Here is a 52,397-nt window from a genome sequence, read left to right as displayed (position 1 = left end):
TGAAACGCTTGCACGGAAATCGAAAACCAGCTAAATAACCCTTAGTCCTGCTTCACAGGGTGGGGGAATTTGCGCGACCATAAGTGGGGGAGTTTCAACTGACCGTCCGGGCGGCATTCAAGGGAATGGTCCCGGCTCAGGTAACGGTAGACCCCATCGGACAAGCCGGGCAGAGTCGGACACAGAAGATAGCCCTCGGTCGGATGCAGATTTCCGCTCGAACGGTTGCAGCGCAGTGCCCACCGCTGGGTGCCGTAGGATTTCCACGCCGACAGGCCGAGCGAAAGTTCGAACAGGATTGCCAGACTGGAAAGATCGAATCTGCGCGCGGGCGGTAAAGCGCCGCAGCGCAGTTCGTTGTAGCGTGTAGTCAGGCTGTCCGCGGCTAACGGCAGACCAATGCGCGGTGCGCCGTGAAACACCCGGAACGGATCCGGTTGGGTTGCCCAGTCGAGATTCCCGGGCCCAGGGGCGTAGCCGCTGACGCGATGCTTGCTGCGCTCGTGATATTCAAGCATCGCATGCTATACCCGGTCCATGTTCGCCTCAGACCAGGAATATCCGCACATGCGGCTGTACAAAACCTACTGGCTGGACATTGGGGCGCGGTCGTCATCAAGTCATGGAATCGAACGCGCTTCGGCAAACCGCTGTTGCGTTCGGCGCCTCCTGTGCGATGCCCTGGCAATCGGGTTGTCTTCACGAAAGCCGGGGGATGCTTACAGCGTTCAGGTCACCCTTCAGGTGTCTTCGAAGGTATTCGGGACCGCCGACTTCAAAAACTCGTGGCCATCCCAGGTTAGCCGCCAGTCGCTACCCATCGAGCGGACGAGATTTGCGTCGGCCAGCAGGTTCAATTGATACCCCACACCCCGGTTCGAAACATCGAACGCTTCCTTGAGCACACTTTCAATGTCAAATTCGCTGAGGTGCGGGGATTTGTTTTCCTCGAGAGTCTTCAATATTGCGAGTGCCAGATTCATATCGCGTTTCACGATCTCCTCCTGTCGCAGATAGGACATACATCGAAAGAGCGCCACCGGTACAACGTCCGCGCAATCATCCCGGGTGTGGCTTGCTACACGGCTCTTTGCGCTTTCGCACAGTTCCACGAAAAGGGTGGCACGACGCGAGCCGAGCAGGTCCACGATCGACGTTCATTAGATGGAGAGCCACCGGACGTTCCATCTAACTGAGAGGTTGTGGCCGACTAGGCATAATCCCGTGCGGTCCTCCGGCATCGTTTGCCTGATTGCTTTTTCCGTACTCGTCGCGAGTGGTTTCGCGCAGTGACTGCGACAGATCCCCGGCTGGCTTCTGCGCCGACCTTGAAATCGGCTTTGTGCCCGGTACGGGTAGGGGTACATCGATAGAACGTGTTTCATTGTCCTCCGAAAGGAGTGTCTGGGGCGCAGGCATCGAAGTACACGGCGAGCCCCGCCTTCTCGCCAGTGGGGGCGCTGATTGCAGAACTGACCGGCGGCGCCGCAAACGATGTGATTCCGGGTTCCCAACAGGCTTATGCCACGGTCCGAACGCGCAGGGTGAATTTCAAGACCAGTCGCGAGCGCTGCCTGGGATTCAACGCTTCGGTCCCCTCATACCCTCGGTTTCCATCGCAGCATTCCGCTCTTCGCAGGCTTCAATGGGTTCCATGGTCTCGTCGATGGAGGCTGTCGCGCGTTCTGTGGCCGCCTTCGTTTCGTCGACGGTGGAACCGGGTCCTCCGTCGTCGTCGCTCGGGGGCTCCAGCATGTCTCGAAGCATGGCTTCCAACTCCGGCGTGTCCCACGGCGCGCCGTGCTGCTCTTTCTTCTTTATGTAGTGCCTGACTTCTGCGTCCTGCTCCGGCGTCAGGGGAAGACTGCGAAATGTGCTTTGGGGGGTAGCGTCGGTCATGGTATTGCTCCGGAATTTATCCCATTTTGAGTGTAGCCCTGTTGTGGCCAACGGGCCTCTGCTATCGGTCTGCGCATGGACTGATCCGTCCATTCGCATCGGCTCGTCCAGCGAGCGGCCGTTGCTACCGGCACAGATACGAGCCCGGGCGCTTCGCGCAATTGCTGCTGATAGCGGCACCGTGCAAACAATCCCCCGGGCGGGACAACGTCACGCGATGACATGGTTCAGCGCAGGAGTTTTACGCAGAAGGGACATACCGCGAGCGTGGCTTTGCGTCTTTTTACGGCACCTGCAGGCGGTTTCGACCGCTCATGGTGATGCGCGCACCGATTCAAATTGCGACGGGTCATGAAGGGTGGCAGGAACTATGACAAAACTGTCCGGACAGTTTTCCATCGAGCGTGTGCACAAAAGCTGTACGCTGGTGATTCCCGACTGCGACCGGATCGGCCCCAGATGAGCGGATGGCATTCGGCTTTCACAACCTCAGCCGCAGCTATGACGCACTCGGGCACTGCGTAACGTTCTGGGGTTATGACAACGTCGTGAAGGGGGCCACGAATATCGCTGTCGGACAGAAGGGAGGGCGGAAGATGCGACTGATCGAAGCGGATGAACGTCAGGCTTTCCTGGCGACCTTGCAGCGCAAGGGCCTGGCAGAAGACGAATTCGAACTGCTGGAAACGGATACAACTGACCCCAAGGGCGACGAGAACGTCGGCCTGCAGGGTTATGTCACCGTAACCAGACTATCAACACAAATTGCGAGGGAATACCCCATCGGCTTCGAAACCGGTTGGGTGCAGCATTTCAGACAGGATCTCGAAGCTGGCGTCTTCGATAAGCCGGAATGAGATCCCGCTGTTGAGGCGAACTCTCCGAGCGGGGCAAGCAGGTATGGCGAAGTGGAAGCGGGATCAACGGGGGGGGGGAGTGATGTGGCCTTGTCGATCCGGAGCGATGCGGGCGGCCTCGATCAGTAACCCCAGGCATCCCGGAGCCCAATGCGCCTACGCGCCGGTCTTGACTGGTGTCAGCGTGGCCCTGCCACGTCGCGCCCTGCAATCGCACGGGTGACCATCCGCTTACGGGGCGTCGAGCTCGAGCGTCCGAAACTGTGGCCGATAGCTCCAATGGGCCGGCGATTCCGCAAAGTCGACATTGGTGAGCGATTGGCAACCCGTGTGCGGCTGCACGGAGCAGCCGAGGGACAGCCATCCAAGCCGATTTCCCGAATATCTGCTCAACGCCTGTGAGCGGACGACTGAGAGTTGGAACGTTGAATGTCGCTTCAGGGTCAGCGACGCTCGCGGGCCGACGCCTTGAGGAACGCAGAAAGGCTCGGCGCGCTGGTCAGATCGATGAGTAGACCGCTGCCGCAGACGCGGTGTGTTCGTTCCAGAATTGCCTGTTGTTCCTGCAAGAGCACCCTGGTTAGCGCACCGACGCCCAAAACCGGACCACGGCGGGGTGAATCACCTCGTGCCACCTCGGGCCGGTGAACAGGTCGTAGTGCTCGCAATCCGATATCGTCAGACGGCAGCGCTTCTGTACCGGGATCGTACTGCACAGCGTGTGAGCGACATGCGTCTGGCCCGCGCCTGTAATATCGTCGAGGTCGCCCTCGACCGTGCAAAGCGCCGTGGATGCGAGATCCTGCGGTTGCACACAGCGTCCGCCGACGCGCCATTCCCCACGCGCGAGGCGCTGTTCCTGAAAGATCACGCGGATCGTGTCGAGCAGATAGTCTTCGGCCATGTCGAGGATCGCGGCGTATTCGTTCAGCGAACGCAGGTTGTTCGCGACGGCTGTCGCGTCAGCTGAGAGACGGCTCGACCAGTAGCGCGATTCGAGTGCCAACTGGCGGTGTGGATGCGCGGCGACGATCGTCGCATGCTGGATGAAGCCCGGACAGACCCGGCGGCCGGAACCGGCGTAACGGGGCGGCACGGTGTCGATCACCGTTTCGCGAAACCAGTCGAGGCTGTGGCTTTGCGCCAGGCGGTCGACGGCCGTTGGACTGAGGCGCGTATCGATCGGCCCGCCCATAAGCGTCAGGCTGAGCGGCGGGACTTCGCCAGCCCGCGCCAGCAATGCCGCAGCCGCAAGGGTCGGCGCGGTGGCCTGACAGACGGCGATAACGTGCGTGTGGGCACCGCCCAGTTTTCGCAGAAAGCGTTCGACCGCGAGCACATAGTCGTCGAGTCCGAAGCGGCCTGCGGCAAGCGGCACGTCACGTGCGTTGGCCCAGTCGGTGACATACACATCGCCGTCCTGCAGCAGCGTTTCGACCGTTTCGCGCAGCATGACCGCGTGGTGTCCCGCGAGCGGCGCGCAAAGGAAGATGTCCGGTGTCGCAGTGCGGCTCTGACCGCGCCCGGATGCAACGGGCGCCGGCGCGCGCGTGAATTGCCGCAGCGCGCAAAACGGCGTGCTGTCGACCACCCGCTCGACCACGGATACCGACCGGTCGCCGACCGTCACCGCCGCGATGCCGAACGGCGGTGGCTCGGGGGGCGGTTGAACCCACCGGTACAGCCAGTCATAGCCGGCAGCGGCGACGGGCATGCAAGGCATCGCCGGCGACGTCCAGGCATCGCATCCGCGCATCGCCCAGTTGCTGAGCGACTGCATCAGGCCACGCTGCTCTTCAAGCCACGCATACCACATGCTGTCTCCTGACTGCGTCCCGTTCCGTCCCCCGTCGCGGCCGGAGGGTCATCGGATGAACGGGAACGAAACGCGCTTGACGGCGATCAGCACGCCGCGAAAATGTTGCCCTGACGCAAGCGACACGGCGTCGCGTTTCCGGCTCGAAAGGAGCGTCCATCTGATGGCGCGCTGGACGACACGGCCGCTGGACTGTGGTGCGGGTGGTTAACATGGCTTGGCCCGAAGGCCGGGAATTTCATGTGGATGAACCACGCCACCTTGTCATTGATGCCGCCGAACTCCGTGATGAGCAGGGATCTTCATCAAGGGGCCGCGATAGTCGCGGCTGCTGACCTCCAAGGCGCTGCAACGAACCGGAAATGCCATGACGAAAGTCCTTCTCGCCCCCGTAGCCGCCGCCGTTACCCTCGGCGCTACTGCACCGGCATATGCAGACGAGAACGATCATCATCATCGGGTCTGACACACCGTGAAGGTGCATCGCCATTGGCCAAACCGCTGCAACTGATGCGGTTTGGCCAATGCAGTCCTTGGGTTGAGCTTTCAATTCTGGCCGCGCGATCAAGGCTTATGGTGCAGCCAGTCCCGCACGGGATGCGTGTCCAGCCAGCGGAATTGCCGATTCCTGTGGTGTGCGGGTCTCTAGCGCTCTGCTACCAATATTGCAGCCATGATCAGCACAATCACCCCAAACAGCATTCCCGACATCAACCCGGCCATGGCAGCCTCCGTGCCGGGTCGCCGGCATGCTTGCATTTTAGGCGATACGCTCATGGACACCGGCGTTTTGCGTTGTCCCTTTCATTTCGGAACACGTGGCGTTACCCGTCGATTGGTACGTCGAACTGGGTCCGGCAACCTCGGCATTTGAATGGCTCGAAGTTACCCTGCGCGGGCAATGCAGCGAGTGGCTGCTCCTCGCCAGCGAGGTAGCAGACTGGGCAAGGAAAAGCTTCGTGCGATCGAAGTCGGTGCCACCGGTCGACAAACCGCTGAATGTCGATCGGCAGGGTGCCGTTCGCTTCCAGGTGGTCGAGAAGCACGTGGAACAGAGGGGGGCTTTGCATTTAGTCCTCCGCAGCGATTTCCAGTTATCGTAGCATCTGCCACCCATGCGCGGCTGGTGGTCCTGCGGTTCCGCGCGCAAGCCACGCCGGATGTTCAGTGCTAGCGTGGTGGTGGGGATTTTCCCAAGTCATCAGGAGAACGCGATGCCGTCAGACCCCGCCACAAAACCTGCCGAGCCACCTGCGACGCGAGACAGGCCGCTCCCTGGCGCGGCGCCGCAGACCGAGTCATCTGCACCGGACGCAGATAAAGACGAGCCGGTACCGCATGCGCGCCCGCCAGTCCGGTCAGACGACAACTGACTCTTCGTCGCGCCCGCAGCTTGACGTCGCCCGAATGCGCGTTGCGACGCCAAGCTGAAGGCGCATATTCGAATTCGCTCACAACCACGAATCGAGGAAGTCATGTCAGAACAGGTTCGAGTCGTTTGGGGCCGTTTTGACAAACTGGCCGCCAACGCACAGTTGTCACCGATCGCCGTATGGAAGAAGGAGTCACGTGATGATCGGCGCATGGGCGCCAGCATCCGGGGCGCACACTTTCGGGAGATTCGACATGCCTACGCTTGCCATCGGTCTTGATATTGCGAAAAACGTGTTCCAGGTTCACGGTGTTGATCGCAGCGGTGCGCCGGTCTTACAGCGGAAGCTGCGCTGGTATGCGATGGAGGAAATGCGCCCGCAGCAAGTGAACGACAACAGTTACCTTCCGCAGATCGCCGGTCGAATTTCCGCGTAATTTCCCGGGCGCTCGGGTAGGTTAGGGTTCCCGTGGTTCTTCGGCGTCTATCAGGCGGCCGGTTTCGTCCTCCCACGCCAGCAGCATCTTCTTCGCCTTCCGATAGTTGGCGATGGCACGCCGCAACACAGCAGCTTGTTCGGGTGAGACCGTCCGATTCACGAGCTTGCCTGCTCGACCCTACCGCCGTAAATCGTCCCGTTTGGTAACAGAGTTTCTAGCATGCCACGCATCGCACACCGGGATACCCCTGCCATAATTGAATCGAGTCTGTGTGACTCAGGGCAACGATTTTCGAAGGGCAACCACTCATGGATCAGAAACCGCCGCGAAGAGAGAGCCGGATGTGGCGCATTGAGTTGACCAGGTTCGACGAATTCGCTCAAGGGGGGGATGAGGTACGGATGGTCAGGACCGACGACGCGGTGCAACTCGGGGCGTTGTTTTTTACAGCCTTTAAGGGTACGACCGACGACCTTCAGCAAACCGAAGCGGACTACCTCGCAAAAGCGAACGCGCTTTTCGAAGGCCGCTATGGCGATTGCATCCTCGCCGCATCATCGGTTGTCGAGCGTGATGGCAAATTGCTGTCGGCCTGCGTCGTTACCGATTATGAACCGTTCGACTGCCCGGTCATCGCGATGGTGGCGACCAGGCCCTCAATGCAGGGAAATGGCATGGCAAGCAGCCTGGTCAAGGCTTCCCTGAGGAACCTTCTCATCGCTGGCCATTGCGCGTGTTGCGCGATGATCACTGTGGGGAACGAACCTTCGGAACGGCTCTTCGAGCGTTGTGGTTTTGTGCCACGAGGCATCGCGCCCCCGGGATGCGGACGATAGTCTTACGACCGTCAACAACGGAGCTGTTTGTGTTCTGACGCAGGAAAAGGTCGGTTACTGCTGGTCGCAACCGTCCCGGTTCGGGCCAGGAGCGGGACGCAGCCAGTGGTATGGACTTGCCCTGGCATGACCGGACACACGGTCACGCTCAGGTTGGTGAATTTGGTCGCTGGCGAAACTCGCGTGGCCAATGATATTTCAATGCGCTGTGTGGATGCGACTCGATGTAATGGTCGAAGGCGATGGCCAGATTTTGCAGCGCTGTCCGGGCATACGGCGTGGGCATCCACGAAACGTAATCCCGCTTCATGGTTATCACGAAGCTCCCGGCCAGTCACTCGTTAAAGGCCGTCCGTAGTAAGTCCGTCGGGATGGATGCGATCAATGATCGATCGCCCTTCAACAAAGCCAGCCTGTTCTGCCGCTTCGGCCGACAGATACTCGGCTACAGGGTGAGAAAAGTTCATCCTTTGCCCGGCCACGCGAATGTCTGCTTCGGGACGAGCGACGTACCCAACGTACCCGAAAGGCACACCCGGAGGGTGTGGAGAATATTCGGGAACCGCAAGGACACGAATCACGAAGCCCTTATGAGACGCGAATACTTCTTTGCCTTTCGCCATGTCCATCTCCACCGCGGTTTTTTTCGAGGAATCGCGGGCCGCTACGAGTGCATTGGAGCCAGGGCGCGCCACGAGTTCGCCGCGAGCATCAGACGGCTCTGCGATCAGCTTCTCTTCAGTAACGCCGAGAATTACGTCGATAGCAGCTTGGCCGACTATCTCTGCAACAAGATAAGCCCAGCGACGAGAGAACGGCCCGCCACGAACTTTTATGCGCTCGCCGATTGCCGCGACCCCCGCAGGTTTGGTGGCGCCTTCGATGCGAAACCAGACGTCGAACATGTCCTTCGACGTGGATACCAACTCAACGTGAATTTCAAATCCACGATATTCGACCATTCGCTGCATGGAGATCTCCGGTTCCTGCTATGTAGGCACAGAATCGGGGCTTATCTGGTTGCCCTCGATGTCGCTCGACGCCACGAGTTTCGGACGCACCCGGCACCTCGCCTAGTCGGCGTAAACCCGCGACGCCGTTGAGCCGCTGTTACGCCTGGCTACAGCGTTACCCAGCAGAGTTTTCGCTGCCATTGCGGCGGTGATGTCAAGGGTCGATCCTCCGGTGGGTTGGCTTTGAGAACGTCCTGGGCGCGGGTCACGCGTCTTTCCGCAGTCGGCTCGTAGACGCAACGGCACGCTGCACGCATTGATCGGACAGGAATGGAGCGCCTCGCTCCAGGGCGCGCTCGGGGCGCGGCAGTCAGTTGCGGCTGCTTCCAGACCATCGTCCACGCTTCGGACGCTTCCAGTAAGGTTCAGTTCTGGTGAGCGGCTTGTATGTTGCCGTCGCCACCATCGACCCGCAGCGGAAACCGGAGCCATCTACCCACATCTTGCGCAGAATGACGGCAAGTTTGCGGGCCACGGCGACCACAGCCCGGCGATGACCTCGGCTCCTGGGGTTAAGCCACGATACGCGTTCGTCGACAGATCAAACTACAGCCGGGCTGGGCCTCCCCGATACAGTCGATACGCATGCCCGTTCCGCGCGTGGGTTCTGACCTTTAATCTGGTCGATATTTTAGGTGTCAAACAATTAATGTCTGGACGGGCGGGTGGGTATTCGGGGCGATGGGGCGTGTCTCTCCAGAGCCGTCGGTCACGAAGACCCATGCACTGACAAGGTCTTCCATACAGGTCTAGAATGAAATCAACGTACCCGTCGTACATCGAAATGCTTCTCCGGAAACGAGAAACGAGAAACGTGAAACGTGAAACGGGAAGCGGTTGGCGACGTGGCCAGGAATCCCCACGCAGGACGACGTCCTTCACAGCAAACGTGCCGATTCCATTTCGATCTAATCAGTACTAAATCGGTTCTGATTCAAGCGGGAGGCATTCCGATGTTGCGCATGAGCAAACTTGCCGACTACGGCACGGTGATCATGACCGCGATGGCGCGCGAACCGGACGCCGTCCACAGCGCAAGCAGCATTGCGGCGGCGACCGGCGTCGCGATGCCTACGGTGTCAAAGGTGCTGAAAGTCCTGACGCGGGGCGGTGTGGTGGAGTCGCTGCGCGGCACGAACGGCGGTTACCTGCTGCCGCGGCCGCCCGGGCGGATCACGCTGGCTGAGGTGATCTCCGCAGTTGACGGCCCGATCGGGATCACTGAATGCAGCACGCAGCCGGGCTTGTGCCTCCTGGAGGTGGCGTGCACCGTGCGCGCCAACTGGCAGAAGGTCAATCGCGTGATCTACGAGGCGCTACAGCAGGTCACGCTGGCGGATATGGCGGGACCGACCTTGCGCGCGGTCGATATCAGCGCGATTCGTGCGCGCAGCATCCCCAGCCGCCGCGCGGGTGCGACGCCACTGGCGCGCAGGACGATTGACGGAGGCCATGCATGAGCGCATCTACAACCGGTTTCGACGAACTGATCGGTCGCGAATACCAGCATGGTTTCGTGACTGACCTGGAGGCCGACGCGTTGCCGAGCGGGTTGAGCGAGGACGTGGTCCGGCTCATTTCCGCGAAGAAAAGCGAGCCGGCGTTCATGCTCGAATGGCGTCTCGCGGCCTATCGGCACTGGCTCACGATGGCGGAGCCGCATTGGGCGACGATCCAGCATCCGCCGATCGACTACCAGAGAATCGTCTATTATTCAGCGCCGATGGCGCAGAATAATCGTCCGAAGAGTCTCGATGAAGTCGATCCAGAGCTGCTGCGTACCTACGAAAAGCTGGGTGTGCCGCTGAGAGAACGCGAACTCCTGGCTGGCGTCGCGGTGGATGCCGTATTTGACAGCGTCTCGGTAGCCACGACGTTCCGCGAAAAGCTTGCGGAACTCGGCATCGTGTTCTGCTCGTTCTCGGATGCCGTGCAGCATCATCCTGAGCTGGTGCGGAGGTATCTCGGCTCGGTGGTGCCGCATACCGACAATTTCTTCGCGTCGCTGAATTCCGCCGTGTTCAGCGACGGCTCGTTCTGCTATATCCCGCCGGGCGTGCGCTGCCCGATGGAGCTGTCGACCTACTTTCGCATCAACGCGCAGAACACCGGGCAGTTTGAGCGCACGCTGATCATCGCAGACAGAGGCGCGTACGTGAGCTATCTGGAAGGCTGCACCGCACCGATGCGCGACGAAAATCAGCTGCATGCCGCGGTGGTCGAGCTGATTGCGCTGGAAGGGGCACAGATCCGCTATTCGACGGTGCAGAACTGGTATCCCGGCGACGCGTCGGGCAAGGGCGGCATCTACAACTTCGTTACCAAGCGTGGCGACTGCCGCGAGGCGAATTCGAAGATTTCGTGGACTCAGGTGGAAACCGGTTCGGCGATCACCTGGAAGTACCCGAGCGTGATCCTGCAGGGCGATAACTCGGTCGGTGAATTCTATTCGGTGGCGCTGACCAACCACTATCAACAGGCCGATACCGGGACGAAGATGGTTCACCTCGGCCGCAATACGCGCAGCACGATCCTGTCGAAAGGCATTTCAGCGGGCCGCGGAAAGAATGCGTATCGCGGCCTCGTGAAGGTCGGCGGTATGGCCGAAGGTGCGCGCAATTACACACAGTGCGATTCGCTGTTGCTCGGCGACCGGTGCAGTGCGCACACATTCCCCTATATCGAGGTCAAGAACCCGACCGCGAAGGTCGAGCACGAAGCGTCGACATCACGCATCGGCGAAGACCAGTTGTTCTATTGCCGGCAGCGCGGACTGTCTGCGGAGGACGCGGTGTCGATGATCGTCAACGGCTTCTGCAAGGAAGTCTTCAAGGAGCTGCCGATGGAGTTCGCCGTCGAGGCGCAGAAGCTGCTCGGTGTCAGCCTGGAAGGCAGTGTGGGCTAACCGTTAGTACCTGGCCCACGGCGATTCGCGAGGGATCGGAACCATGCTTGAAATCAGCAATCTGCAAGTCGAAGTCGACGGCAAGAAAATTCTGCGCGGCATCGATCTGAGCGTGAAGGCCGGCGAGGTACACGCGATCATGGGCCCGAACGGCTCAGGCAAGAGCACGCTTGCCCACGCGCTGGCAGGGCGCGAGGACGTTGTTGTTACCGGCGGCGAGGTCTCGTATCTCGGCCGCGATCTGCTGGTGCTCGCGCCTGAAGAGCGTGCGCACGAAGGACTGTTTCTCGCGTTCCAGTATCCCGTTGAGATACCCGGTGTGAGCAACGTTTACCTGCTGAAGGCGGCGTTGAACGCGCAGCGTCGGCATCGTGGCGAGCCGGAACTCGACGCGATGGAGTTTCTGCAACTGGTCAAGGACAGAATGACGCTGATGCAGATGGACGAGAGCCTCTTGTATCGCGCAGTCAACGAAGGCTTTTCCGGCGGAGAAAAGAAGCGCAACGAGATCCTGCAGATGGCGGTGCTGGTGCCCCGGCTCGCCATCCTTGACGAAACGGATTCCGGACTCGACATCGATGCGCTGCAGGTTGTCGCGCAGGGCGTCAACAGCATGCGCAGTCCGGAGCGGGCGATCGTGCTGGTCACGCACTATCAGCGACTGCTGGATTATGTCGTGCCGGATCGCGTGCATGTGCTGGCAAACGGCCGGATCGTGAAGTCGGGGCCGCGTGAACTGGCCCTGGAGCTGGAACGTAAGGGCTATGGCTGGATCGAGGATGAAGCGGTGCACTCGGCCAGTGCAGCAAGTGCAGGGCATCCATGAAAAACGAATCTCTCGAGCACTTCCACCAGGCTTTCGGGCAACTCGCGATGACGTTGCCCGGCGCTGAGTTGCCGTGGCTGCGTGCCGCGCGCCGAAGCGCCTTCGACCAGTTCAACGCGCTCGGCTTGCCGACCACGCGGCACGAGGACTGGAAGTACACGAACGTGTCGGCGATCGGCAATCGGCCCTGGCATTTCGCGCCGCAACGCACCGGCCGCACCGACCGCATCGACCGCATCGGCGGTAGCGACCTGCCACGCAGTGTCGATGAACTCGCGCTGGACCCGGCTGGCCATCGACTGGTGTTCGTCAATGGTCGCCATGTGCCGCGGCTGTCGAGATTGAATGGCTTGCCGCATGGCGTATTTGTGGGCTCGCTCACGCGGGCGTTGAGAGAAATGCCGCAACGACTGCAAGCGGCGATCGCCTCGCAGACGTATGCCGACGGCTTTACCGCGCTAAACACGGCGTTTCTGACGGATGGATTTGCCGTCGTGCTACCGCCTGGCGAGGTCATCGATCAACCGTTGCACATGCTGTTCCTGACCGACGAAGCCGGTCTTGCGGTGCAGCCGTTCAACGTCGTGCTTGCCGGAGTACGCTCGGGCTGCGTGATCGTCGAGCACTTTGTAGGGCTGGGCGACGACGCGTACTGGACCAATGCGGTTACCCGCATCGTCGTAGACGAACAGGCGGATGTGCAGCACTACCGGTTGCAGCAGGAAGGCTCGAAGGCGTTTCATATCGCGTTAGTCGCTGCAGCGCAGCAACGCGCCAGCTGTTTTACCTCGCATGCGTTCGCGTTCGGCGCCGCGTTGTCGCGCACGGGCATCAGTACGAGCCTGAACGCTGCGAACGCGCAAGCCACGTTGAACGGTCTCTATTTCGTTGGCGGCCGGCAGCACGTCGATCACCACACGCGCATCGATCACGCAGAGCCGCATGGCACGAGTCGCGAATACTACCGCGGCGTGCTCGACGGGGCCGCGCGCGGCGTGTTCAACGGGCGCGTCATTGTGCATCGCGATGCGCAGAAAACGGACACGCATCAGGCGAATCACAACCTGCTGCTGTCACGCGATGCGGAAATCGACACGAAGCCGCAACTCGAGATCTACGCCGACGACGTGAAATGCACACACGGCGCGACGGTCGGTCAACTGGACGGGAACCAGCTGTTCTATCTGCGGGCGCGCGGTGTCGAAGAACGCGTGGCGCGGGCGCTACTGACGTACGCATTTGCGCGCGACATTGTCGAACGTGTGCGCATCGATTCGCTGCGCGCCCGGCTCGAAAGCCTGCTGCTCGCGCGCACCCCGGAAGGCGAGCGCATCAGGGAGTTGCTATGAAGCCGATCGAACAGATGCAGACGCCAGATCCACGCAATGTCGAACACTGGCGGGCCGATTTTCCGATTCTGGGCGAGCGCGTGCATGGCCGGCCATTGGTCTATCTCGACAATGGCGCCACTACGCAGAAGCCTGCCTCGGTCATCTACGCGGAAAATGCTTACTACCGGCATAGCAACGCCAACGTGCACCGCGGCTTGCATCTGCTGTCGCAGCGCGCGACCGATGCATTCGAAGCAGCACGCGCGAAGATTGCACGCTTCATCAATGCGCAGCGTCCGGAGGAGATCGTGTTCGTACGTGGCACGACCGAAGCGATCAATCTCGTCGCCCAGAGCTACGCGCGCCCACAGCTCAAGCCCGGCGACGAAATCCTGATCAGCGCGATGGAGCACCATTCGAACATTGTGCCGTGGCAGCTGGTCTGCGAGCAGACTGGCGCGGCGCTGAAAGTGGTGCCGATCGACGATACCGGCGCGCTCGATGCCGACGCGTACGAGCGCCTGTTGGGCGAACGTACGCGGCTGGTCGCGATGACGCATCTGGCTAACGCGCTCGGCAGCATCAATCCGGTGGAGCGCATTGTTGCAGCGGCGCACGCGAAGGGCGTACCGGTGCTGCTGGATGGCGCACAGGCGATCTCGCATCTGCCAGTCGACGTCCGCGCGCTCGATTGTGATTTCTACGCGTTTTCTGGGCATAAGGTGTACGGGCCGACTGGCATCGGTGTGCTGTATGCCAGGGCTGCGCTGCTTGAGGCGATGCCGCCGTGGCAGGGTGGTGGTGACATGATCCGTTCGGTGACGTTCGAGAAAACGGAATACAACGCGATTCCGTGGAAGTTCGAAGCGGGCACGCCGAACATTGCCGGCGCGATTGCGCTGGGCGCGGCGCTCGACTATGTCGACCGCATCGGCATGGAAGTCATCGCCGCGCACGAGGCCGACCTCCTCGCTTACGCCACGGACGCATTGCGGACGATAGCGGGTTTGCGTCTTATCGGTACCGCACGCGACAAGGCGAGCATCCTGTCATTCGTGCTCGACGGCGTGCATGCGCACGATGTCGGTACGATTCTCGATCATCACGGCGTCGCCGTGCGGGCGGGCCACCACTGCGCGATGCCGGTGATGCAGCGGTTTGGCGTACCGGCGACAGTGCGCGCGTCACTCGCCCTCTACAACACGCACGAGGATATCGACGTCCTGATCGAAGGTCTCGGCAGGGTCAGGGAGGTATTTGGCTCATGAGTGATCTGCGCGACCTGTATCAGGAAGTCATCTTCGACCACTACCGGCGGCCGCGTAACTGTCATGGGCTGGTCGACGCCAATCACCAGGCCGAGGGCTACAACCCGTTGTGTGGCGACCGGATCACGCTGTATCTGCGAATCGAGGATGGCGTCGTCAAGGACGCAAGTTTCGAAGGCGTGGGCTGTGCGATTGCGACGGCGTCCGCGTCGCTGATGACCGAGGCGCTGAAAGGCAAAACGGAAGCGGAGGCCGAAGCGCTGTTCGGACGTTTTCACGAGATGGTGACAACACCCGCTGCAGGGCAGGCGGCAGCCGCGTCGGCGTTGGGCAAGCTGGCGGTGCTGTCCGGCGTGCGCGAATTTCCCGCGCGTGTGAAGTGTGCGACGCTTGCGTGGCATACGCTGCATGCCGCGCTGCACGACGAGGATCGCCCCGTTTCGACAGAGTGAGGCAGACGATGGACCCATTCGACTGGCTGAAGCGCGCTGAGGCCGCCCAACCTGGCAGCGGCGCCGCAACTGAACGTCTGGAAGACCGCGTGATCGACGCGCTGCGCACCGTGTTCGACCCGGAGATTCCGGTCAACATCTACGACCTGGGGCTTGTCTATGGTCTTGACGTGGACGAAGCCGAAGGCCGCGTCGAAGTCCGCATGACGTTGACCGCACCCGGCTGCCCGGTCGCGCAGACCTTCCCGGCGACGGTCGAAGACGCAGTGTTCTCGGTGAGCGGCGTGAACGGCGTGCACGTCGAACTGGTGTGGGACCCGCCGTGGTCAAGAGAGCGGATGTCGGACGCGGCACGCCTGCAATTGGGGATGCTGTGATATGTCCGCTTGGGTCGATGTCGCCGCAATCGAGGATTTCCCGGCCGGGGCTGTTCGCAGCGTCGAGGTCGATGGCGCGCAGGTTGCCGTCTTCAACGTCGACGGCACCTGTTATGCAATCGAGGATGTCTGCCCGCACGACGGCGGTATCCTGACGGGCGGTGTGGTGGAAGGCGACGTGGTCGTCTGCCCGCGCCATGGCGCGCGGTTTTGCATCAGGACGGGAAAGGTATTGGCGCCGCCGGCTTGTGAGGATGTGGTGGTGTTTCCGGTGCGGATCGAGGCCGGCGTCGTTCAGGTGCGTGACGAACGGTGGGATTGAGGTGCGCTGTTTTCTGGCGTATTTTTGTGCGCAGGCTTCCTGCTGACGTTGTTTTTGGTTTATTGGCATAGACGCTGTGCGGGGCGGCGCCTACTTTTCTGACGTCGGCCGGGAAAAAGTGGATGCCAACGTACCGTAAAATTGAGGAGCGGAGGCATGGATGGATCGGATCACGACAGCTGTCCATACGAAGGAATTGAGTGAGGAAGCAACGACTTCATCACGCCGACCAGGGCCAGCCAACTGGCTGGCAAACAAGGAGCGCGCCCCGGCGAGCGCAGCCCAGTGCACCGACTATCGCCGTGCGGGATATGGCGCATTGAACCGAACGCGCGGGTCGCACGGCGACAAAATGAACAGGATTGCCGTCCTGCGACAGGCTGATATCAGCCGGGAGAAGGATATCCATTGCGGTTGCCTGCCTGGTGAGACGGTTGATGGCAATCATGCCGCGCCCGTTGTCCCAGCGATCGGACTCCTAGCTGCGCCCACGATTGGAAGATCGCCTTGTCAAGCGGACGCCGGCGCGGCTACCAACGAGGGCGAAACGACATCGTGGTCACAATCGATACCGCGTCATTCGACCCGTTGAATGCCAGGAGAAGCGGCACGCACATGAGCCGGCGGTCTGGGGTCGCAAGCCCTCGCAGGGAGTCGTGACCCGGCGGCATGCGCGCAAACGAACTGTTCGATGGCCGGCAAGATCATCTCGTGGAATTTGCGCCCGGCGAAGGTGTCGTAGTGACCGGTGTCTTCAGTAACCATGTGCCACTTGCGCCCGGCTGGGATGCATGTGCATAACGGCTGTGCCGCCTCGGATGGACCGCAGCCGGTGATGTCGTCATGGCCGCCTTCGATGGTCAGCAGCGCAACCTTCTCGATGGCCTCCAGGCGCACCGGTCGGCCACTTCCATGCTTCCGCGTGGCAGATGGTGCTTGCAGAAGATCTTCTCAATCGTCTCCAGATAATACCCGGCTGGCATGTCGAGCACAGCGTCCTCCACTTCCATGCTTCCGCGTGGCAGATGGTGCTTGCAGAAGATCTTCTCAATCGTCTCCAGATAATACCCGGCTGGCATGTCGAGCACAGCGTCCTCCACATTGTTCCACGCAACGACTAACCTTCTAATGGACAGTCGTTTGGGAGATATCGATGCAGTTCGAATACAAAGCGTTTCACATCGATTGCCGGACACGTCGCGCCAGCGACGGGCATTACGTCGCAATGGCGAGAATCACTCGCGGGCCTGGGAGCGACGAAGATCGCGTCGAAACGCACGATTCGGGTGACATTGATTCCTTTGTCGACGAGGCCGATGCAATCTCATGCGCAAAGCCATGGGCTATCGAATGGTGCGACGAAAACTGGGCGTGAGCCGCGCACGGACGTTCCGTGCACATAACACTGGAGACCGACATGGCTGAGGGACAGGAGCAGTTTGACGAGTACAACGGCTTTACGATTCGTGTCGTCGCCGTTCCTGAGTACTCGCCTCACCCGCCGAATATCCCATTCGGTTATACCGGCTACGTCGCGCGCCCTGGGGCCGACGTTCGTTACGCGTCGTCACAGCGGGTGAGCTTTACCCATCCGATCGCCGATTTGCTGAGTGCAGAAGCTGCGGAACAGGCCGGCTTCGCTGAGGGACGATCCCTCATAGACGGCACGCATCCTGACGGACTCAATACGGAAGGACTTTGATTGAAGGCTTAACGATCACCTGCGGTTATGACTGAAGCGCTCTGGCAGGGTGCTGGCGCGATTCAATCACGCTCGTTTGACCGCATACTGACCTCCGTCCTCTCCGGTGTGCGCTGATCACATGAGGCACTGAGCATTGACCTGTCCGATGCTGGATACTGACAATTTCGGATGTCGAAAAACCTGCAACCAGTGGAGCTGCCGTCTGCGCATGAGTGCGGTGATGTGGCAGTTATATCACAAAGTGATATACAATAAATCTGTGATGTGTTGGCTCGGCAGCTATGCAACGGTTGTCCCCGAGCGTGACGTATCGGTCCTGTGCGAATCAGATTGACGCGTTGCCGCGGAAGCAGCGTCGGGGGAACTCACATGCCGGCCTTTAACTGTATTCTTCTCTGCTACGACGGAACACGCGACGGACAGCACGCGCTGAAGGACGGCGCTTCTCTGGCCCAGGAACTCAAGGCTGACGTGCACGTGCTCGCCGTCCTTAATAATTCTGTCTGGGTGCAAGGGGCCGATATTACCTCCGCCGTTCCGACCGATGTCGTCACTGAGTCGGCCAGAAGTTTGCTCGAAGAAGGATTGAAGAAGCTCGCTGCGCGCGGAATCCGGGCGACCGGGCATTTCGCCCTGGGTGATCCGCTGGATCAGATTCCGTTCTTTGCGAACGACCTGAAGGTTGATCTGATCGTCGTTGGCCACCGTCGTACCAGCCGGATGGCGCGCTGGTGGAGCGGCAGGAACGATGGCCTGTTGCTGGACCGTGTCAGTTGTAGCGTGCTCGTGACCATGGGTCCGGAAACCGGTGCAGACGCAGCGGTGGTCGAGTCGTCCGGCGTTGACGAGACGGCGCGCTCGGCAGCGTAAGCGCGGCTGTTCAGATATGGCAGCGGTACGGCTTCAAGACGTCCTGGCTCAGGGCTCCGGTGCGACCGGAAAACTACCTCCAGGTGTCGGTGCATGCGGGATCGCGTTCCTTGTACGTCGCATCCGCGTCCGGACTCGTCGCATACATGTACGCGCGATTGAACGGATAGCCACGTTGCTCGACGCCCAGACGACGAGTGGATTGGTCGCGCCGCCCGGTCATATCAGCGGGGCGGGACACCAGAATCTGAAACAGCGACGTCCATCCTCGTTCGAATCCCATCGCAGACCCTGCCAGATAGAGTCGGTACGCGCGGATGATCCTTTCCGCATCGCTGCCCAGTATCCGGCGCGCTTCGTCGAGACGAGCCTCAAGAGCATCGGCCCAATGCCATAACGTGCGCGCGTAATGTGGGCGAAGACACTCGGCGTCCACCGGTTCCAGGTTGCCTCGAGTCATGGCAGCCATCATGACGCTCACGTGCACCAGTTGCCCGCCGGGGAAAATATGTCTGTCGATGAAGTCACCCATACCGCCGTCGTGTTGCGGATTGTCAGCGCGGCCGGCAGTAATACTGTGATTCATCATGAGGCCGCCTGGCCGAAGCAGACGGTGCATCTTCGCGAAGTACAAGGACAGGTTTGGACGGCCCACGTGTTCGCACATGCCCACTGAAGCGATTTTGTCGAAGGGCCTGGACTCGTCGACGTCGCGATAGTCCTGCAACAGCATCCGGACGCGGCCCTGCAACCCCTTCTGGTCGATAAGCCGGTTGACATAGGCGTGCTGGTTCTTCGACAGGGTGATGCCCGTCGCGGCAACGCCGTAGTGCTCGGCGGCCCAAAACAGCAGCGCGCCCCAACCGGCGCCCACGTCGAGAAAGCGTTCGCCAGGACGCAGCATCAGTTTCCTGCAGATGTGATCGAGCTTGGCTCGCTGGGCCTCTGCCAGCGACATGTCAGTCGACGAAAACTACGCACACGAGTACACACGCAACGGGTCGAGCCAGAGGGCGTAAAAATCATCGGAGACGTCGTAGTGGCGCTGGATCTGCGCGGCGTCCTTGGCTCGACTATGGTGGGTGCGTTCCCAGATGGCGCGACGGGCGCGATTGACACGACTCTGCAGCCATCCGTGCGCGTCCTCGGTCGGGTCATGACGTAGCAGCGCAGGTGCAGTTGCCATCAGGTCATGCATATCACCTTCGATCTCCAGCCGGCCCTCCACATAATCCTCCGCCAGTCGCCCGATCGCACCCTGCGTCAGGTGAAGGAGCGCACGAATGTCGCGGATGACGAACGACAGCCGGGGCTGCGCCGAGCCGATGCGCTCGCCATCCGGAAGGCACACGGAGCAGGGTAGCGGCAGGCTGGCGATCTGTTGTTCCGCCGGTTGCCGCAAAAGGCTGGATAGCGATCATGATCGCTGTCTCCTACAGGCAATGCCACAGCACTCGGGCTTGGGCGATGAGCACGTCATGGTCACACTATTTTTGCAAACTTCTCCTCGTTCCTTTCGCATCCATCACGCGTTTGAGCGCACATGCCGCTCACGATAATGCAGCGACCATGTCGCCGCAGCGCCATTCGTGACGCACGCCAATCAGCGTCGTTCGCGCTGCACCGACTTTGGTCATCTATATCATAAAGTGACATATAGTGATCCCATCAGCTTCGAATGCAAGGTTACGGGACGGTGCATATCTTCGGAAGCAATGTGTGAGACGCTGCCGCTCAATGCTGTCCTCCGTAGATCAAGCGCAGTAGTTGCGACCACCTTCGCCTCAGGAGATCAATATGGACGCGAATTTTTATTGGTTACTCTTCTTGGTCGAGCTGCTGGTTCTTTTTCTTGTTGGGCTGGGGCTGGCTTTACTTATTCCGGAAAAAGATGTTCCAGATCGATCGACCGTTGTTCGTCGTGCCGAGTCTGTTGCCGTTGTCGTGGTCAGTGCGCCGTCCTGCGCGCACCGTGGGCAAACCGGGCGGCGAGAGCACTTCCCCGGTGCCGCGCGAGGGCAGAGGAGCAGAATGAAAAGAATCTGACGAACATGACACTGATCAATCTAACGGTATGGCTCAGGGGCGCTGATAGGTCAGTCGGATGCCGCGTTCGACGCCACGGGCAACCCATGCGACTTCGGCGTCGTAGTTGTCCGAGACGGCATTCTCCGTCCGGTTCATCATGCTGACAACTGGGTGCCACGGCAAAATTGTGCGGACAGCCATGAAGAGACACAGCAAACTCCGGATGGTCACACCTGCGATATCCAGACAGACCGAACTCGAGCAACCAATAGTGACTGCCAGTCCAGCCCTGGAACCTCCAGATGATCTCGGCCTGCTGCAGATCAGCCTGCCGCATCATGTCGAGAAGCGGCCAGGCGCGCTGCGCGATTCCACTTCCACGCTCACAAAGATGGGCCCGGGCAGTGTAGTTCAGCGCATTCTCCGCGATTTCCGCCTTCTCTTCGTCGGAATAGCCCATCTCAAGTCGGCTGATCGCGCGAGGCAATTCGTCATGTTGAATGACACCCCGAATGTCCAGCCGTTTCCCGACAATGCCCAGCAGATACTGGGCGAGCTCCTGAGCACTAACACATCCGGGGTAGCGGGCGATTGAAACGTGACCAGCATGGTGGCTCGTATTCGTTATTCGGATTTCCAGGTCGTCCGAAAGCCGAACGCGGACTGCAGACGCGTGGCAGTCGTAGCGCCAGCAAGGCCTTGCGCGTGACGGAATATCCCGCCCCGGAGCTGGACACGACCGCCCCAAGGGCTCGCGCGATCCGGATGAATCAATCTCGTATTCAAAAGCGGACTGTTCCGGAACGAACACTCCGTCACGTCAAGGCTTATTTACATAATATATCATAATGTGATGCATGCAATGCAAGCGGTTGCTTCATCAGGTTTGCCATTGGTAAGCCACTGTGAGCCGCTTACGGAATTGCGCACCTATATCGCGGCCAACCAGACGTTCATTCCGGACTACGGCGACCGCTACCGGCACGATGAGAAGATTTCCACGGCGTTTGCCGAGTCGACCGTGAACTACGTGGTCAGCAAGCGCTTTGTGAAAAACCAGCAGATGCGCTGGACCCAGCGCGGCGCGCATCTGCTGCTGCAAACCCGCGTGCAGATCCTGAACGACGATCTGCGGAAAACCTTCGCTCGCTGGTTTCCGGAAATGAGAGCGGAAGAACCAGCAGCGCTAAAGGAGGCCGCATCGAGGCCTCATCCCCAGGAATGGCGCGCTCACCTGGCGGAACTTATGGCCGAAGAATGTAGAGTAGACCGGCGCAGAGGGCAAAGGAGCCGATAGAGAAGGCCCGTCTTGTTGCCTTCCCATGGTAAGGGTTACGATCGCCTCGAGGCTCCAGGAACACGTTTATGCGTTCGCGTTCGAGGAACCAAAGAAGCACCACCATGAAACACTCAATGTGATAGCGCTCCATTACTGTGTCGACAGCAGCCATCAGCAGCGCACCCGCCGCGAGGATCATCAACTCTGCGCCAACGGCGGGCCATGCACCCCGTACCAGCGCTCTCGTGCTCGCTGCCACCCGCATCGATGTGCTTCTCATGCTTCTCATGCTTCCTTCCCCGTCCTACTCTCCCCGGCGCCAACTGGAGTAGGACTTACAGACTCCAAGCGCAGCACTAACGGCGTTTATCTGACTGCGGGTGAGCCAGCCGGGGAGTTCTTCCTCCCCGTCATGCATCCGCCGGAGCCATTGGTCAATCGCTTGACGGAGTAGTCCTGGATGTTACTCCGGCATGGTTGTGCCTGGGCGGGATACGCTCAGGGTTCGAGCACGTAGTGGCCGGGTGCACCGCCGATTATCGTACCGCCCCCGAGGGCGGGCGGCACGGTTTTCTCGCGCGAATGCGCGGCGAGCCATTGCTGCCAGCATGGCCACCATGAACCTTCGCACGCCAGCGTCTGCGCGAACCAATCGTCCGGACTGACATAGGGAGCATCCTTGCGTCGCGTGCTGAAGCGATAGTGGCGTTCGGCATGGCCCGGTTCGGAAACGATGCCCGCATTGTGCCCGCCCGAGGTCAGGAGAAAACTGATCCCGGCGCCGGTCAGGCGGTGCAGCTGGTACACCGAGCGCCAGGGCGAGACGTGGTCGCGTTCGGTGCCCACCAGAAAGACCGGTAGCTTGAGATCGGCGAGCGTCACCGGTCGTCCCCCGACACAGTACTTGCCTTCGGCCAGGTCGTTGCGCAGGTACAGGTGATGCAGGTTCTCGCTGTGCATGCGATAGGGCAGGCGTGCGGTGTCGGCGTTCCAGGCCATCAGGTCAGTGGGCTTCGCATGCTGGCCCAGCAAATATTCGTGGATTGACCGGGACCACATCAGATCGCGCGAGTGCAGCAGCTGGAAGGCGCCGGCCATCTGGGCGCCATCCAGATAACCTTGCTCCCACATCAGCGCGTCGAGCCAGGCGAGTTCGCTCGGGTCGATGAACAGGCCCAGTTCGCCCGGCTCACTGAAATCGGTCTGCGCGGCGAACAGCGTAACCGTTCTGAGCGGGGCTGATCCGGGTCCGCAGTCCCGTTCCAGTGCGGCCGCACCGATTGCCAGCAGCGTCCCGCCGAGGCAGTAGCCGACCGCATGAAGCGGGGCCGTGCCGGTAATCCGGCGTACCTGCGTGCATGCCTCGAACAGGCCCAGCTGGAGGTAGTCGTTGAGGCCCAGGTCGCGCGCTTCCTCGCGCGGATTCTTCCAGGAGATCATGAAGACCGTGTGTCCGCGTTCCACGAGATAGCGCACCAGCGAATTGTGGGGGGAAAGATCGAGGATGTAATACTTCAGGATCCACGAGGGCACGATCAGCACCGGCTCGTGCCAGACCGTCGCGGTTTGCGGGGCGTACTGGATCAGCTCGATCAGGTCATTGCGATAGACCACCTTGCCGGGCGTAACGGCGACGTCCTGACCGATGCAGTAAGGGGCGCATCGACGACGCGAGCTACCCGAGCTGGCCCCAGCCAGGATCTCCTGCAGATCGTCCAGCCAATGGCGGCCACCTTCGACGAAGTTTTGCCCACCCGTTCCGGCGGTCGCCCGCAGCACTTCGGGATTGAGCGACCAGCAGTTGGATGGTGAGAGCATGTCGGTCCATTGACGGGCGGCGAAACTGACCACGTGTTCATGGTGCGGCGAGACGCCCGACAGGCCCGTGGTGGCCTCCTGCCAGAACGACTCGGTCTGCAGGAACGCGTCGCGCAGCACGCTGAACGGCCAACGCTGCCAGTCGGGATCGGCGAAGCGTGGATCGCCATCTCCGCCCGGGCGTGGGAACGATCCGCTCAATCCAGACTGCCAGTGCTGCACGATCCGCTGGGCGAGCGCCACCTGCCTGCCGGGCGAGCCGGCCAGATGCCACGCCCAATCGAACCATGCCAGCCACAGTGCCGCAGGCGAAACACCGGCCGTGGCGCGTGCGGACGCGGCGTGCACCAGCCGGTCGATTTGCCCGGCTGACGCGTGGCGCGGCGTATCGAGGTGCTCATGCCTGCGGTCCGGTCCGGCTGCGTGTGCGGCTGGACTCGCGCCCGGCCACGGGTCGTCGGCAGGTTGGGTAACGGTCTCAGTCATCGTCATTCGCAGGCGGCCACCGCGGTGGCCTGTTTATTAATTGCTTATTAATTGGACAGCGAAACCGTCTCGGAGTGCGACGATTGCCCACCGGGATTCGCCTCACCTTGAATGCAACGTCAGCGATCGATTGTGCTCTGGCGCGTGGCCGTGCCATTGCCCTTGAACTCGTGTACCACGATGCCGGTGTTCGGTGGCAGCGGCCTGAGCCATGCCTGGTGGCTGAGCGCCGCGCGCATATCCTCGTACCCGGCAAGCCAGCGCCGTTCGATGGCGGCCAGGGAGAAGTCAATGTCCCTGGTCGGCAATTGCGGGTCGTCGGATGGCGCGATCAGGTGCACGATGTTGACGGTGACACCGGTGCCTTGCGCAATCAGCCGCTGGATTTCCGCATCCGCTTTAGGGGTCGACTCAGAATTCGGAAAAAATCGTACGCTAAGCTGCTTGCAGGGGGCGTAGCTGTGATCTTCGGCGAGAAATGGCGGGAAAACTCCAGCGCTATTTGACGCATAACGTCAGACCGGCTCTGCCTTTCGCCTTACTCGCATGATGGATTGCCGCGTTGTGGCGTAATCGCGCGCGATCTGAGAGACGGATTCGCCCGCTGCCAAACGCTGCATGACTTCGGCCTGCTGCATAGCCGTCAACGCCGGAGGGCGTCCCATCACCGTTCCTTCTGCACGGGCGCGCGCGATCCCGGCGTGAGTACGTTCGATCAGCAAGTCACGCTCGAACTCTGCAACCGCGATGAGAACGCCCATGGTCATCTTCCCGGCGGCACTTGTTAGGTCCACGCCTCCAAGAGCGAGACAATGGACGCGAACGTCATCATTTGCGAGGCGCTCTACCGTCGAGCGTACGTCCATCGCATTACGGCCGAGGCGATCAAGCTTCGTGACAATGAGGACATCGCCTGGTTCAATCCGATCCAGCAGACGAGCGAATTGTGGACGCTCGCTGGCCGTGACGCTGCCGCTGATGTTTTCGGTGACGATGCGTCGCTTATCTACCGCAAAGCCAGCCGCCGCTATTTCGCGTACTTGGTTTTCGGTGTTTTGATCTGCGGTGCTGACGCGGGCATAAATGAAATTTCGCGACATCCGGCTCTCTAATGTGTACGAAACCGAGGTACGATTATTGAATGCCGTACGATACTACGAAACACTTACTTTCGTACATATGTGACAGGGGATGTACCGAACCGATCGTTTTCGTACAGGGATGCGTTCGACGCGGCGCTGCTGCAGATGAGTTTTGAGCAGAGGCGAGGGATCGTGCACATGACCTGTTTAACAGGGGGCAGTTCAACAGGGGGGCGATTTCGCCCTCGTGATCGGTGCTACATAGCGCTGATATCGAGTGCCAAATAGCAATCAAGTCACACCCGTCAGACAAACGTCGTCGACGCCTGAACGTGCTTTATTTCCCTCATTCTGAAGCCCCCCAGAAGCGGGGCTTGACCGCGAGTTGCTGCGCCGGTGCAGGCGGGGGCGTTGAGATGTGTGAGCTGGTTTGCGCAGATGTTTCTTTGCGGTTGACGGCCGTGGTGCATTGCAGCGAAGCGTTCCAGTGAGCGCCGGCCTTTGATCTGATCCGTGGATCCTGCTGGTGGCGTCGGCGCTCATGCGACAGATCGTCTATGGATGCGAAGCCCATCTGGACGTCATCACCCGTCACGTAGCCCATACTGCAAATTGTTCATCGTAGGGCGCCGAGTGTCTGGTGGGAAGACATTCCAGTTGCCGTTATCGTGACGAAAAAAGAAGATTACGTGCGCCGCCTGCGATCGTGAGAGTTCGACATGCACGTAGCGCCTCGATCGTGCATGACCATGTCGGACGACCAAAATGGGATACGCTGCCGTACGTCCCACCCATTTGTCGATGGCCGCACGCAACGACATTCTGACGTCGGTCATCGACACCTCCTGCGTCGATTAATGATTCGCGCTATGTACATGTCTTCCTTCACGCCCCGCTGCAAAACAGGAGCGCAGCGCCGATGATCCCCGCCAGGAAGACCCAAAAAAGAGTGCTCCCAACCCTGGCCGGACCGAAGAGCTTGCTACAAAGGAGTCCGGCACTTCCAACGCCACCGAGAAAGACCAGAAAGTCGCCGCATGCAGGAGCTGCCAAGCCAGCAGGAGTGGGCGCGCATTGCCCAAACACGCATGCCTTCAACATCAGACCGCCAAGACAGACACACACGAGGGCCGCAAGTGGCCACCGCTCCATTTCGGTATCTTTCATCGCTGCTTCCACAGATGATGCGAATTGCAGGCCTGCGCCACGCAGTGATTCCGACGCTACGCAACACATCGCCGGGACGTAGCATCCGTCCACCCACTGTTCCTCCGCTGCTGCCGCATGGTTGATAAACCTCTGGCAACGCATATGGGGTGACGCCGCATTTTAAATGCGCGGCGCTTTCTGGATGATTGAAGCCGATTATAGAAACCGGACACCTTCTACAAGCTTTCTGTGCCGCCGCCAAATCATGGGTGTTAACCCGCTACCCTGCTGCAACCGCAACGACGGGTGCCGGTTGTTACGTCGACGGGTTAGTAGCGCAACAGGAAAGCGCGGGCGCCTCTGAAGCGAAAATCTCACGGATCAGGCGATGCATCGACGCAAAAGTGTTGACACAAAAACCCGGGGCACAGGGGCGTGAAGACGTTGTCATCCCCAACATCGTCAACCTGCGGAATTCATTTGTCAGATCCGTTTCCGTTAAAAGTGCATGGTCACGTCCGCAGCGGCGGCAGTTCCCATCCTTCCGAACAGAGCCAGGCGACTCAACGTCAGTCGACCCCCGTGTGACGGCTCATTGATGTTGCATGACCGGGGAGCACGGAGCACGTCCGCTTCACGCCAGGAGACGGTAAGTCGTCGTGTCGCTGTTTGCCATCCATTTTGATCCGCGCTTTGAGCCTCTGACCTACCCGGAACGTGACAACGCGCCGCGCGGCAATGAGCGTTGTTTAGCCAGTTTTCGGACGGCGGCGGAGACGCTATCGTTTGTTGCGCCCTTGAAAGTTATCGAAGCAAGTTATCGAAGCGGGAAGGGACGTTTTTGAATAGCAACGCGTCTGGTCCTCATGGAAATCCCGTATGAAAAACCCATCCCCGTGTAAGTCGGCAGAAGGATTCGTTCCCCTAGAATCGCCCCATCGATGCAGACGGGCGGCATTCCGCCGCGCCGGACAATAATGGAGACTATCGATGACCCCTAGCTTTCGCACGTTGCGCCAGATCGCCATTGCTTCCAGCCTGCTGTTCGGCCTTGCGTCGCAGCACGCAACAGCCGCTGACAGCGGGAAGATCACGATCATGGTCGGCGGCATCACGAAGCTGATCTACCTGCCCGCGCGCCTGACCGAACAGCTCGGCTATTTCAAGGACGAAGGGCTTGACGTCGAACTGTTGTCGCAGCCGGCCGGGGTCGATGCGGAAAACGAATTGCTGGCCGGCGCCGTCCAGGCTGTCGTCGGCTTCTATGACCATACGATCGATCTGCAAACCAAAGGCAAGGACGTCAAGGCGATTGTCGTGTTCGGACAGGTGCCGGGTGAAGTGGAAATGGTTTCGACCAAGGCCGCTGACACAGTCAAATCGATGGCCGACGTGAAGGGCAAGACGCTCGGTGTCACCGGCCTCGGATCATCAACCAGTTTTCTCACGCAATACCTCGCCGGCCAGCACGGCATCCAGTCGACGGAATACACAATGCTGCCGGTCGGCGCTGATGCCAGCTTCATCGCGGCGATCAAGCAGAGCCGTATCGACGCGGGCATGACGACGGAGCCCACCGTGTCCGCATTGCTGAAGTCCGGTGACGCCAAGGTGCTGGTCGACATGCGCTCGGTCGAAGGCACGAAGGCAGCGTTGGGCGGCACCTACCCGGCGTCGAGCCTCTATGTGCAGGCGGCATGGGCCGATTCGCACAAGGCTGAAGCAGCTAAGCTCGCGCACGCGTTCGTTCGCACGATGCAGTTCATCCACACGCATAGCGCGGAAGAAATTGCCGCAAAGATGCCCGACGACTATCAGAAGGACAAACCGCTTTACGTGAGTGCGCTGAAGGCATCGCTGCCGATGTTCACGACGGATGGCAAGATGCCGGCCGATGGACCGACGACCGTGCTCAAGGTGTTGTCGGCGTTCAATCCGTCGGTCAAGGGCAAACATATCGAGCTGGCGAAAACCTATACCAACGAGTTCGTTGGCGCGAAATAAGTCAGCGCCTGCCGGTTGCATCTTTGTCCCTGATGCAGCCGGTTTCGTTACGCTTCCGGTGCCGCGTTCGCGGTACCGGCCATCTCCACGGATGTACAGATGAACCAAGTTGTTTCTCAGAACGCACCGGTGATCGAGTTCCGCTCGGTGTCGTGCCGTTTCATTTCTCCAGACGGCAAGGCGACGATCGCGTTGCGCGACTTCAGCATGGCGGTCGCGAAGGGCGAGTTCGTCGCCATCGTCGGACCGACCGGTTGCGGCAAGTCGACCACGCTCAGCATGATTACCGGGCTCCTGAAGCCGACGACCGGTGAAGTGCGCGTGATGGGCGCGCCGGTAGACGGCATCGATCCACGCATCGGCTTCGTGTTCCAGGCCGATGCGGTCTTCCCGTGGCGATCCGTGCTCGATAACGTCGCGGCGGGGCCACTGTATCGTGGCCGCTCGAAATCAGCCGCGCACGACGAGGCCAATGAATGGCTGCGTCGCGTCGGGCTCGAGAAGTTCGGTAAGCACTATCCACATCAGTTGTCGGGCGGGATGCGCAAGCGCGTCGCGCTCGCACAGACCTTCATCAACAAACCGGAAATCCTGCTGATGGACGAGCCGTTCTCGGCGCTCGACATGCAGACCCGCACGTTGATGCAGGACGAACTACTGCAGCTGTGGTCGGCGAATTCGGGGTCGGTAGTGTTCGTCACGCACGATCTGGAAGAAGCGATCGCGCTGGCTGATCGTGTGTTCGTGTTGAGCGCGCGACCCGCGACGTTGAAGAAGGTCTATGAGATCGATCTGCCGCGCCCGCGGATCACGTCGGAAGTTCGCTACGAGCCGCGCTTCATCGAAATTTCGCGCGATATCTGGCGTGACCTGCGCGAAGAAGTGCAGATCGCATGACATCGATTGTCTGATACAACCTGACACCGGAACAACACTGATGGCAACTCCTGAATACGCACTGCAGGCGGGCTTCGATAGCGCGTCGCTGGCAACTGTTGAAAAAATCGCGCAGCGCAGATTGCGCCAGCGGCATGCTCTGATCATCGCGCTGAGGGTACTGGTGCTGGTCGTCGTGCTGGGTGGATGGGAAATGGGCGGACGGTATAAATGGATCGATCCGTTCTTTTTCTCGATGCCCTCGGCGATCTTTGCGCAGATCGTGGACTGGTTCGTGAACGGCACCTCGCAGGGCCCGCTGTTGCAGCAGGTCTGGGTCACGCTCGAAGAAACCGGTATCGGCTTTCTCATCGGTGCGGTCGGTGGCATCGTCTGTGGCGTCGTGCTGGGTCGCAACAAGCTGCTCTCCGACGTGTTCAGCATTTACATCCAGATCGCCAATTCGATCCCGCGCGTGGTGCTGGGGTCGGTGTTCGTGATCGCGCTTGGTTTGGGCATGGCCTCGAAAGTCGCGCTGGCCGTCGTGATGGTGTTCTTCGTCGTGTTCGGCAATGCATTCCAGGGTGTGCGTGAGGCCGACCGCTACATGATTGCAAATGCGCAGATCCTCGGTGCCTCGAAGCGTCAGCTGACCACGTCAGTCGTGATTCCATCAGCGCTGTCGTGGATTCTGGCGAGCCTGCACGTGAGCTTCGGTTTCGCTCTGGTCGGGGCCGTAGTCGGCGAGTTCCTCGGTTCGAAGCAGGGCATCGGCCTGCTGATCTCGACGGCGCAAGGCGCATTCAATGCGAGCGGCGTGTTCGCAGCGATGATCGTGCTCGCGGTGGTCGCGCTCACGGCCGACTATCTGCTTACCGCACTGGAGAAGCGTCTGCTGAAGTGGCGGCCTGCGGCATTCTGAGCATCAGGAGGAAGGGAGGAGCGTCGCTGGATTCAGGGAGCAGAACGGCACGATGCCGCGGAAGGCCGGTCTGGTGAAGTACATCGCCCTGCTGTCGTTGGTGTGAACTTCGGGTGACGATGCCGACGCAGAAGAGGACCTACTGTCCCTGAGGAGTTCGCTGCCGTGCTGAAAACATGCGGGGCGCCTTCGGGTGGCCAGATCATGAGGTGCGTTGTGAACAGTGGTCCGGGTATTCCAGCAGAGGCGCGCGAAGGTTCGATCGCACTCGTCGCGGCACGACAGATGTCCGGCACGCCGGACCCGGGCCAGCAAATGCCACGGGTTTGCCCGCTCTCATTCGGGCACGGTGGGCCAGTACAGAAAGTTGAGCATATTGGTCCCCGCCACGATCAGCGTGCGCGCGTCGCGCGATTGAGGAAAAGCGATGAAGCTGCTGCTCGTGGAAGACAACGCGGAACTCGCGCAATGGATTGTCAATCTGCTGCGCGGTGAGAACTTCGCGATCGATTGCGTCGGCGACGGCGAAAGCGCGGATAGGCTGCTGGCGGCTCAATGCTACGACGTGGTGCTACTGGACATCCAGCTGCCACGGATGGACGGCAAGGAGGTACTGGCACGATTGCGCCACCGCGGCGACAAGGTGCCGGTGTTGATGCTGACGGCCAACGGCTCGACAGACGACAAGGTCGACTGTTTTAGCGCGGGCGCCGACGACTATGTCGTCAAGCCATTCGATGCACGGGAACTGGTGGCGCGGATCAAGGCGCTGATCCGCAGGCAGGCAGACGCCATGTCGGGCTGTCTTGTTTGTGGCGATCTGCAGTACATACCCGACACACGTGATTTCTGTCATAACAACCAGCCGCTGGCACTTCGACCTCGTGAGCACACCATCCTCGAAGCCCTGATGCTGAGACAGGGGAAAACAGTCTCGAAGACAGCCCTGATGGAAAGCGCGTTCAGTGTCGACGACGAGCTGAGCGCGGATGCGGTCGACATCTATATTCACCGTTTGCGCAGGCACCTGGCCTCGTCCAGTGCGCAGATCATTACATTGCGTGGGCTTGGCTACATTTTGCGCAGCAGCGATCCGGCGTAGCGGGTGCCAAATCGGTACCGTATATCAGTAAATGCACTTAGTTGTACGAATGATACGGGAAAGCTGCATGAAGGATTGAGATCGCTAGCATGGCGCTCATTGGCTCAACGGGACCGTCATCCGGATGTCCGGATCGCAGTTGCAGCGGGCAACCAGAAAAAAAATTTCAACGCAGTAATCAGAGGAGATGACCTTGAAGCAAAAGTACCTAACCCTGGCCGTCGCGGCAGGCGCCCTGGCGTCGAGCGGCGCGCACGCCCAGTCGAGCGTGCAACTCTATGGCCTCATCGATTTGAGCGCCCTCGCCTACACGACGAATGCCGACGCAGCCGGCAAGCACGTGATCGGCATGGGCCACGCCGGCGAGCCGTGGTTCAGCGGCAGCCGCTGGGGTCTGAAGGGCGCGGAAGACATCGGTGGCGGCAACAAGATCATTTTCAAGTTGGAGAGCGAATTCGTCGCCGCGAACGGCCAGATGGAAGATCCGGGCCAGCTCTTCGACCGTGACTCCTGGGTCGGCATCGAGAACGCTACGATCGGCCAGGTGACGGCCGGCTTCCAGGACACGGTCGCGAAGGATTTCGCGGGCCTCTACGCCGACCCGTACGTCAGCGCGAAGTTCTCGACGAACGAAGGCGCCTTCACCAATTCCAACAACTTCAAGCAAATGGTCTTCTACGCGGCTGGCCCGACCGGTACGCGTTCCGAGAACGGCATCCAGTGGCGCAAGCTCTTCAGCAACGGCATCTATGCGGCCGCCGGCTATCAGTTCAGCAACTCGACGCAGTTCGCCAACGGCTCGGGCTACCAGGCCGTGCTCGGCTGGAACGTTGGGCCGGCCTCCATCGGCGGCTTCTACAGCCACACGAACAACGGCGGCTTCACCGATCAGACGTACTCGGTGGGGGGCGACTATCGTTTCGGCATCGGCCGTGTCAACGCCGGCTACTTCCATTACACCGGCAAGCAGGGGTCGCTGCCGGATCGGGAGGACAATGCGTGGACGGTGTCCTTCAAGCTCGCACCAAAGGGTCCGTTCGACTATGAACTCGGCTATCAGCAGATGCGCGTGAAGAACGCCGCCTACAACAGCGACGGCTTCATCCCGAACGCCAATTCCGGCGCGTTCGACACGACGGCCACGACGGTTCACAACGGCTACAAGGAGACGATCTACGCGTCGACGTTCTACCATCTTTCCAAGCGCACCGAGGTGTATCTGGCCGCCGATTACATGAAACTGCATGGCGGCTACACGGTGTCGACGACGTTCGGCCACAACAACCAGCTCGAAGTGGCCACGGGTATCCGCACCCGCTTCTGATCCTGGCATCAGCTCCTCGCAGTAGATCTTTTTGATCGATTTCCTCCAATTTGCGGCGGCGGATGTATCCGCCCGCCGCTTTTTTTTCTGCTCAGCGGGTCGAGGAAGGCAGCCATGTTCAGAAATACCACTATCCGGGTCGCGTTGACCATCACTATCGCCGGTTATACAGCAGCGCTGATGCTCGTGATCGCAACGTCGATCGCGGGGCTCAAAGCGGCCAATACGGCGCTCGACAGGATGTACCGCGAAGAAACGGCGTCGTTGCGACATCTGGCCGCCAGCAGTGACGCGCTTCTGCAGGTACGCGTCGATCTCGGTGCGTACGAAACGCTCGTCGCGCAGGGCAAACCGACTGACGCAGTGCTCGCCCGGGTGCATGCCGAGCAGACGGGCAGCGATCGCGAACTGGCTGGTTACGCGGCACAACCGCCTTCGAATGAGGTCGAGAGGAAGCTGGCCGACGCGCTGCGGGCGAAGCGCGAGCAACTGATGAAGCAGGCACTTGCGCCTGAAATTGCGGCGCTCGACCAGAACGATTTCATGTCTTTTCGCACGACGCAGCGTCAGGCACCTGACACGCTTTTCAGTGACTACCGGAGCGCCGAACTCGCGCTGGAGGATTTCCAGGCAGAGCAGCAGAAGGCGAGTTTCGCGTCAGCGCAACGGCATTTTCAGATGCTGCTCTGGCTCTTCGGCGCGATCGGATCCGCTGCGATTGTGCTGGGCCTGTTCGCACGTTTCGCGTTGACGGCGTCGATCGTGCGGCCCATTGATCGGGCAATTCACCATTTCGAGCGCATCGCGGCTGGAGATCTGACAAGCGCGATCGAAAAACTGCGCGCCAACGAGATGGGCCGGTTGATGGCTGCGCTTGCGCGAATGCAGGCGGGGCTTGCTGCCGCCGTGGAGCAGGTGCGGCACGGGACGGCGGCGATCACACACGGCGCGCGCGAAATCGCGAGTGGCAATGGCGATCTGTCGACACGTACCGAGCAGCAGGCGGCGACTTTGGAGGAGACCGCATCGAGCATGGAAGAGTTGACTGCGACCGTCCGGCAAAACGCCGACAATGCGCGGCAGGCCAGCGCGCTCGCCGAAAACGCGTCGGAAGTCGCGGCCCGCGGGGGTGAGGTTGTCGGTCAGGTTGTCGATGTGATCGCGGACATGTCGTCGAGTTCAAACCGGATTGTCGACATCATTGGCGCGATCGAGGGTATCGCGTTCCAGACCAACATCCTCGCGCTGAACGCAGCCGTGGAAGCTGCGCGTGCCGGCGAGGAAGGGCGTGGATTCGCGGTGGTCGCGGGCGAGGTCCGCGCGCTCGCGCAACGTTCGGCCGCTGCAGCGAAGGAAATCAGGGAACTGATCGGCGATTCGGTTGCGAAAGTGAGGAACGGTGCCGACCTGGCGGCTCGCGCTGGCGACACGATGGCCGAAATCGTCACAGCGGCCCGCAACGTTACCGCCATCGTCAGCGAAATCAGTGTGGCCTCGGAAGAACAGTCGCGCGGCATCGATCAGATCAATCGCGCCGTGACGCAGATGGATAACGCGACCCAGCAAAACGCCGCACTGGTCGAGCAGGCCGCAGCGGCGGCGTCGTCGCTTGAAGAACAGGCACGCGCACTCGACCATGCGGTGGCCGTGTTCCGGCTGGCTGAAACAGACAAGCCGTCCGCCGTGGAACCCGGCAGGCTGAACTGGATGGCGTCCGGGCCATCGACCGTAGACGCATGACGGTAGCCGACAGAAGCGAACACTATCTGATCAGTGGCCTCACGCACCACCGCACAGTCTTCCGGCCGGGCGACTGGGCCGAGCGTCTGATGGGCGTCATAATCCTGTTCGTCGGGGAGCGTCGGCCCGGTATTCATATCGCCTCGACGCGCCTCGCCATGCCTGTCGTCGATACCGGCGTGAAATGCCTGATTGTGTCCGGCGAACTCCGAAGCGTTTGTCCGGAAGCCTTTGATTTCGTTGTCAGGTTTGCCGAAGACAATGATCTGCCGGTTGAGGTTCGTTTCTCGTCCGGCGACGGGGCTGCCCGGTTGGGCCCGGCCCGGGTGGACTGATTCGCGCCCTACCGGTGCGACGCGGCCCCGCGCGGGACGGACAATCGGTCGAACCGGCCGCGGCGCGACCCGCCGTAGCAACTGGAGGTCCAACTCATAGTCGGGCCAGAGGCGAAGAGGTGCGCGATGAGCCCTCAAGGGAAATGTGGCGCGTTTGCACCGGTTTCCTCACGTGCAGTTTTTTGCTCGTTCTCGCCGGATGCAATGCAGTTGCGGACTCGGTCATTTCGTTGCATGTTACGCGCAACGCTTTGAGAAACGTGGGAGCTCGATGCGGGCGCGCGATTCTTGGAGATTGAGCTGATTTGTTCTGATACAGCCATGGACCGTTTGAGGGTCGAGGCGCTAAAGCGCCGACATCCCAGGCCACAAACCGCTGACATGGAAGAGCGTGCTTGAACGTCAATATGCCCCTTGGGATTCAGAGCACCTTGTAGTTGGGGTTGAACCACGCCTCGTAGAACGGCCTTTCCCCGAACGGCCCGAGTGAGAACGGGTCAAACGATCATGCAGTTTTTCGTGGAGGGGAAAGTGAAAGATCCTGCAAAGCATATCGTGCTGATTGCAGTGACTGTTTGCAGCGCTGCCTGCACGGCCGCCCAGCCCGATTACGCATACGAGACAACCGTACGTCTGCCCGACGGTAAAACGGCGCAGTGTACCGTGAATGAGCCTGCGGATGCCGGGCGCGTCTCAAGCAGTACGCTTGACCTGAGCGATCAGCGCAAGGCCGAGGTGCTAGCCACACAGCGCCTGCGCGTGTTGAGCGGCCCCAAATCGATATACCCGTCCCCCTATACGGCGCCCGTCGTGAGGTGCGAACTTGTCAACTGAGGATCGGGGTTGTCGTACTTTCCGTGCGAATTCTGGCGGTTGGTTTCGACAGATCGATATTGATCAATAGCTTGCGCAACCTCCGGTTGCGTACAAGCTGCACAGCCGCCGGGCCTTGCTGCAAGCGGCTCTGCATCTGACTACCGCCAGATTTCGCACCAACCTAACGATTGTCTCAGTAGTTGCGCCATTGCTCGCGGGTAGGCGGGAGTCGGTCTTATGCTTGAGATTGACGGCCCGGGGTTCCGATTCACAGGATGTAAGCGTCAGCGTAAGAGCTCCGCCTAAATGCCGTCAGCTGCGCCGACTACAATCGTTGCTAGCTAAACGACCAATACGACCAGCCATGCATCTTCCCTCGATCAATCACGCGCAGAAACGAATAGCCCGGCCAGTCTGCAGCGCCGTGTGCATCGCGCTCCTTCTGTTGTCGCAATCTCTCCGCGCTCAGGACGAAAAACCGGGTATTGCCTTTTCCGCGATCGAGCCCGGCGCACCACTGCCATCAGGCTGGAAGAACGTGCCGGTCGTGCACGGCAAGCCCATGACGCAATACACGCTCGTTCACGAAGGCCAGACCACCGTCCTGCAGGCGGACGCGAACCGCTCTGCGTCTGCGATGATGCACAAGGGCAACATCGACCTCGCCCGCACACCTGTCGTGGCATGGCGCTGGAAAGCAGAAGGACCGATCGAGGGGGCCGACAACCGCGTCGGATCAAGGGAAGACGCGCCAATGCGACTGGTGTTCCTATTTGACGGCGACAAAAGCAAGCTATCGTTTTTCGACCGGGCCAAGATGGATCTGGCAAGGCGCCTGGGTGGCGAGGAGCTGCCCTATGCCACGCTGATGTATATCTGGTCGACCACCGCCGCGCCAGGCACCGTCATAGCCAACCCTCACACCGATCGCGTGCAGATGATCGTGGTCTCCGGTCGGTCCGGCGACGCGGGTCAGTGGCAAAGCCTGCGCCGCAATATCGTACAAGACTACGGACGGGTCTTTCACGAACCGCCAGGACGAATCAACGGCTACGGGTTGTTGACCGATACCGACAACACTGCTACTACGACGCGCGCATGGTATGGAGACGTCGAGTTCCTGCCAGGGCCTTGATAACGCAAAGGCGGCGAACTAACTGAGTCCATCAGTACGATACGAGTAGCTGTCTTTCAATCCTCGCGCCGTACGCAAGCATTCTCCCTACGGCAACGACAGCTTTGCGACGGTATCGCTCAGCGAGTGCAACCGGGCAGTTTCGGCCAGTCACGTCGCGTAGGTGACTGGCCGGTTCGGCGACAGAGCACGGTCAAGGGCAGGCATCCTACAAACAGAAGCGGATGTTACCGGCTCGGGCCTGAATCTCGACATAAGTCATCTGTCTCTTCTCTCCCGGGCTGGAAGCGCCTGGACCACTCCTCCAGCCAAACCTCCACCTCAAATTTTTTTGGCCAGTGTGTAACTTTCCCCTGAAATCTGCGAACTAGCGTGTGCACCAGCACCTGTGCATTGCTCCTCCGACATTCAAGGGACCTGTATGAAGATCATTAAACTCGCACTCCCAGCCTTGGCTGCAACGTTCTTTTCCATGGCCGCTTTTGCCGGAAACGTCGTGCCATTCGATCAAAAGGCCTTTGATGAACTAGCCAAAAACGACGAACCAGTGATCATTTCCGTACGGGCGCCATGGTGCCCGATCTGCAAGGTTCAGGTTCCCGTTGAAGATGCGCTCATGAGCACCGACGCATTCAAGAACGTTACGCTGATGACAGTGGACTTCGACAGCCAAAAGCCTCTACTGAAAGAGTTCAACGTTTCCATGCAAAGCGCCATTGTCGTCTACAAAGGCGACAAGGAGCTGGGGCGCTCTGTCGGGGACAAAAATAAGGCGAGCATAGAAGCCCTGATGAACAAGGCAACCTAGGCACCCCTCCAATGCCTCGCCTCTTCGGTCCAGTTCGCGCTCCCGGAAAATGACTGAAGAGGCCGTGCAAGCTGCTCGGCAATGCAGCATCCTGAAACCTTTCTCGTAGCTCGATGATGGACTTCGGCGCTTCTACATACTTCTTCGGTTTTGCGGCTGGAATGCTCTCGGTGCTGTCTCCTTGCGTCCTGCCCCTGATACCCATTTTACTGTCCACAGCTGCCAACAATCATCGTCTTGGTCCGCTGTCGTTGGCGCTCGGCTTGACCATCTCCTTTGCCGCCATCGGAACCACCATGGCCGCCGCGGGCGCTCGAACAGGATTGGATCAGAACACTTTCCGGAGTTTCGGGGCAGTCCTGATCGGCGTCTTCGGGGCTATCCAACTGTCTAAATTGCTGCAGGCGAGATTTGCACTCGCCGTCTCTGGCATCTCCAGGTTGGGCGAAAACGTGCTGTCCAGGATGAAGATTGAGGGCGCATTGGGGCAATTGGTACTTGGAGTTGTCCTCGGCCTCGTGTGGAGCCCCTGTGTCGGCCCTACCCTAGGCGGGGCGATTGCACTGGCCAGCCAGGGAAAGAACCTGACCCAGACAGTTTTTCTGATGAGCCTGTTCGGACTGGGGGCTGGCACTCCCTTGATAATGCTTGGTCTCTTGTCTCGCGAGCACCTTCAGAAAAAGCGCAATTCCCTTCTGGTGGCTGGTAATTACGGCAAGGTGCTGGTGGGGCTCGGCATGCTGGTCGTTTCTGCACTGATTCTGACGAAGACTGACAAGATTTTCGAAACGTTTGTGACGGCGAGGTTGCCAGACTGGCTAATCGATTTGAGTTCGAAATACTAAACAATGGCAAGCATCTCGCGGCATCCTGCCAGAGCGATACGGATCAGGCGATCAGGATGGAAAGGGAGTTGGATCTTGCGGTCGGCTCAGCACAGAATCTGTGGGCGGTGACACTCCGGAGCATGCCATGCGAATGTGTGAATTAAGCGCAGCAGAGCGGAATACATGAACAACTATGAGGGTCCTCCATCGGTGCGTGATTCCACCGTTGACGAAGAGACGCTGCGATGCCTGTTTTTACAGGCGCTTGGAGGTAACGCTGGTGCATATGACGAGTGCCTACGGGCAATCGCGGAGCGGCTACGTCTATTTTTCCGAAAGCGGCTCAGGGCCTACCCCGATGAAATAGAGGACTTGGTTCAGGAGACACTGTTGGCCGTTTACCTGAAACGCCATACGTACAGGGTTCAGGAACCTCTGACAGCCTGGATTTATGCCATTGCACGGTATAAATGGGTCGACTTCCTACGACGGCGCAGTCTCCAGAAGGATATTTCCGTCCAGCTCGACTCGTCTTTCGATGTTGAAGGAATAGCTTCGAGCAACTCGCTCGCGACATATGGCGTTGATTTTGACCTTCAGACGCTGTTCAGTGAACTCCCCAAAAATCAACAAGCAGTAATCGCGCATACCAAAATCGAAGGGCTGACCATCAACGAAACGGCGCAGCGCACTGGAATGTCTATTTCATCCGTAAAAACCAGTATTCATAGGGGATTGAAGACCCTTGCATCAAAACTTGGTGGGAAGAGAAAATGAATACGGACAGCTATATCAAGATTTTGTCGAGTAATCCTTATCATGTGACGTACGAAAAGGCCAAACGCCGTCTATTGATCAAATTGTTTGCAGGAATCTTTGTCGCTTTGTTTTTGGTGTTGGTATTTCTCGGAATACGCCCGGACTGGCGAGAGGCATTTGGATCATATAATTTTTGGTTGAAGCAGGCCTTTCCCTGCGCAGTGGCAGTACTTGCTGCCAGAGAATTGATACGCTCCGCGTACCCTGTGCCTAATGGAAAGTCTTGGCTCCCCTTCGTTTTCTTGATATTCCTTGCCGTTGAGGCGTTAGGTGTCTGGTCTTTGTTAAACACCGACAACGGTGCTTACCTTGGCAGTTTACTGGGCTCAACCTGGAAGCACTGTTCATATCGCATCATCTGGATTGGTTTGCCCTCGATGGTTCTTGCATTCTGGGCTATCAAACAGTTGGCGCCGACGGACCTCAACAGAGCCGGGGCCTGTGCTGGACTATTTGGTGGAGCTGTCGGCGCCTCTGTCTATGCGCTCCATTGCAGTGAAAAAACAGCCCCGTTCGTCGCGGTGTGGTATGTGGCGGGGATGATGGTGCCCGCGATTATTGGATGGATTGTTGGACCTAGAGCATTGCGTTGGTAAAGCGACACACCGTTGTGGGTCACGTTCCTTCGGACGTCACCCCGAGAATGCATCATGCAAAGCAGTCGGCACCGTCCATTCGCGCCAAATAGCGCTGAAATTTTCCCGCCATTTATCGCCGAAGATCACAGAATCCGGCAGGCCGTACGCGACAGTGCTTCTTGCTGCGGTGTTCGCTAAAACGAACGTTTTATCGAACATCACCACGGGCGGACCATCGCAAACAGGCCAGGACGGTCGAAATCGATCTTGTATCGTTGGCAAGCGAAGCCATATCGCCAAGTTTTCCTGCGCGGTGTAGCCGCGCCACAAGATGAGCCCCACCGATAGTCGGCCGCACGGTCCTTCCCAGCCGCTTGACGCCTTACGGTCAGTAACGTATCGTTTTGGTACGTTACTGACCGCAGGGCACTGAGGATCGCGTGCATTCCCGTTTCGACCGTTTCAGATCATCGTCACTTGGGCAACAGCTCGAGGCCTTGATCGTCCATTCCGACCGCTACCTCGAATTTCGCGTGCTTTCGCGTGTCGGGGTTGCTGCAATTGCGGCCATCACGGACGAGATCGCCCACAAGTTTCCTGAAGTCGAACACGACACGACGGCCCGACAGTTCTGCGGCGCGATGGTCGCCGAAGTCATGCGCCGCCATGGCCACGAGGTCGTCCAGCCACGGGGTCGCGTCGGCGGTACATGGTTCAGCTATGGAGCCGTCTTCAGCCCGCAACCTGTCAGGCTGGCGTGGGGTGAGGTCATCGATGAACTCGCGCTGATGCCGGATCGGGTTTTATCGTTTGTGGTGGATATGAGCGAGACACGCTGGTGTCAGCGGTCGTCTGGAACTGGATTCGCGCTCGTTGAACACGCCTGCCATCTTCGGGATCTCGACGCGATCTTCATCGATCGCATTGACGCAACCCTTTCGACGCACCTCCCCGTCATCGATTCGGTGGACGGGACCGTTCTCGCAGAACAGCGCAACTACGCGGCGCAAGATCTGCAAGCTGCGATTCGTGCTTTTAAACGAGGACGGCGGCGTCTTTGTTTGTCGCTCGAAAAACTGCAGCCCGAACAGTTGACTCGTTGCTGCCTGCGAGACGGCAATCGCCGAATGACGCTCGAAGAACTTGTCCGTGAGCTTCTGGATCATGACAGAACCCATTGCCTAGAACTCGACGAGCTTGGTGCGGAGTTGCAGTTGCTCCCCAAAAACCACGAATTACAACAGACACCGTGAGTCATCGACCTATGCGAAGAAGATCAATTGTTGGCCTCGTCGGAGATTACGACGCGTCGGTGCCGGCGCATCAGGCTATTCCGCTCGCGTTGAATCGGGCGGCAGACGCGGAACACATCGAAGTCGAATTCGAATGGATTCACACCGGAGAAATCACGTCCGGCTCGCGCGTCGCTTCGTTCGATGGAATCTGGTGTGTGCCCGCAAGTCCCTACCACAACACGGAGGGTGCACTGTCTGCCATTCGCCATGCCCGCGAAAATGCCATTCCGTTTCTTGGGACCTGCGGCGGATTCCAACATGCCATCATCGAATACGCCCGGAACGTGCTTGGCTGGGCGGATGCCGAGCACGCGGAAACCGCGCCAGATGCTGCTCGTCCAGTCATCTCGCCACTCGAATGCGCGCTAGTGGAAACGGTGGATCAAATCCGATTGTTTCCCGGAACACGTATCGCGGCGGCCTATGGCGTCAGCGAAACGACGGAGGGTTACCGCTGTCGCTATGGACTCAACCCTGAGTTCAGGTCAACGCTTGTTTCAGGGCCGCTACGGGTGACTGCGGACGATGCGAGTGGCGACGTAAGGGCGGTCGAAATAGATGGACATCCGTTTTTCGTTGCAACGCTTTTTCAGCCCGAACGTGCGGCGCTCAGGGAAGCGTCTGCGCCACTCGTCAATGCGTTTGTGCGGGCGTGCGCGGCATGATGTCTGGCTACTCGCGCCGCTGAGCCACTACGCGCAAGTTGACTCGCAACGTTACGCAAATGTCTCCTTTCGGGCAGCTCATCGGACCGCTTGGGGTCAAAGAAAAGGGACACCCCTAGAATCTTGACCGCCGTCCCCCGGGCGTGCCGCTATAGCGTTCTCACTGAATGTGGTCCCTGACGGATGTTATCGGGCCGCTACACCTAGCGGCATGCAGGCGAGGCAGTTGCTGGACAGTACGATGTGACGACACTTTCCGGAGCGCTGTTTGTGGATGCGATGTTTTAGTTGAGCTACGAAGCGTCAACGCTTCGTAGCTTATCATAATTTCTTGGTATTTTCAAGGGAATTAGGCCGATTAATTAAGTCTTTGGCCTTGATTTTGGACGAGATTTATAATATGCTACGCAGCACGAGTGCTGCGTAGCACGCGGTAAACACCGAATAACGGCACACTCTCGAGAACGCGACGACGCATGGCGAACCTGCGTCCACCCGCACGCGACGGCTCTATGACCGGCGTCGTGACGAGATCGGCCTCGACAAGGTCGAACGGATTCATCTCTTACGCGTCCGTGAGGGAAGCCGTCGAGGTGATGCGCCAATGTCCCAAATCAATCTTAAGCTAGTGCTATGCAGCGCTTGCGCTGCATAGCATAGCTGTCAATTGCGGATTTTTCAAGGCGCTTCACCTTGCAAACACGGCTTCGTCCTCTTGATTCTAGTGAAAATATGCGATATGCTACGCAGCATTGATGCTGCGTAGCACGGTGTTAATAACAGGAGGCGTTGATGACTCTTGCCCAGATTGATTTTTTGCATCCCCGCTGGCAGCATTCATGCTGCCAGCGGGGATGCATGCATATACTTATCCGATATTTGGAATGAACCGGACAAGAATCCAGATCGCGAAAGCGGACATCGTCAAGCATTTCGATCATCTTCCGGAGCACGTCCTCAAGCTGAAGGAAATCCGGGCGATTCTTGCCAGCCAGCGCGATTTCTGGCGGCTCGCGCAAAGCACCACCGCCGAGCACTTCATCGCCTTTCTGAAAGAACACGCCAAGCTCAAAGAAATTGATTTCCCGTTTCCGCAACGCGCGGAACGATGCTATGTCTGGGGCGAAGTTCCGCTGCTGAGCATCCTGCTGTCGCTGAAGAAGAACCTCTATCTCAGTCACTACACGGCCATGCGGCTGCATGGGCTGACCGAGCAGTCACCCACGACCATCTACATAACGGATGAACGCGGTATCAGTGGTAGTGGTCAGCATGAGCGAGCGCAGCTTGGTCAGGCCGAAATCGATCTGGCATTCAGCCGGCCCCCCCGGGTTTCGCATAACTGGGTCGAGCATGCGGGGAAAAAAATCTACCTGCTGAATGGCGCGCATACAGGTCATCTGGGTGTCGCTACCGAACCTGTTACGGATGAAGGCGGCCAGGAGGTTCTTGCGCGCCTCACCAACCTGGAGCGCACCCTCATCGACATTACCGTGAGACCCGTCTATGCCGGCGGCGTCTTTGAAGTCGCCAAAGCCTTTGAGCTTGCGAAAGACCGGGTCTCCATCAACCGGCTCGTCGCAATGCTGCGCAAGCTCGACTTCGCGTACCCCTATCATCAGGCGATCGGCTACTACCTGGAGCGCGCGGGTTACAAGCCAAGCCAGATCGACCTGATCCGGCGCCTGCCGATCGAACACAATTTCTACCTGATGCACGAGATGGACGAAACGCGCTATGTAAGTAATTGGCGCCTAGCTGTGCCAGACGGGTTTTAGCCGGTCAACCAGCTCGAGCACATAGTTGAAATAGACATCAAATTCCTTGAGGTCAAAATCTGGCGAGACAGTATCGGTAACTGAGGGGAAGCCTGCCAGATGAAACCCGTAGTAATTCGGAATCAGGCCGAGGAATGACCGAGGCACCTTCTTGGCTTCAAACATCGAGGTCAGGATCCGTTGCATCTGTTCGCCCGTCAGATCCAGCTCCAGTGCCTTCGTGAGCACGAATATGTCGACGAAGTCCTTGGGGCGCGCGCTACCGTCGTGTCCTCGCTTGATGATCGGCGTGTACTCCGCCATCTGTTGGCAGATGGCTCGCAGCTTTTCGCAGACGATCATCAGCGGCGAATAGACGTAGATCAGCGTCCCGTCGAAGTCCCAGTCCTGCTTGTCGTCCACGTATTCGAAGCGGCTGATGTCAATGAGAAATTTTGTGCCTAACCCCAGATTGATGGCTCGCTTGCGCAGCTCCTCGAGGTTGGCGGAATGCTCGGCATGGACCTCTGCGGTGGCGAGCTTGAACTCGACGCCATAGCCGCCCCAGAAGTCCCTCATGTCCGCCGTCATGGTCTTCGGTCTCTCGACCATCTTAAAGTCAAAGACCTCGAACCCGTTGGCGCGGAATGTCTCCGCCAGCGTTTTGAGAATTCGTGCCTGCACGGCCTCGAGATTCTCGCCAAAATCCTGCTTCAGTGAAAAATCGAGATCGACCGACGCGCGCGCGCTGATCCGATGGACCAGTGCCATCGCGTTGCCGCCTTTCAGCACGAGCTGCTCCAGCAGCTCGTCGTCGGAAAACATGGCCTGGACCGCCAGGCTCTTGATCCTGTTCAGCAGTTTCGGGTCTTGCGGTCCCGATTTGATTTTGTTCATTCTCTATTTGTTCCTGCCTGTGAATTGCGCATCTGGATTGGGTCGACATGACCTACTGCGGTGGCCCGACCGGCAGCAAGCAATGCGCGGTCGAGTATCATAAGCGAGCCAGCTTAGGCCGCCATTCGATGTTCGTAGTAAGGACGATGGCGGTCATCGAGAATCGGGTACTGTGCCGCGAGATTGCGTGGATCGGGATTGAGCCACGCGTCGATATGCTCCGACTTGATGGGAATGATGCAGCGATCGTGGCCAGCTGCGGCAACTTCAGGGGGCGGCTCATCAGTGATGGCCGCGAAGGAGAGCAGATCAGGCTCGCCAGGGCTTTGCCAGTGCGACCACAGGCAGGCGACGAGCATGTCCTGAGCGGGCTGTGGCTTGAACTCCAGGACCACGTTTTCCTCCAGTTCGCCTTCAGCGAGCTCACGCCCTTCAAGGCGATGTCGTTTCACGTTTTCATAGAACGCATTCGCGACGATGAGACCGTGCGAATATCCAAAAACTCCCTTCCAGAAGCCTTCGAGGTTGTCCAACCTGGCGTTGTACAGGCCGGGATATTTCTTGTCGTAGAACGCAGGCTTGCCAGCCGGGCGGCAGAGGTACCGCATCGGCTTGATGACACGCTTGCCGTCTTCCATGACCATCACCGGAGCATAGTTGCCGGGGAAAATTCGCGAGTCGCGGTCTTTCAGTTCTGTGCGCCGGAGATCGTCGAGCCCTCTGAGCGCCGACTCGATCTTGCTGGTTGCGATCCGTTTGCTCTCGGAGGCCGCCTTCGTCGTTTTGCCCTGAAGGGTGCGTTCCGCGTCGGCGAGTCGCGCGCGTTGTTTGAACAATTCCTGCTCGAGCCTGGTTGCCTGCTCGCCGTTGAACCGGTCGATCGCTTCCTTGATCCGCCGTTCCTCGTCGGTCTGGGGAACCGAGAACGCGGCGTCCATCGCTTTCGGAATTTTCACATTGCTGCCCTCGGCACGCTCCCAGTACAGCTGCGCGAACTCACGGATGCTCATGTGCGCGCCAAACATCCTGACGTACTTGCGGTAGTCGGCCTGGATCTGGGCTGAATAGCACATGGTTGCTCTCCCTGAAGAAAGGTGCGCCAATATGGTACGCCGGTTCCTAATGGAAGTTTCGCGTCGACGTGACTAGCGTGCCCAGCAGGTGTGACATGTCGACCAGCCGCTGTGCAACCAGGTGGCGTACTTCCCCCTGGCATTGCCACGTCCCATAGACGGCGAGCAGTGACGCCCCCAGCGCTTCCTGTCGCTGTTTTTCAAGGAGACTTGGCCACACGATCACGTTCACGTTACCGGTCTCGTCCTCGAGCGTCACGAACATCACGCCCTTGGCCGTGCCCGGACGTTGACGCACGGTGACGAGCCCGCAGCCCCGAGCAAGCCGCCCATCGCGATAGGTGCGCAGCGTCGAAGCGGGCATCAGCCTCTTCGCGAGTAGTTGTGGCCTGAGCAGCTCAAGTGGGTGTCGGCCAAGCGTCAGGCCCACTGAGCGGTAGTCAGCAACGATGTCGTTGGCCTCAGTGGGCGCACCGAGGGCTGGAGTCTCATCCTGAACGGCCGCTGTCGCGAGCATGTCCTTGTCTGGTACCGCTGCAACGGATTGCCACAGCGCTTCACGGCGATTGCCGGCGAGGGAGGTGAGCGCGTTGGCATCGGCCAGTACATGAAGATCCTTGCGGTCCAGTTGCGCGCGGCGTGCAAGATCGTTGACGCTTTCGAAAGGCCGAACCGCGCGTGCATTCTCGATGCGTTCCGCCGCGCCGTCTTTCATGCCTCGCAGTAGCGACATACCGAGCCGGACGGCCGGCCTTCCGGCGCCTTGCAGATTTACCAGTGCGGAGTCCCAGCCACTGATTGTCACGTCGACGGGCAGGACTTTGACACCGTGACGTTGCGCGTCCTGCACCAATTGTGATGGTGAGTAAAAGCCCATCGGCTGTGAATTCAGCATGGCTGCCAGAAACGCCTCCGGCTCGTGGCACTTCAACCAGCTGCTTGCGTACACGAGCAACGCAAAACTGGCCGCGTGACTCTCCGGAAAACCGTATTCACCGAAGCCTTTGATCTGTTCGAAAATGGATTCGGCGAAGGCGAGGGTATAGCCGCGCTCCTGCATGCCATGAACGATCCGGTCGTAATATTTTTCCAGTCCGCCTTTACGTTTCCAGGCGGCCATCGCGCGGCGCAGCTGGTCGGCTTCGCCGGCGGTAAAGCCGGCCGCCAGAATCGCGACCTGCATGACCTGCTCCTGAAAGATCGGAACGCCGAGGGTTCGTCCCAGTGCGGTTTTCAGCGCGTCGCTCGGATACGAGACCGGCTCGAATCCCTGGCGTCGCTGCAGGTAGGGATGCACGGCGCCGCCCTGAATCGGACCTGGGCGGACGATCGCCACCTCGATCACGAGGTCATAGAAAGTCCGGGGCCGCATCCGCGGCAGCATGCTCATCTGGGCCCGGGATTCGATCTGGAAAACACCAACCGTGTCTGCAGCCGAAATCATCTCGTAGGTCTGGGGATCCTCGGCAGGTATATCCTGCATTTCGAAACGCTCGCCGCGCTGCTCCGACACAATATCAAGCGCGCGCCGGATGGCCGAGAGCATGCCGAGTGCAAGGACGTCGATTTTCAGCAGGCCGAGCGCCTCGAGGTCGTCCTTGTCCCACTCGATGACAGACCTGTCCTCCATTGCAGCATTCTCGACAGGCACCAGACGTGTCAGCTTGCCGCGACTGATGACAAAACCACCCGAGTGCTGGGAGAGATGGCGCGGGAAGCCAAGCAATTGCGATGCGAGCTTCGCCCACGCCTGAATCAGCGGCTTTTCCGGGTCGAGGCCTGATTCCCTGAATCGCGCAAGCAGATCCTGACTCGTATCAAACCAGTGATGCGACTTTGCAACGACGTCAACGATCTGGGGGTCAACGCCGAGCGCCTTGCCGGTTTCACGCAGCGCACCGCGCGGTCGATAGGTTGAGACCGCCGCCGCGATTGCTGCGCGGTCGCGGCCGTACTTGCGATAGATGTACTGGATGACTTCTTCGCGCCGCTGGTGCTCAAAGTCGACATCGATATCCGGCGGCTCACCGCGCTCTTTCGAGATGAACCGCTCGAACAGCATCGAGGAGCGGGCGGGATCCACTTCGGTCACACCGAGAGCAAAGCACACGGCCGAGTTGGCCGCCGACCCGCGCCCCTGGCACAGGATGCCTTCGCTGCGCGCGAACCGGACAATGTCGTAGACCGTCAGAAAGTATCGCTCGTAGCGCAGATCCCCGATCAGCGCGAGTTCGTGTTCGATCTGCAGTTGCACCTGATGCGGGATGCCTTCCGGCCATCGGCGATGTGCGCCGATGTAGGTCTCCTGTCTCAGGTAGCTTGTCGGCGTATGGCCGATCGGCACCAGCTCGTCGGGATACTCATAGCGCAGCTCGTCGAGCGAAAACGTGCACAGACGAGCGATTCGCAGCGTCTCCTCGAGCGTGCGCTGCGAATACAGGTTGGCGAGCCGCAGACGCGATCGCAGGTGCTGCTCGGCGTTGGGCGCGAGATCATAGCCGCATTCGGCGACCGGTCTGCCGACCCGGATCGCCGTCAGCACGTCCTGCAGTGGTTTGCGCGAACGCACGTGCATGACGGGCGCGCCGGTCGCGACGACGGGAACACCGTGACGCGCCGCGACGTGTTCGACGGTGCCGCGGTGAATATCGTCCATTGCACGCGCGTGCAATGTCAGTGCGACCCATGCGCGATCGCCGAAGGTCTGGGCGAACCACTCGACCTGCGTATCCAGTCTGTCTTCATCGGCGGGGTAGTCCGGTGACAGGATCGCGACGCACCCGGGCAGTCCCCGCAGGTGTCCAAAGGGCTTTTCAGGGTGCGCGAGATCCAGGGGCGCAAGCCGGTAACTGCCCTTGTGCGCACGCATGCGCCCAAGCGTGATCAGCTCGGACAGGTTGCCGTAGCCTTCGCGTGTCATCGCCAGCGCGGTGAATGACAGGGCAGACGTGCCGTCGGCGTTGGTCAGATGGAAGTGTGACCCGACGATGAACGGCAGACCGGCCTTCTTCGCCTCGACGTGGGCACGAACAACGCCGGCCAGCGAGCATTCGTCCGTGACGGCCAGCGCGGCATACCCGAGCTGTGCGGCGCGAGCGGCGAGATCCTCGGCGTGCGATGCGCCGTGCAGAAAGGAAAAGTTGGACGCGCACTGGAGCTCCGCATAGTCGGGCAGTGCGCCGAAGGTCGGCGCCATGGCGATTACCCGAACAGGCCGTGCAGGAACCAGCGCGGCTCGCGATCATCGCGCGCGCCCGTGCGTTCACGGAACACCCAGTAGTGCACCGCATCGTCGGATTCGGCGACAAAGTAATCCCGTGTCACCGGGTGCCCATCCTGCCAGCCGACCTCGATCCGTTCGCCCGGCGAGACCATGCGCAGCGGCGTGCCGTAGAACGGGCGGTGGCCGCGCATGATGAGCTGCACCGGGGTGTCGAGCAGCCACGTCGGCCGCGGAAGGCTGGACGGTGGCGGCAGGGACCTGACGGTCTCACCGATGGGTATCCAGCGCGCGGCGACCTCGGGGCGGTGGTCGGCGACGGGCGCCGCCCGGGTGACATTCTGGGCGCCGAGCCGGGCGACGAGCAGTTCCATCAGGCGCGCATGATCCTGTGGCGACCCGCCAGGCTCAGGAAACAGCGATTCGCTGGGTGCGTCCGCTTCGCGCACGTCCTTCGCGTCGAGACGAACGGCGATGACCGGCGCGGCCAGTTCGACGCGGCCCAGCCGTTCTTTCAGAAGACGCACGAGGTGGTCCTCGCGCGACGTCGGTTCCGCAAGGGCAACTTCGATTGCTGTCGGCGGCACCGCCGCGCGGCCGCGCTCGTGCTCGAGCTCAAGCACAAACCGCGCGATTGCAAGCTGTCGGGCCGACAGCCAGCCGGTCATCTGCAGGATCAGGCGCCGCGCCGCGAACAGCACGGCCTCTGCGTGCTCGATCCGGTCGGAAAGCTCGAGCCGCGCACTGAAGGCGGGAGGCGTCTCGAGCCATTCATACACCTCCGGTGCCGCGCCCGTGGCGCGATCGAGCGCATCCAGCAGCGCCGTGCCGCAGCGTTTCTTGAGGCCTGCGCGAGGCAGGCGCCGGACGTCATCCACCGTTTCGCATCCCAGGCCGTCGAACCATTCGGCGTAGGGGCGCGCCGGCGGCAGGGCAGGTAACGGCACGCGACGCAGTGCGCGGTCGACGGATCGCAACGTGAGGGCAATGCCACCCGAGGACCGGGCGAAGAGCCACCCGGCCTGCCCTGTTGGCGCAACAGCAAGCGTTGCCGTTACGCCGAACGCGATCACCGTTTCGCGCGCGAGTCGGCGCAGCGGGCGAATACCGCCAAAGAGCCGCAGGCTCGCCGAGACGTCGGCAAGTACGACGGCTTCTTCAGCCAGCACCACGTGGGGGGTGAAATGCAGCAGGGCGAACGCCACGCCACGAACCAGCTCTGCTTCACGGGTGAGATCACGCTCCCGGATGACCGCGTCGGGCGCGAGCGTCAGCACGCCACCGCGGCGCATGCCGGCCACGATCCCGGCGGAATGCGCCGCGTGGTCGAGCGCGACAACGCGGTCCTTCTCCAGCACGACAAACCCGGCCTCATGGCGTGGCGTCGACCAGCGCGGGAGAAACGACTCGAGGGCGAGGTGCGGCAGATGTACGCCGATCCAGAGTTGCATATCGGCTCAACAGGGCCGGTGAAGGCGTAAGGGGAACGAAAACGGGTTCGTCGCGCTGCGGTCCGCGGCGCTTGACGAACATCACTTCAATACCACCCCTGGCGGCTCGCAGCGCAAGCCGCAGCGGCGCTGGCGACGTCGCCTGGGCGGCCGCGAGTGGGCGAAACAGGAACAGCAGCGTGTCCGAGGCCTGCGCGGCCAGATGCAGGCGCCGGAGCGCCTCCTGCCGCACTTCGGCCTGCCAGAAGAGCAGGGCGCCGCAGGTGCCGGCACGCAGGATCTGCTCGGCGGCCCACAGCGCATCAGCCGTGCGTGGTGCGCGCAGCACGCAGGCCTGTCCTGCGGGAACGCCCAGCCACGCCAGTCCGGCGGGTTGTAGCCGATGCGGCGGCTGCAGCAGGAGCAAGGGGCGGGATCCGACGGTGGCCAGTGCGGGCTGCAGCAGACGCAGTTCACCGCAGCCCGGCTGCGGTGTGAGCAGTTCGGTGAGCGCGCCCGCGGGCCAGCCGCCGCCCGGCAGTGCGGCGGCCAGCGCGGCGTGGCCGCACGGCACTACCCGGTCGAAGCCGGCGGCCAGTTGCGAGGCTCGCCATAGCGCAGGGTGGATTTCTTCAGGGTGACGTGGCAGGGCGCTCATGGGGGCAGGAACACTGTATGGATATACAGTGTTCAGTGTAGCGCTTATCCCGGAAAAATGTAAAAGGGGGCGATCAGGCGGCCACGGGCGGTTGCCGGACAGCCGTCTCGGGCGGGCCGGGAACTGGTTTTTGCACGGTCGCCGCGACGGCCCTCCGTTAGCGTGCGCGAAATTCCGAATCTTGAGACGCCCCCAATCTTGACGGCACCCCGAGGTGGATGCTTGTCGTACAAAGGCGATGTCGCGCGGCAGGTGCGGAAAGATCGATGGAACATTTTATAAATTTTGTTTACCATTGCTGCAGAAACCCTTATAGGACGGCACTTCTGATGGTACAAATAACACTTGACGACCTATGCGGACTTGTACAGTACGGCGTCAAAGGAAATGCCTCGAGCGTAGCTCTCCTGAGCCGGCGTCTTGCAAGCAAACTGAAGAAGACAGACGAGGCGGCAGCCGCGAAGATTGCGTCGTTGCTCACATCACAATCGATGACTCGAGATGCATCGGTGTCCCCTGCACCGGTTGATCTGGACAGTCGACGCGCGCTACTGCGCGAATCTAGCAATGTGATTCTTGATGTCGAACCGGAATGGCCTGAGCATATATCTCGCGTGCTCTCACAAGTCGTACGCGAGCGCTCGGCAGCGAGCCGTCTCTTGGAGGCTGGGTTGGAGCCAGTCCGCGCGCTGCTGTTCAAAGGACCGCCCGGTGTAGGCAAAACGCTCGCGGCTTGCTGGCTCGCCCGGGAATTGCACCTTCCTTTACTGACACTCGACCTTGCGACGGTCATGAGTAGCTTGCTCGGTAAAACGGGAAGCAACATCAAGGCTGTTGTTGACTATGCAAAGAGCTTCCCGTGCATCCTGCTGCTCGACGAGTTCGATGCGGTTGCAAAAAAGCGGGACGACGATCGGGACGTCGGGGAACTGAAGCGGTTGGTTACTGTGTTGTTGCAAGCGATAGATGAGTGGCCGTCGACGTCACTGTTGGTCGCCGCAACGAATCACCCGGACATGCTTGATCCGGCTGTGTGGCGACGGTTCGATTCAAGCATTGATTTTGACGTGCCGCCCGCGAGCGTAATAGCCAAAATGCTTACTAAAGAGGGAGTGTCGAGCAATCTCGCTGTCGAGATTTCTAATATGTTCGTCGGGCAATCCTTTGCGTCCGTTCAACGTCACTTGGCCGTGGCAAAAAAAGCCTCTGTGCTCGACGATAAGCACCTTGATCAAGCAATTGTTGAGATCGCACTCGATACCGCGCCGGGAGACGATCGGGTGGCCCCAACGCTGCGCAATCTGCGCATCATTCAGTTGTCGCTGCGGGGGTTATCGCAACGAAAAATAGCGGAAGAATTGGACATCACCCATCCAACAGTCGGGCGCGTTATCAAAGAATTTAAAGCGGGGGCATAAAAATGGCCGAGAGGAATCTATTGCTAGGTGGCGGAGAAAAACTGGCATCTGTCAGTGAGATCAAGAGAGGCTCCGGACCCAAGAAGCGCCCTTATCAGATCGCCGATACGCGGGTGATGATCGGCGACTCGATAAGGAAAGTCGAAGAGTCTATCCGGTCTCTACCAGACGGAACCAAGCCACGGGGGGAGGGCGTTTTCCAACTTACTCTGCACCCAGCGTACCTTGCCAAAAGCTATTACCCCGTAAATCTGCTCCGAGCGGCGGGTCTCCGGGACGTCGGAAGCAGAGAGTCGACTGTAATACCGAAGAACGTGACCAATCCGCGAGAAGCGGGAAAGCAGCAAGCAACCGCGACGCTTTATGTCGCCGGCAATGCAGCTGACGTCCAAACCTTGTCTTCATTGCTGGCGTCTGACAAGACTCCGGCGGTCGTTCAGCGAGAGTTGACCGAGATAAACACGACGACATAAATATTGCAGCATGTATGATTGCATGGCCATTCTTTTGAGAGACGACCATGCGCAAGCTGGAAATTGCAGATGCGGAAATCATGCAGCTGGCGAT

At 60.0% G+C, this 52,397-nt stretch carries 46 protein-coding genes and 7 pseudogenes; 34 read left to right on the top strand and 19 right to left on the bottom strand.

Going from position 1 to position 52,397, the window contains the following annotated elements; all coding sequences use genetic code 11:
- Positions 1–41 precede the first annotated feature (41 nt).
- The 3 genes from KHO33_RS37390 to KHO33_RS37380 all read right to left on the bottom strand — a co-directional run bounded on the left by KHO33_RS37390 (position 42) and on the right by KHO33_RS37380 (position 1,899).
- The gene (locus KHO33_RS37390; RefSeq protein ID WP_234480941.1) at positions 42–518 is read right to left on the bottom strand and encodes a nitroreductase family protein; all 477 of its coding nucleotides are present in this window, start codon (positions 516–518) and stop codon (positions 42–44) included.
- A gap of 222 nt (positions 519–740) precedes the next feature.
- On the bottom strand, positions 741–1,148 hold the full coding sequence (locus tag KHO33_RS42405; RefSeq protein WP_234480942.1) for a DUF2513 domain-containing protein: 408 nt from the start codon (positions 1,146–1,148) through the stop codon (positions 741–743).
- Positions 1,149–1,581: 433 nt separating this feature from the next.
- The gene (locus KHO33_RS37380; protein WP_200568356.1) at positions 1,582–1,899 is read right to left on the bottom strand and encodes a hypothetical protein; all 318 of its coding nucleotides are present in this window, start codon (positions 1,897–1,899) and stop codon (positions 1,582–1,584) included.
- A gap of 596 nt (positions 1,900–2,495) precedes the next feature.
- Between KHO33_RS37380 and KHO33_RS37375 the strand changes: the two genes are divergently transcribed.
- Positions 2,496–2,756 carry a transcriptional regulator gene (locus KHO33_RS37375; RefSeq protein ID WP_200568370.1) on the top strand — a complete coding sequence of 87 codons (261 nt, stop codon included), beginning with the start codon at positions 2,496–2,498 and terminating at the stop codon, positions 2,754–2,756.
- A 580-nt stretch (positions 2,757–3,336) separates the two neighbouring features.
- On the opposite strand, the gene phaZ is transcribed toward KHO33_RS37375, so the two are convergent.
- Entirely contained in the window at positions 3,337–4,572 is a 1,236-nt protein-coding gene (gene phaZ, locus KHO33_RS37370) for a polyhydroxyalkanoate depolymerase (RefSeq protein ID WP_200568357.1), read from the bottom strand.
- 818 nt (positions 4,573–5,390) lie between these two features.
- Between phaZ and KHO33_RS37365 the strand changes: the two genes are divergently transcribed.
- Positions 5,391–5,675 (top strand): hypothetical protein, encoded by a 285-nt coding sequence (locus KHO33_RS37365; protein ID WP_200568358.1) that lies wholly within the window; start codon positions 5,391–5,393, stop codon positions 5,673–5,675.
- Between the two features lie 469 nt (positions 5,676–6,144).
- Positions 6,145–6,381, top strand: coding sequence for a hypothetical protein (locus KHO33_RS37360; protein ID WP_200568371.1), 237 nt, complete (start codon positions 6,145–6,147; stop codon positions 6,379–6,381).
- Positions 6,382–6,402: 21 nt separating this feature from the next.
- Here the strand turns inward: KHO33_RS37360 and KHO33_RS37355 are convergent, their stop codons facing one another.
- On the bottom strand, positions 6,403–6,543 hold the full coding sequence (locus KHO33_RS37355; RefSeq protein ID WP_200568359.1) for a hypothetical protein: 141 nt from the start codon (positions 6,541–6,543) through the stop codon (positions 6,403–6,405).
- A 149-nt stretch (positions 6,544–6,692) separates the two neighbouring features.
- Between KHO33_RS37355 and KHO33_RS37350 the strand changes: the two genes are divergently transcribed.
- The gene (locus KHO33_RS37350; protein ID WP_200568360.1) at positions 6,693–7,220 is read left to right on the top strand and encodes a GNAT family N-acetyltransferase; all 528 of its coding nucleotides are present in this window, start codon (positions 6,693–6,695) and stop codon (positions 7,218–7,220) included.
- A 148-nt stretch (positions 7,221–7,368) separates the two neighbouring features.
- Here the strand turns inward: KHO33_RS37350 and KHO33_RS37345 are convergent.
- Together KHO33_RS37345 and KHO33_RS37340 are read right to left on the bottom strand one after the other, a co-directional pair.
- Positions 7,369–7,554, bottom strand: a pseudogene (locus KHO33_RS37345) (IS3 family transposase); the annotation flags it as partial.
- A 403-nt stretch (positions 7,555–7,957) separates the two neighbouring features.
- Positions 7,958–8,191, bottom strand: a pseudogene (locus KHO33_RS37340) (hypothetical protein); the annotation flags it as partial.
- Positions 8,192–9,186: 995 nt separating this feature from the next.
- Here KHO33_RS37340 and KHO33_RS37335 point away from each other — a divergent pair.
- From KHO33_RS37335 to KHO33_RS37300, 8 genes are read left to right on the top strand one after another with little or no spacing between them, the layout of a single operon-like run.
- The gene (locus tag KHO33_RS37335) at positions 9,187–9,693 is read left to right on the top strand and encodes an SUF system Fe-S cluster assembly regulator (protein ID WP_200568361.1); all 507 of its coding nucleotides are present in this window, start codon (positions 9,187–9,189) and stop codon (positions 9,691–9,693) included.
- Positions 9,690–11,138, top strand: a complete 1,449-nt coding sequence (sufB, locus tag KHO33_RS37330) for a Fe-S cluster assembly protein SufB (RefSeq protein WP_200568362.1) — start codon at positions 9,690–9,692, stop codon at positions 11,136–11,138. The genes KHO33_RS37335 and sufB overlap by 4 nt, the downstream gene beginning before the upstream one ends.
- A 43-nt stretch (positions 11,139–11,181) precedes the next feature.
- Positions 11,182–11,964, top strand: a complete 783-nt coding sequence (sufC, locus tag KHO33_RS37325) for a Fe-S cluster assembly ATPase SufC (RefSeq protein ID WP_200568363.1) — start codon at positions 11,182–11,184, stop codon at positions 11,962–11,964.
- A complete protein-coding gene (gene sufD / locus KHO33_RS37320) occupies positions 11,961–13,313 on the top strand; it encodes a Fe-S cluster assembly protein SufD (RefSeq protein ID WP_200568364.1) in 1,353 nt (450 codons plus the stop codon). Before sufC ends, sufD begins: the two co-directional genes overlap by 4 nt.
- Positions 13,310–14,563: a cysteine desulfurase gene (locus tag KHO33_RS37315; protein WP_200568365.1), complete on the top strand. Its 1,254-nt coding sequence runs from the start codon at positions 13,310–13,312 to the stop codon at positions 14,561–14,563. Before sufD ends, KHO33_RS37315 begins: the two co-directional genes overlap by 4 nt.
- Positions 14,560–15,015, top strand: a complete 456-nt coding sequence (gene sufU, locus KHO33_RS37310; RefSeq protein ID WP_200568366.1) for a Fe-S cluster assembly sulfur transfer protein SufU — start codon at positions 14,560–14,562, stop codon at positions 15,013–15,015. The genes KHO33_RS37315 and sufU overlap by 4 nt, the downstream gene beginning before the upstream one ends.
- A gap of 8 nt (positions 15,016–15,023) precedes the next feature.
- Entirely contained in the window at positions 15,024–15,392 is a 369-nt protein-coding gene (locus tag KHO33_RS37305; RefSeq protein WP_200568367.1) for an SUF system Fe-S cluster assembly protein, read from the top strand.
- Position 15,393: 1 nt separating this feature from the next.
- Positions 15,394–15,714 carry a Rieske (2Fe-2S) protein gene (locus KHO33_RS37300; protein WP_200568368.1) on the top strand — a complete coding sequence of 107 codons (321 nt, stop codon included), beginning with the start codon at positions 15,394–15,396 and terminating at the stop codon, positions 15,712–15,714.
- A gap of 576 nt (positions 15,715–16,290) precedes the next feature.
- On the opposite strand, the pseudogene KHO33_RS42400 reads toward KHO33_RS37300, so the two are convergent.
- Positions 16,291–16,793: pseudogene (locus tag KHO33_RS42400) on the bottom strand (hypothetical protein).
- Positions 16,794–17,131: 338 nt separating this feature from the next.
- On the opposite strand from KHO33_RS42400, the gene KHO33_RS37285 reads away from it, so the two are divergent.
- Complete coding sequence (locus KHO33_RS37285) at positions 17,132–17,416, top strand: hypothetical protein (protein ID WP_200567984.1); 285 nt, start codon at positions 17,132–17,134, stop codon at positions 17,414–17,416.
- Positions 17,417–17,788: 372 nt separating this feature from the next.
- The gene (locus KHO33_RS37280; protein ID WP_200567985.1) at positions 17,789–18,289 is read left to right on the top strand and encodes a universal stress protein; all 501 of its coding nucleotides are present in this window, start codon (positions 17,789–17,791) and stop codon (positions 18,287–18,289) included.
- A 73-nt stretch (positions 18,290–18,362) separates the two neighbouring features.
- Here the strand turns inward: KHO33_RS37280 and KHO33_RS37275 are convergent.
- A pseudogene (locus KHO33_RS37275) lies at positions 18,363–19,691 on the bottom strand (class I SAM-dependent methyltransferase).
- A gap of 395 nt (positions 19,692–20,086) precedes the next feature.
- Here KHO33_RS37275 and KHO33_RS37270 point away from each other — a divergent pair.
- Complete coding sequence (locus tag KHO33_RS37270) at positions 20,087–20,335, top strand: hypothetical protein (protein WP_200568013.1); 249 nt, start codon at positions 20,087–20,089, stop codon at positions 20,333–20,335.
- 340 nt (positions 20,336–20,675) lie between these two features.
- Here the strand turns inward: KHO33_RS37270 and KHO33_RS42855 are convergent.
- Positions 20,676–21,128 (bottom strand): annotated as a pseudogene (locus KHO33_RS42855) (DUF1840 family protein); the annotation flags it as partial.
- A gap of 108 nt (positions 21,129–21,236) precedes the next feature.
- Between KHO33_RS42855 and KHO33_RS37260 the strand changes: the two are divergent.
- Positions 21,237–21,518: pseudogene (locus tag KHO33_RS37260) on the top strand (ISKra4 family transposase); the annotation flags it as partial.
- A gap of 576 nt (positions 21,519–22,094) precedes the next feature.
- On the opposite strand, the gene KHO33_RS37255 reads toward KHO33_RS37260, so the two are convergent.
- The 3 genes and pseudogenes from KHO33_RS37255 to KHO33_RS37245 form a co-directional block, all read right to left on the bottom strand.
- Positions 22,095–23,900: a PHA/PHB synthase family protein gene (locus KHO33_RS37255; RefSeq protein WP_200567987.1), complete on the bottom strand. Its 1,806-nt coding sequence runs from the start codon at positions 23,898–23,900 to the stop codon at positions 22,095–22,097.
- A gap of 119 nt (positions 23,901–24,019) precedes the next feature.
- A pseudogene (locus KHO33_RS37250) lies at positions 24,020–24,289 on the bottom strand (DUF3734 domain-containing protein); the annotation flags it as partial.
- Positions 24,290–24,415: 126 nt separating this feature from the next.
- A complete protein-coding gene (locus KHO33_RS37245; protein WP_200567988.1) occupies positions 24,416–25,000 on the bottom strand; it encodes a recombinase family protein in 585 nt (194 codons plus the stop codon).
- 1,790 nt (positions 25,001–26,790) lie between these two features.
- Here KHO33_RS37245 and KHO33_RS37240 point away from each other — a divergent pair.
- From KHO33_RS37240 to KHO33_RS37175, 14 genes are all read left to right on the top strand, one after another.
- Complete coding sequence (locus KHO33_RS37240; protein ID WP_200567989.1) at positions 26,791–26,976, top strand: hypothetical protein; 186 nt, start codon at positions 26,791–26,793, stop codon at positions 26,974–26,976.
- Between the two features lie 145 nt (positions 26,977–27,121).
- The gene (locus KHO33_RS37235) at positions 27,122–28,135 is read left to right on the top strand and encodes an ABC transporter substrate-binding protein (protein ID WP_200567990.1); all 1,014 of its coding nucleotides are present in this window, start codon (positions 27,122–27,124) and stop codon (positions 28,133–28,135) included.
- A gap of 99 nt (positions 28,136–28,234) precedes the next feature.
- Entirely contained in the window at positions 28,235–29,032 is a 798-nt protein-coding gene (locus KHO33_RS37230) for an ABC transporter ATP-binding protein (RefSeq protein ID WP_200567991.1), read from the top strand.
- A gap of 40 nt (positions 29,033–29,072) precedes the next feature.
- Positions 29,073–29,933, top strand: coding sequence for an ABC transporter permease (locus KHO33_RS37225; RefSeq protein WP_200567992.1), 861 nt, complete (start codon positions 29,073–29,075; stop codon positions 29,931–29,933).
- A 427-nt stretch (positions 29,934–30,360) separates the two neighbouring features.
- The gene (locus tag KHO33_RS37220) at positions 30,361–31,035 is read left to right on the top strand and encodes a response regulator (RefSeq protein ID WP_200567993.1); all 675 of its coding nucleotides are present in this window, start codon (positions 30,361–30,363) and stop codon (positions 31,033–31,035) included.
- 193 nt (positions 31,036–31,228) lie between these two features.
- Entirely contained in the window at positions 31,229–32,359 is a 1,131-nt protein-coding gene (locus tag KHO33_RS37215; RefSeq protein WP_321207536.1) for a porin, read from the top strand.
- A 114-nt stretch (positions 32,360–32,473) separates the two neighbouring features.
- Positions 32,474–34,099: a methyl-accepting chemotaxis protein gene (locus KHO33_RS37210; protein WP_200567995.1), complete on the top strand. Its 1,626-nt coding sequence runs from the start codon at positions 32,474–32,476 to the stop codon at positions 34,097–34,099.
- Positions 34,096–34,434 (top strand): DUF3579 domain-containing protein, encoded by a 339-nt coding sequence (locus KHO33_RS37205; protein WP_200567996.1) that lies wholly within the window; start codon positions 34,096–34,098, stop codon positions 34,432–34,434. Before KHO33_RS37210 ends, KHO33_RS37205 begins: the two co-directional genes overlap by 4 nt.
- 507 nt (positions 34,435–34,941) lie before the next feature.
- A complete protein-coding gene (locus KHO33_RS37200) occupies positions 34,942–35,268 on the top strand; it encodes a hypothetical protein (RefSeq protein ID WP_200568014.1) in 327 nt (108 codons plus the stop codon).
- Between the two features lie 346 nt (positions 35,269–35,614).
- Complete coding sequence (locus KHO33_RS37195) at positions 35,615–36,385, top strand: DUF3047 domain-containing protein (protein ID WP_200567997.1); 771 nt, start codon at positions 35,615–35,617, stop codon at positions 36,383–36,385.
- 421 nt (positions 36,386–36,806) lie between these two features.
- The gene (locus tag KHO33_RS37190) at positions 36,807–37,193 is read left to right on the top strand and encodes a thioredoxin family protein (RefSeq protein ID WP_200567998.1); all 387 of its coding nucleotides are present in this window, start codon (positions 36,807–36,809) and stop codon (positions 37,191–37,193) included.
- A gap of 113 nt (positions 37,194–37,306) precedes the next feature.
- Positions 37,307–38,038 (top strand): cytochrome c biogenesis CcdA family protein, encoded by a 732-nt coding sequence (locus KHO33_RS37185; protein ID WP_234480880.1) that lies wholly within the window; start codon positions 37,307–37,309, stop codon positions 38,036–38,038.
- A gap of 165 nt (positions 38,039–38,203) precedes the next feature.
- On the top strand, positions 38,204–38,797 hold the full coding sequence (locus tag KHO33_RS37180) for a sigma-70 family RNA polymerase sigma factor (protein ID WP_200567999.1): 594 nt from the start codon (positions 38,204–38,206) through the stop codon (positions 38,795–38,797).
- Entirely contained in the window at positions 38,794–39,435 is a 642-nt protein-coding gene (locus KHO33_RS37175) for an NrsF family protein (protein ID WP_200568000.1), read from the top strand. Before KHO33_RS37180 ends, KHO33_RS37175 begins: the two co-directional genes overlap by 4 nt.
- Positions 39,436–39,471: 36 nt before the next feature.
- On the opposite strand, the gene KHO33_RS37170 is transcribed toward KHO33_RS37175, so the two are convergent.
- The gene (locus KHO33_RS37170) at positions 39,472–39,642 is read right to left on the bottom strand and encodes a hypothetical protein (protein WP_200568001.1); all 171 of its coding nucleotides are present in this window, start codon (positions 39,640–39,642) and stop codon (positions 39,472–39,474) included.
- A gap of 215 nt (positions 39,643–39,857) precedes the next feature.
- On the opposite strand from KHO33_RS37170, the gene KHO33_RS37165 reads away from it, so the two are divergent.
- From KHO33_RS37165 to KHO33_RS37155, 3 genes are all read left to right on the top strand, one after another.
- On the top strand, positions 39,858–40,670 hold the full coding sequence (locus KHO33_RS37165) for a DinB family protein (protein WP_200568002.1): 813 nt from the start codon (positions 39,858–39,860) through the stop codon (positions 40,668–40,670).
- Between the two features lie 11 nt (positions 40,671–40,681).
- On the top strand, positions 40,682–41,377 hold the full coding sequence (locus tag KHO33_RS37160) for a CTP synthase C-terminal region-related (seleno)protein (protein ID WP_200568003.1): 696 nt from the start codon (positions 40,682–40,684) through the stop codon (positions 41,375–41,377).
- Positions 41,378–42,261: 884 nt separating this feature from the next.
- On the top strand, positions 42,262–43,155 hold the full coding sequence (locus tag KHO33_RS37155; protein ID WP_200568004.1) for a type IV toxin-antitoxin system AbiEi family antitoxin domain-containing protein: 894 nt from the start codon (positions 42,262–42,264) through the stop codon (positions 43,153–43,155).
- Here KHO33_RS37155 and KHO33_RS37150 read toward each other — a convergent pair.
- From KHO33_RS37150 to imuA, 5 genes are all read right to left on the bottom strand, one after another.
- A complete protein-coding gene (locus tag KHO33_RS37150; RefSeq protein WP_200568005.1) occupies positions 43,132–44,031 on the bottom strand; it encodes a nucleotidyl transferase AbiEii/AbiGii toxin family protein in 900 nt (299 codons plus the stop codon). The two genes, KHO33_RS37155 and KHO33_RS37150, sit on opposite strands and share 24 nt — an antisense overlap.
- 113 nt (positions 44,032–44,144) lie before the next feature.
- A complete protein-coding gene (locus KHO33_RS37145) occupies positions 44,145–45,104 on the bottom strand; it encodes an SOS response-associated peptidase family protein (protein WP_200568006.1) in 960 nt (319 codons plus the stop codon).
- A gap of 46 nt (positions 45,105–45,150) precedes the next feature.
- Positions 45,151–48,300, bottom strand: a complete 3,150-nt coding sequence (locus KHO33_RS37140) for an error-prone DNA polymerase (RefSeq protein WP_200568007.1) — start codon at positions 48,298–48,300, stop codon at positions 45,151–45,153.
- Between the two features lie 5 nt (positions 48,301–48,305).
- The gene (locus KHO33_RS37135) at positions 48,306–49,775 is read right to left on the bottom strand and encodes a Y-family DNA polymerase (protein WP_200568008.1); all 1,470 of its coding nucleotides are present in this window, start codon (positions 49,773–49,775) and stop codon (positions 48,306–48,308) included.
- Complete coding sequence (gene imuA, locus KHO33_RS37130; protein ID WP_200568009.1) at positions 49,696–50,412, bottom strand: translesion DNA synthesis-associated protein ImuA; 717 nt, start codon at positions 50,410–50,412, stop codon at positions 49,696–49,698. The genes KHO33_RS37135 and imuA overlap by 80 nt, the downstream gene beginning before the upstream one ends.
- Positions 50,413–50,678: 266 nt before the next feature.
- Here imuA and KHO33_RS37125 point away from each other — a divergent pair, with 266 nt between their 5' ends.
- On the top strand, positions 50,679–51,830 hold the full coding sequence (locus KHO33_RS37125) for an AAA family ATPase (RefSeq protein ID WP_200568010.1): 1,152 nt from the start codon (positions 50,679–50,681) through the stop codon (positions 51,828–51,830).
- Positions 51,831–52,397 lie beyond the last annotated feature (567 nt).

The sequence above is a fragment of the Paraburkholderia nemoris genome, from assembly GCF_905221015.1.
Classification (GTDB): Bacteria; Pseudomonadota; Gammaproteobacteria; order Burkholderiales; family Burkholderiaceae; genus Paraburkholderia; species Paraburkholderia nemoris.
The sequence above is the reverse complement of the archived record's forward strand: the minus strand, read 5'-3'. Positions and strand labels throughout refer to the sequence as shown.

Coding starts and splice junctions, on each gene's coding strand:
- KHO33_RS37190 (WP_200567998.1), top strand. CDS start 36,807: ATGAAGATCATTAAACTCGCACTCCCAGCCTTGGCTGCAACGTTCTTT.
- KHO33_RS37375 (WP_200568370.1), top strand. CDS start 2,496: ATGCGACTGATCGAAGCGGATGAACGTCAGGCTTTCCTGGCGACCTTG.
- sufD (WP_200568364.1), top strand. CDS start 11,961: ATGAAAAACGAATCTCTCGAGCACTTCCACCAGGCTTTCGGGCAACTC.
- KHO33_RS37315 (WP_200568365.1), top strand. CDS start 13,310: ATGAAGCCGATCGAACAGATGCAGACGCCAGATCCACGCAATGTCGAA.
- KHO33_RS37205 (WP_200567996.1), top strand. CDS start 34,096: ATGACGGTAGCCGACAGAAGCGAACACTATCTGATCAGTGGCCTCACG.
- KHO33_RS37255 (WP_200567987.1), bottom strand. CDS start 23,900: ATGACTGAGACCGTTACCCAACCTGCCGACGACCCGTGGCCGGGCGCG.
- KHO33_RS37225 (WP_200567992.1), top strand. CDS start 29,073: ATGGCAACTCCTGAATACGCACTGCAGGCGGGCTTCGATAGCGCGTCG.
- KHO33_RS37160 (WP_200568003.1), top strand. CDS start 40,682: ATGCGAAGAAGATCAATTGTTGGCCTCGTCGGAGATTACGACGCGTCG.
- sufB (WP_200568362.1), top strand. CDS start 9,690: ATGAGCGCATCTACAACCGGTTTCGACGAACTGATCGGTCGCGAATAC.
- KHO33_RS37350 (WP_200568360.1), top strand. CDS start 6,693: ATGGATCAGAAACCGCCGCGAAGAGAGAGCCGGATGTGGCGCATTGAG.
- sufC (WP_200568363.1), top strand. CDS start 11,182: ATGCTTGAAATCAGCAATCTGCAAGTCGAAGTCGACGGCAAGAAAATT.
- KHO33_RS37125 (WP_200568010.1), top strand. CDS start 50,679: ATGGAACATTTTATAAATTTTGTTTACCATTGCTGCAGAAACCCTTAT.
- sufU (WP_200568366.1), top strand. CDS start 14,560: ATGAGTGATCTGCGCGACCTGTATCAGGAAGTCATCTTCGACCACTAC.
- KHO33_RS37300 (WP_200568368.1), top strand. CDS start 15,394: ATGTCCGCTTGGGTCGATGTCGCCGCAATCGAGGATTTCCCGGCCGGG.
- KHO33_RS37230 (WP_200567991.1), top strand. CDS start 28,235: ATGAACCAAGTTGTTTCTCAGAACGCACCGGTGATCGAGTTCCGCTCG.
- KHO33_RS37235 (WP_200567990.1), top strand. CDS start 27,122: ATGACCCCTAGCTTTCGCACGTTGCGCCAGATCGCCATTGCTTCCAGC.
- KHO33_RS37360 (WP_200568371.1), top strand. CDS start 6,145: ATGATCGGCGCATGGGCGCCAGCATCCGGGGCGCACACTTTCGGGAGA.
- KHO33_RS37380 (WP_200568356.1), bottom strand. CDS start 1,899: ATGACCGACGCTACCCCCCAAAGCACATTTCGCAGTCTTCCCCTGACG.
- KHO33_RS37135 (WP_200568008.1), bottom strand. CDS start 49,775: ATGCAACTCTGGATCGGCGTACATCTGCCGCACCTCGCCCTCGAGTCG.
- KHO33_RS37390 (WP_234480941.1), bottom strand. CDS start 518: ATGCTTGAATATCACGAGCGCAGCAAGCATCGCGTCAGCGGCTACGCC.
- KHO33_RS37305 (WP_200568367.1), top strand. CDS start 15,024: ATGGACCCATTCGACTGGCTGAAGCGCGCTGAGGCCGCCCAACCTGGC.
- KHO33_RS37210 (WP_200567995.1), top strand. CDS start 32,474: ATGTTCAGAAATACCACTATCCGGGTCGCGTTGACCATCACTATCGCC.
- KHO33_RS37245 (WP_200567988.1), bottom strand. CDS start 25,000: ATGTCGCGAAATTTCATTTATGCCCGCGTCAGCACCGCAGATCAAAAC.
- KHO33_RS37280 (WP_200567985.1), top strand. CDS start 17,789: ATGCCGGCCTTTAACTGTATTCTTCTCTGCTACGACGGAACACGCGAC.
- KHO33_RS37155 (WP_200568004.1), top strand. CDS start 42,262: ATGAACCGGACAAGAATCCAGATCGCGAAAGCGGACATCGTCAAGCAT.
- KHO33_RS37145 (WP_200568006.1), bottom strand. CDS start 45,104: ATGTGCTATTCAGCCCAGATCCAGGCCGACTACCGCAAGTACGTCAGG.
- KHO33_RS37200 (WP_200568014.1), top strand. CDS start 34,942: ATGCAGTTTTTCGTGGAGGGGAAAGTGAAAGATCCTGCAAAGCATATC.
- imuA (WP_200568009.1), bottom strand. CDS start 50,412: ATGAGCGCCCTGCCACGTCACCCTGAAGAAATCCACCCTGCGCTATGG.
- KHO33_RS37180 (WP_200567999.1), top strand. CDS start 38,204: ATGAACAACTATGAGGGTCCTCCATCGGTGCGTGATTCCACCGTTGAC.
- KHO33_RS37150 (WP_200568005.1), bottom strand. CDS start 44,031: ATGAACAAAATCAAATCGGGACCGCAAGACCCGAAACTGCTGAACAGG.
- KHO33_RS37285 (WP_200567984.1), top strand. CDS start 17,132: ATGGCTGAGGGACAGGAGCAGTTTGACGAGTACAACGGCTTTACGATT.
- KHO33_RS37140 (WP_200568007.1), bottom strand. CDS start 48,300: ATGGCGCCGACCTTCGGCGCACTGCCCGACTATGCGGAGCTCCAGTGC.
- KHO33_RS37220 (WP_200567993.1), top strand. CDS start 30,361: ATGAAGCTGCTGCTCGTGGAAGACAACGCGGAACTCGCGCAATGGATT.
- phaZ (WP_200568357.1), bottom strand. CDS start 4,572: ATGTGGTATGCGTGGCTTGAAGAGCAGCGTGGCCTGATGCAGTCGCTC.
- KHO33_RS37195 (WP_200567997.1), top strand. CDS start 35,615: ATGCATCTTCCCTCGATCAATCACGCGCAGAAACGAATAGCCCGGCCA.
- KHO33_RS37335 (WP_200568361.1), top strand. CDS start 9,187: ATGTTGCGCATGAGCAAACTTGCCGACTACGGCACGGTGATCATGACC.
- KHO33_RS37175 (WP_200568000.1), top strand. CDS start 38,794: ATGAATACGGACAGCTATATCAAGATTTTGTCGAGTAATCCTTATCAT.
- KHO33_RS37270 (WP_200568013.1), top strand. CDS start 20,087: ATGGACGCGAATTTTTATTGGTTACTCTTCTTGGTCGAGCTGCTGGTT.
- KHO33_RS37185 (WP_234480880.1), top strand. CDS start 37,307: ATGATGGACTTCGGCGCTTCTACATACTTCTTCGGTTTTGCGGCTGGA.